Source organism: Lysinibacillus sp. JK80, assembly GCF_027557635.1.
In the GTDB taxonomy this organism is placed as follows: Bacteria; Bacillota; Bacilli; order Bacillales_A; family Planococcaceae; genus Lysinibacillus; species Lysinibacillus capsici.
Map to the genome: position 1 here is coordinate 1,125,500 of NZ_CP058997.1, position 57,060 is coordinate 1,182,559.

Annotated in this window: 67 protein-coding genes (1 of these 67 running past the window's edge); 15 read left to right on the plus strand and 52 right to left on the minus strand. The window is 38.7% G+C overall.

Annotated features, from left to right (window positions below):
- The 18 genes from HXV90_RS06050 to HXV90_RS06135 form a co-directional block, all read right to left on the minus strand.
- Window positions 1-663, minus strand: partial view of a response regulator transcription factor gene (locus tag HXV90_RS06050; protein WP_048390648.1) — the 5' portion only. Its footprint begins 9 nt before the window's first position; 663 of the gene's 672 nt are visible here — the first part of the coding sequence; it begins with the start codon at window positions 661-663; the stop codon falls past the left edge of the window.
- A gap of 2 nt (window positions 664-665) precedes the next feature.
- Window positions 666-1,649, minus strand: coding sequence for an alpha/beta hydrolase (locus tag HXV90_RS06055; RefSeq protein WP_054548762.1), 984 nt, complete (start codon window positions 1,647-1,649; stop codon window positions 666-668).
- 126 nt (window positions 1,650-1,775) lie between these two features.
- Window positions 1,776-2,195: a DUF1801 domain-containing protein gene (locus HXV90_RS06060; RefSeq protein ID WP_004228761.1), complete on the minus strand. Its 420-nt coding sequence runs from the start codon at window positions 2,193-2,195 to the stop codon at window positions 1,776-1,778.
- Window positions 2,196-2,236: 41 nt separating this feature from the next.
- The gene (locus HXV90_RS06065; protein WP_269898624.1) at window positions 2,237-4,048 is read right to left on the minus strand and encodes an ABC transporter ATP-binding protein; all 1,812 of its coding nucleotides are present in this window, start codon (window positions 4,046-4,048) and stop codon (window positions 2,237-2,239) included.
- Entirely contained in the window at window positions 4,045-5,778 is a 1,734-nt protein-coding gene (locus HXV90_RS06070; RefSeq protein ID WP_269898625.1) for an ABC transporter ATP-binding protein, read from the minus strand. Before HXV90_RS06070 ends, HXV90_RS06065 begins: the two co-directional genes overlap by 4 nt.
- 436 nt (window positions 5,779-6,214) lie before the next feature.
- A complete protein-coding gene (locus tag HXV90_RS06075; RefSeq protein WP_269898626.1) occupies window positions 6,215-6,901 on the minus strand; it encodes a hypothetical protein in 687 nt (228 codons plus the stop codon).
- On the minus strand, window positions 6,898-7,392 hold the full coding sequence (locus HXV90_RS06080) for an ECF transporter S component (protein WP_269898627.1): 495 nt from the start codon (window positions 7,390-7,392) through the stop codon (window positions 6,898-6,900). The genes HXV90_RS06075 and HXV90_RS06080 overlap by 4 nt, the downstream gene beginning before the upstream one ends.
- Window positions 7,393-7,422: 30 nt before the next feature.
- On the minus strand, window positions 7,423-7,815 hold the full coding sequence (locus HXV90_RS06085; RefSeq protein WP_269898628.1) for a bifunctional adenosylcobinamide kinase/adenosylcobinamide-phosphate guanylyltransferase: 393 nt from the start codon (window positions 7,813-7,815) through the stop codon (window positions 7,423-7,425).
- Entirely contained in the window at window positions 7,767-8,363 is a 597-nt protein-coding gene (locus HXV90_RS06090; RefSeq protein WP_269898629.1) for a histidine phosphatase family protein, read from the minus strand. The genes HXV90_RS06085 and HXV90_RS06090 overlap by 49 nt, the downstream gene beginning before the upstream one ends.
- The gene (cobS, locus tag HXV90_RS06095) at window positions 8,336-9,112 is read right to left on the minus strand and encodes an adenosylcobinamide-GDP ribazoletransferase (protein WP_269898630.1); all 777 of its coding nucleotides are present in this window, start codon (window positions 9,110-9,112) and stop codon (window positions 8,336-8,338) included. Before cobS ends, HXV90_RS06090 begins: the two co-directional genes overlap by 28 nt.
- Window positions 9,113-9,132: 20 nt before the next feature.
- A complete protein-coding gene (locus HXV90_RS06100) occupies window positions 9,133-9,708 on the minus strand; it encodes a bifunctional adenosylcobinamide kinase/adenosylcobinamide-phosphate guanylyltransferase (RefSeq protein WP_269898631.1) in 576 nt (191 codons plus the stop codon).
- Between the two features lie 12 nt (window positions 9,709-9,720).
- On the minus strand, window positions 9,721-10,329 hold the full coding sequence (locus tag HXV90_RS06105) for a histidine phosphatase family protein (RefSeq protein ID WP_269898632.1): 609 nt from the start codon (window positions 10,327-10,329) through the stop codon (window positions 9,721-9,723).
- Window positions 10,326-11,420, minus strand: a complete 1,095-nt coding sequence (locus HXV90_RS06110) for a pyridoxal phosphate-dependent aminotransferase (RefSeq protein WP_269898633.1) — start codon at window positions 11,418-11,420, stop codon at window positions 10,326-10,328. Before HXV90_RS06110 ends, HXV90_RS06105 begins: the two co-directional genes overlap by 4 nt.
- Entirely contained in the window at window positions 11,407-12,363 is a 957-nt protein-coding gene (gene cbiB / locus HXV90_RS06115) for an adenosylcobinamide-phosphate synthase CbiB (protein WP_048390628.1), read from the minus strand. Before cbiB ends, HXV90_RS06110 begins: the two co-directional genes overlap by 14 nt.
- Window positions 12,360-13,043, minus strand: a complete 684-nt coding sequence (locus tag HXV90_RS06120) for an adenosylcobinamide amidohydrolase (protein ID WP_054548768.1) — start codon at window positions 13,041-13,043, stop codon at window positions 12,360-12,362. The genes cbiB and HXV90_RS06120 overlap by 4 nt, the downstream gene beginning before the upstream one ends.
- 204 nt (window positions 13,044-13,247) lie before the next feature.
- On the minus strand, window positions 13,248-13,433 hold the full coding sequence (locus tag HXV90_RS06125) for a hypothetical protein (RefSeq protein ID WP_048390624.1): 186 nt from the start codon (window positions 13,431-13,433) through the stop codon (window positions 13,248-13,250).
- A 104-nt stretch (window positions 13,434-13,537) separates the two neighbouring features.
- Window positions 13,538-14,896 (minus strand): aspartate kinase, encoded by a 1,359-nt coding sequence (locus HXV90_RS06130; RefSeq protein ID WP_048390622.1) that lies wholly within the window; start codon window positions 14,894-14,896, stop codon window positions 13,538-13,540.
- A 463-nt stretch (window positions 14,897-15,359) separates the two neighbouring features.
- Window positions 15,360-16,112 (minus strand): glucose 1-dehydrogenase, encoded by a 753-nt coding sequence (locus HXV90_RS06135; RefSeq protein ID WP_054548769.1) that lies wholly within the window; start codon window positions 16,110-16,112, stop codon window positions 15,360-15,362.
- A gap of 202 nt (window positions 16,113-16,314) precedes the next feature.
- Between HXV90_RS06135 and HXV90_RS06140 the strand changes: the two genes are divergently transcribed.
- A complete protein-coding gene (locus tag HXV90_RS06140) occupies window positions 16,315-16,926 on the plus strand; it encodes a TetR/AcrR family transcriptional regulator (RefSeq protein ID WP_009371039.1) in 612 nt (203 codons plus the stop codon).
- An 80-nt stretch (window positions 16,927-17,006) separates the two neighbouring features.
- Here the strand turns inward: HXV90_RS06140 and HXV90_RS06145 are convergent, their stop codons facing one another.
- From HXV90_RS06145 to HXV90_RS06210, 14 genes are all read right to left on the minus strand, one after another.
- Window positions 17,007-17,852, minus strand: a complete 846-nt coding sequence (locus HXV90_RS06145; RefSeq protein WP_054548770.1) for a hypothetical protein — start codon at window positions 17,850-17,852, stop codon at window positions 17,007-17,009.
- Between the two features lie 106 nt (window positions 17,853-17,958).
- A complete protein-coding gene (topB, locus tag HXV90_RS06150; protein ID WP_054548771.1) occupies window positions 17,959-20,088 on the minus strand; it encodes a type IA DNA topoisomerase in 2,130 nt (709 codons plus the stop codon).
- A 163-nt stretch (window positions 20,089-20,251) separates the two neighbouring features.
- Complete coding sequence (locus tag HXV90_RS06155; protein ID WP_054548772.1) at window positions 20,252-21,352, minus strand: alpha/beta hydrolase; 1,101 nt, start codon at window positions 21,350-21,352, stop codon at window positions 20,252-20,254.
- A 502-nt stretch (window positions 21,353-21,854) separates the two neighbouring features.
- The gene (locus HXV90_RS06160; RefSeq protein WP_054548773.1) at window positions 21,855-22,172 is read right to left on the minus strand and encodes a hypothetical protein; all 318 of its coding nucleotides are present in this window, start codon (window positions 22,170-22,172) and stop codon (window positions 21,855-21,857) included.
- Between the two features lie 147 nt (window positions 22,173-22,319).
- Entirely contained in the window at window positions 22,320-23,144 is an 825-nt protein-coding gene (locus HXV90_RS06165) for a copper amine oxidase N-terminal domain-containing protein (RefSeq protein WP_269898634.1), read from the minus strand.
- 211 nt (window positions 23,145-23,355) lie between these two features.
- Window positions 23,356-24,471 carry a hypothetical protein gene (locus HXV90_RS06170; protein ID WP_269898635.1) on the minus strand — a complete coding sequence of 372 codons (1,116 nt, stop codon included), beginning with the start codon at window positions 24,469-24,471 and terminating at the stop codon, window positions 23,356-23,358.
- Window positions 24,458-24,955 carry an RNA polymerase sigma factor gene (locus HXV90_RS06175; protein ID WP_016994968.1) on the minus strand — a complete coding sequence of 166 codons (498 nt, stop codon included), beginning with the start codon at window positions 24,953-24,955 and terminating at the stop codon, window positions 24,458-24,460. The genes HXV90_RS06170 and HXV90_RS06175 overlap by 14 nt, the downstream gene beginning before the upstream one ends.
- 243 nt (window positions 24,956-25,198) lie before the next feature.
- A complete protein-coding gene (locus HXV90_RS06180) occupies window positions 25,199-25,702 on the minus strand; it encodes a hypothetical protein (protein ID WP_269898636.1) in 504 nt (167 codons plus the stop codon).
- A 138-nt stretch (window positions 25,703-25,840) separates the two neighbouring features.
- Window positions 25,841-26,347 carry a GNAT family N-acetyltransferase gene (locus tag HXV90_RS06185; RefSeq protein ID WP_333474120.1) on the minus strand — a complete coding sequence of 169 codons (507 nt, stop codon included), beginning with the start codon at window positions 26,345-26,347 and terminating at the stop codon, window positions 25,841-25,843.
- A gap of 90 nt (window positions 26,348-26,437) precedes the next feature.
- Complete coding sequence (locus tag HXV90_RS06190; RefSeq protein WP_048390606.1) at window positions 26,438-26,668, minus strand: hypothetical protein; 231 nt, start codon at window positions 26,666-26,668, stop codon at window positions 26,438-26,440.
- A 1,007-nt stretch (window positions 26,669-27,675) separates the two neighbouring features.
- Complete coding sequence (locus tag HXV90_RS06195) at window positions 27,676-27,987, minus strand: hypothetical protein (protein ID WP_269898638.1); 312 nt, start codon at window positions 27,985-27,987, stop codon at window positions 27,676-27,678.
- A 155-nt stretch (window positions 27,988-28,142) separates the two neighbouring features.
- Window positions 28,143-28,736, minus strand: coding sequence for a VanZ family protein (locus tag HXV90_RS06200; RefSeq protein WP_269898639.1), 594 nt, complete (start codon window positions 28,734-28,736; stop codon window positions 28,143-28,145).
- Between the two features lie 177 nt (window positions 28,737-28,913).
- A complete protein-coding gene (locus HXV90_RS06205; RefSeq protein WP_250783399.1) occupies window positions 28,914-29,408 on the minus strand; it encodes a hypothetical protein in 495 nt (164 codons plus the stop codon).
- Window positions 29,395-29,610 (minus strand): helix-turn-helix transcriptional regulator, encoded by a 216-nt coding sequence (locus HXV90_RS06210; RefSeq protein ID WP_054548780.1) that lies wholly within the window; start codon window positions 29,608-29,610, stop codon window positions 29,395-29,397. Before HXV90_RS06210 ends, HXV90_RS06205 begins: the two co-directional genes overlap by 14 nt.
- Before the next feature lie 227 nt (window positions 29,611-29,837).
- Here HXV90_RS06210 and HXV90_RS06215 point away from each other — a divergent pair, with 227 nt between their 5' ends.
- A complete protein-coding gene (locus tag HXV90_RS06215; RefSeq protein ID WP_048390596.1) occupies window positions 29,838-30,329 on the plus strand; it encodes a DinB family protein in 492 nt (163 codons plus the stop codon).
- Window positions 30,330-30,496: 167 nt separating this feature from the next.
- On the opposite strand, the gene HXV90_RS06220 is transcribed toward HXV90_RS06215, so the two are convergent.
- The 7 genes from HXV90_RS06220 to nagZ all read right to left on the minus strand — a co-directional run bounded on the left by HXV90_RS06220 (window position 30,497) and on the right by nagZ (window position 38,727).
- Window positions 30,497-31,390 (minus strand): SDR family oxidoreductase, encoded by an 894-nt coding sequence (locus HXV90_RS06220; protein WP_054548781.1) that lies wholly within the window; start codon window positions 31,388-31,390, stop codon window positions 30,497-30,499.
- A gap of 286 nt (window positions 31,391-31,676) precedes the next feature.
- Window positions 31,677-32,615 (minus strand): oxygen-dependent tRNA uridine(34) hydroxylase TrhO, encoded by a 939-nt coding sequence (gene trhO / locus HXV90_RS06225; protein ID WP_054548782.1) that lies wholly within the window; start codon window positions 32,613-32,615, stop codon window positions 31,677-31,679.
- Between the two features lie 165 nt (window positions 32,616-32,780).
- Window positions 32,781-33,209 carry a hypothetical protein gene (locus tag HXV90_RS06230; RefSeq protein WP_054548783.1) on the minus strand — a complete coding sequence of 143 codons (429 nt, stop codon included), beginning with the start codon at window positions 33,207-33,209 and terminating at the stop codon, window positions 32,781-32,783.
- Between the two features lie 171 nt (window positions 33,210-33,380).
- Window positions 33,381-34,562: a NupC/NupG family nucleoside CNT transporter gene (locus HXV90_RS06235; RefSeq protein WP_036081191.1), complete on the minus strand. Its 1,182-nt coding sequence runs from the start codon at window positions 34,560-34,562 to the stop codon at window positions 33,381-33,383.
- Window positions 34,563-34,624: 62 nt separating this feature from the next.
- Window positions 34,625-35,332: a purine-nucleoside phosphorylase gene (gene deoD / locus HXV90_RS06240; RefSeq protein ID WP_269898640.1), complete on the minus strand. Its 708-nt coding sequence runs from the start codon at window positions 35,330-35,332 to the stop codon at window positions 34,625-34,627.
- Between the two features lie 203 nt (window positions 35,333-35,535).
- Window positions 35,536-36,972 carry an AcpB/EbpR/MafR family transcriptional regulator gene (locus HXV90_RS06245; RefSeq protein ID WP_269898641.1) on the minus strand — a complete coding sequence of 479 codons (1,437 nt, stop codon included), beginning with the start codon at window positions 36,970-36,972 and terminating at the stop codon, window positions 35,536-35,538.
- Between the two features lie 66 nt (window positions 36,973-37,038).
- Complete coding sequence (gene nagZ, locus HXV90_RS06250; protein WP_066037506.1) at window positions 37,039-38,727, minus strand: beta-N-acetylhexosaminidase; 1,689 nt, start codon at window positions 38,725-38,727, stop codon at window positions 37,039-37,041.
- A gap of 192 nt (window positions 38,728-38,919) precedes the next feature.
- On the opposite strand from nagZ, the gene HXV90_RS06255 reads away from it, so the two are divergent.
- Window positions 38,920-39,315: a glucosamine 6-phosphate synthetase gene (locus HXV90_RS06255; RefSeq protein WP_269898642.1), complete on the plus strand. Its 396-nt coding sequence runs from the start codon at window positions 38,920-38,922 to the stop codon at window positions 39,313-39,315.
- 209 nt (window positions 39,316-39,524) lie between these two features.
- On the opposite strand, the gene HXV90_RS06260 is transcribed toward HXV90_RS06255, so the two are convergent.
- The 4 genes from HXV90_RS06260 to HXV90_RS06275 form a co-directional block, all read right to left on the minus strand.
- A complete protein-coding gene (locus HXV90_RS06260; protein WP_112117891.1) occupies window positions 39,525-40,304 on the minus strand; it encodes a class I SAM-dependent methyltransferase in 780 nt (259 codons plus the stop codon).
- Between the two features lie 136 nt (window positions 40,305-40,440).
- Complete coding sequence (locus HXV90_RS06265) at window positions 40,441-40,656, minus strand: hypothetical protein (protein ID WP_269898643.1); 216 nt, start codon at window positions 40,654-40,656, stop codon at window positions 40,441-40,443.
- 160 nt (window positions 40,657-40,816) lie between these two features.
- A complete protein-coding gene (locus HXV90_RS06270; RefSeq protein ID WP_066037504.1) occupies window positions 40,817-41,350 on the minus strand; it encodes a GNAT family N-acetyltransferase in 534 nt (177 codons plus the stop codon).
- A 103-nt stretch (window positions 41,351-41,453) separates the two neighbouring features.
- Window positions 41,454-42,305: a GNAT family N-acetyltransferase gene (locus tag HXV90_RS06275; RefSeq protein WP_112117889.1), complete on the minus strand. Its 852-nt coding sequence runs from the start codon at window positions 42,303-42,305 to the stop codon at window positions 41,454-41,456.
- A 288-nt stretch (window positions 42,306-42,593) separates the two neighbouring features.
- Between HXV90_RS06275 and HXV90_RS06280 the strand changes: the two genes are divergently transcribed.
- The 4 genes from HXV90_RS06280 (at window position 42,594) to HXV90_RS06295 (ending at window position 44,963) form a co-directional block, all read left to right on the plus strand.
- The gene (locus HXV90_RS06280; protein ID WP_269899028.1) at window positions 42,594-43,766 is read left to right on the plus strand and encodes a multidrug effflux MFS transporter; all 1,173 of its coding nucleotides are present in this window, start codon (window positions 42,594-42,596) and stop codon (window positions 43,764-43,766) included.
- A gap of 304 nt (window positions 43,767-44,070) precedes the next feature.
- Window positions 44,071-44,256: an antitoxin VbhA family protein gene (locus HXV90_RS06285; protein WP_048390572.1), complete on the plus strand. Its 186-nt coding sequence runs from the start codon at window positions 44,071-44,073 to the stop codon at window positions 44,254-44,256.
- A 3-nt stretch (window positions 44,257-44,259) separates the two neighbouring features.
- Complete coding sequence (locus tag HXV90_RS06290) at window positions 44,260-44,643, plus strand: hypothetical protein (RefSeq protein ID WP_269898644.1); 384 nt, start codon at window positions 44,260-44,262, stop codon at window positions 44,641-44,643.
- A complete protein-coding gene (locus HXV90_RS06295) occupies window positions 44,640-44,963 on the plus strand; it encodes a Fic family protein (RefSeq protein WP_269898645.1) in 324 nt (107 codons plus the stop codon). The genes HXV90_RS06290 and HXV90_RS06295 overlap by 4 nt, the downstream gene beginning before the upstream one ends.
- A gap of 288 nt (window positions 44,964-45,251) precedes the next feature.
- Here the strand turns inward: HXV90_RS06295 and HXV90_RS06300 are convergent, their stop codons facing one another.
- Window positions 45,252-45,752 carry a hypothetical protein gene (locus tag HXV90_RS06300; RefSeq protein WP_231595564.1) on the minus strand — a complete coding sequence of 167 codons (501 nt, stop codon included), beginning with the start codon at window positions 45,750-45,752 and terminating at the stop codon, window positions 45,252-45,254.
- A 95-nt stretch (window positions 45,753-45,847) separates the two neighbouring features.
- Between HXV90_RS06300 and HXV90_RS06305 the strand changes: the two genes are divergently transcribed.
- Window positions 45,848-46,300 carry an NUDIX domain-containing protein gene (locus HXV90_RS06305; protein WP_237900449.1) on the plus strand — a complete coding sequence of 151 codons (453 nt, stop codon included), beginning with the start codon at window positions 45,848-45,850 and terminating at the stop codon, window positions 46,298-46,300.
- Window positions 46,301-46,327: 27 nt separating this feature from the next.
- On the opposite strand, the gene HXV90_RS06310 is transcribed toward HXV90_RS06305, so the two are convergent.
- Window positions 46,328-46,777: a GNAT family N-acetyltransferase gene (locus tag HXV90_RS06310; RefSeq protein WP_269898646.1), complete on the minus strand. Its 450-nt coding sequence runs from the start codon at window positions 46,775-46,777 to the stop codon at window positions 46,328-46,330.
- Window positions 46,778-46,787: 10 nt separating this feature from the next.
- Window positions 46,788-47,105: a MazG nucleotide pyrophosphohydrolase domain-containing protein gene (locus tag HXV90_RS06315; protein ID WP_054548807.1), complete on the minus strand. Its 318-nt coding sequence runs from the start codon at window positions 47,103-47,105 to the stop codon at window positions 46,788-46,790.
- Window positions 47,106-47,184: 79 nt separating this feature from the next.
- Between HXV90_RS06315 and HXV90_RS06320 the strand changes: the two genes are divergently transcribed.
- Window positions 47,185-47,760, plus strand: coding sequence for an LOG family protein (locus tag HXV90_RS06320; protein WP_054548794.1), 576 nt, complete (start codon window positions 47,185-47,187; stop codon window positions 47,758-47,760).
- A 137-nt stretch (window positions 47,761-47,897) separates the two neighbouring features.
- On the opposite strand, the gene HXV90_RS06325 is transcribed toward HXV90_RS06320, so the two are convergent.
- Window positions 47,898-48,095 carry a transmembrane Fragile-X-F protein gene (locus HXV90_RS06325; protein WP_048390561.1) on the minus strand — a complete coding sequence of 66 codons (198 nt, stop codon included), beginning with the start codon at window positions 48,093-48,095 and terminating at the stop codon, window positions 47,898-47,900.
- Window positions 48,096-48,213: 118 nt separating this feature from the next.
- On the opposite strand from HXV90_RS06325, the gene HXV90_RS06330 reads away from it, so the two are divergent.
- From HXV90_RS06330 to HXV90_RS06345, 4 genes are all read left to right on the plus strand, one after another.
- Window positions 48,214-49,191 carry a dimethylarginine dimethylaminohydrolase family protein gene (locus HXV90_RS06330; protein WP_048390558.1) on the plus strand — a complete coding sequence of 326 codons (978 nt, stop codon included), beginning with the start codon at window positions 48,214-48,216 and terminating at the stop codon, window positions 49,189-49,191.
- 81 nt (window positions 49,192-49,272) lie between these two features.
- Window positions 49,273-49,518, plus strand: coding sequence for a YkuS family protein (locus HXV90_RS06335; RefSeq protein WP_004228871.1), 246 nt, complete (start codon window positions 49,273-49,275; stop codon window positions 49,516-49,518).
- A 126-nt stretch (window positions 49,519-49,644) separates the two neighbouring features.
- Window positions 49,645-50,811: a Ger(x)C family spore germination protein gene (locus HXV90_RS06340; protein WP_048390553.1), complete on the plus strand. Its 1,167-nt coding sequence runs from the start codon at window positions 49,645-49,647 to the stop codon at window positions 50,809-50,811.
- A gap of 107 nt (window positions 50,812-50,918) precedes the next feature.
- The gene (locus HXV90_RS06345) at window positions 50,919-51,266 is read left to right on the plus strand and encodes a VOC family protein (protein ID WP_048390551.1); all 348 of its coding nucleotides are present in this window, start codon (window positions 50,919-50,921) and stop codon (window positions 51,264-51,266) included.
- Between the two features lie 68 nt (window positions 51,267-51,334).
- Here the strand turns inward: HXV90_RS06345 and HXV90_RS06350 are convergent, their stop codons facing one another.
- From HXV90_RS06350 to HXV90_RS06360, 3 genes are all read right to left on the minus strand, one after another.
- Window positions 51,335-52,495: an MFS transporter gene (locus HXV90_RS06350; RefSeq protein WP_269898647.1), complete on the minus strand. Its 1,161-nt coding sequence runs from the start codon at window positions 52,493-52,495 to the stop codon at window positions 51,335-51,337.
- Window positions 52,496-52,674: 179 nt separating this feature from the next.
- Window positions 52,675-52,827 carry a hypothetical protein gene (locus HXV90_RS06355; RefSeq protein WP_167444836.1) on the minus strand — a complete coding sequence of 51 codons (153 nt, stop codon included), beginning with the start codon at window positions 52,825-52,827 and terminating at the stop codon, window positions 52,675-52,677.
- 126 nt (window positions 52,828-52,953) lie between these two features.
- A complete protein-coding gene (locus tag HXV90_RS06360; protein ID WP_269898648.1) occupies window positions 52,954-53,607 on the minus strand; it encodes a hypothetical protein in 654 nt (217 codons plus the stop codon).
- A 224-nt stretch (window positions 53,608-53,831) separates the two neighbouring features.
- Between HXV90_RS06360 and HXV90_RS06365 the strand changes: the two genes are divergently transcribed.
- Entirely contained in the window at window positions 53,832-54,065 is a 234-nt protein-coding gene (locus HXV90_RS06365) for a DUF3923 family protein (RefSeq protein WP_259949182.1), read from the plus strand.
- 187 nt (window positions 54,066-54,252) lie between these two features.
- Here the strand turns inward: HXV90_RS06365 and HXV90_RS06370 are convergent, their stop codons facing one another.
- Window positions 54,253-54,795: a hypothetical protein gene (locus HXV90_RS06370; protein WP_225340902.1), complete on the minus strand. Its 543-nt coding sequence runs from the start codon at window positions 54,793-54,795 to the stop codon at window positions 54,253-54,255.
- A gap of 51 nt (window positions 54,796-54,846) precedes the next feature.
- Entirely contained in the window at window positions 54,847-55,335 is a 489-nt protein-coding gene (locus HXV90_RS06375) for a hypothetical protein (protein ID WP_269898649.1), read from the minus strand.
- 1,543 nt (window positions 55,336-56,878) lie between these two features.
- Here HXV90_RS06375 and HXV90_RS06380 point away from each other — a divergent pair.
- On the plus strand, window positions 56,879-57,058 hold the full coding sequence (locus HXV90_RS06380; protein ID WP_250783401.1) for a hypothetical protein: 180 nt from the start codon (window positions 56,879-56,881) through the stop codon (window positions 57,056-57,058).
- Window positions 57,059-57,060 lie beyond the last annotated feature (2 nt).

Here is a 57,060-nt window from a genome sequence, read left to right on the forward strand (position 1 = left end):
ATTATAGGTATTTAAACGATACCCTTCTCCATAAATATTTTGCACAATAGTGCCTGCTGGGTCTTGTAGCTTTGTTCGAATTTTTTTAATATGGACATTCAAAATATTATGATTGCGTTCATCGAGCGGCCAAAGATAATCAAAAAAATGTTCCTTTGTTAATACTCTGTCTCGATTGTCAAATAAATAAAAGAAAATTTTTCGCTCAATCGCTGTTAGGGCAATTTCATCATGGATACTATGATAAAATACTTGACGACGCTCCCCATCAATCAATAAATGCTGAATTTGCGTAAGTGTACCATACTGTTGTGCTAGCATTTTTTGCATTCTTAGCAACAGTTCTCGCGGATCAAATGGCTTTGTCAGGTAATCCTCGCCGACCATCAACCCCTCTAGCTTACTTTCAATATCATTACGTGCCGATAGAAAAATGATTGGAATATTTAAGCCTAAACGTTTAATATTTTTGCTTAATTGATAGCCATCCTCTCCTGGCAGCATAATATCCATTATGACTAAATCCACCTGCTGAATCAGCGCCATCATATCCTTGCCATCTGTTTTCCAGATTGCCTCATAGCCCTCACGCTGTACTATTTTTTGCAGTAGATCACCAATCATGTGATCGTCTTCTATAATTAAGATTCTAAATCCTTTCATACTTATCGACCTTTCTCATCACCCGTTGTTTTCATAAATTCCATTGCCAGTTGATAGATTTCATCTGGCTGATAGAGATAAATACTATGTGTCCCACTGACCTCTTTCACCTGTGCATTAGTGAATTGCTTTGCAAAGTCAGCATAATCCTGCCGATTTTGCTTCGTATATTTCGAATGTTTATTTTCTTCCGCAATCGCATCAATCAGTAAGATAGGCGTGTCTTGCGGCTTTTTGAGCTGTTCTGATTGTAAACTATTTTCGTAGACCTGCAACAGCTCATTTTGCATATCTTCATTAAAAAATTGCTTAAAGGACAACGCCTGATAGATTTCCTTTTCCTGTGCTGTTAAAAACGACATTTGAAGTACTTGCGGATTATAGACCTGTGTTGGCAAAAGTCGATGTAAGCCGAGTTTAGTAGCGAGGTGCATGCCTCTCACCATCCAACGATCGACCGTCCCCATTTTATGCTTTACATATTGACTAGGTAGGCCAATGTCTAGCGCGATGATGCCCTTTACTTCCTCTGGGTATTTTTGCGCCCAGTAAATGGCCTCTAGCCCTGAAATGGAATGTGGCACAAGGACATAGGGCGGTTCAAGCCCACTTTGCAGAAGTGCCTGTCGTGTTTGCGCTAAAATAGTATCGATTCCTCTATCATCATGGGCTACGTCGCTATAGCCATAGCCAGCTCGATCCACTACTGCAATTTGATGATGCTGTGAAAACTTACGATACAGCCCTTTTAGCTCATATACGGGTGCTGCGATACCTGAGCCAGCCATAAAAATATATGTATCCTCGCCAGCCCCCTCCTGATAAACATGGAGATTTTGACCATCTACATTGTTTAATGTGCCGTTAGGTTGTAAAATAGCTGACTCCTTCTGTATTAAGCTATAGTGATAAATACAAATTATCACCATTCCAAGCACAATCAATGCCCCCATATAGACAATCATTTTCTTTGCTTTCTTTTTCATACGTATCTCCTCTTTTCGTTGATACTTGCAAGGATACACGGTAAAAATAAATATCTACTAAACTTTTGGAGAAAATAGATAAATTTCATACAAAAAAGCTACCTAACTAATAGGCAGCTCTCTTGATTAAGCATCTGGATAGGTTTTTCGTAAAAAATCGATCGTTTGTTGTATAAGGGCTTTTAAGATGTCTTCATTCACATCAGCTAGCTTATTAATATAAACGCAGGCTTTTCCTGTTGTGTGTTTACCAAATTGTTGTAATAGTTGCTCTCGTTCATCCCCTGGAGCAAAATATAAGCTAATTTTCGCTTTGCGAGGGGAATAGGCAGCTAGTGGGGCATCCCCTTCATGGCCTGTTTGATATTTGTAATGATATTTACCAAAGCCTATAATACTCGGTCCCCACATTTTGGCTTCATAACCTGTGACCTCTGTAAAAATGTCCAATAATCGATAGGCGTCTTCTCTCTTTTTTGGATGGTCTACACTTTCAATAAATTCAATGACACTTACATCGGTTTCTTTGGTCTTTAATTCATACATGTCAATCCCTCGCCTTCTGGAAGATGTACCTTCATTATTCCCTATTCTACCTGCTCTAACAATAGTTTTTGTTGAAGGTGACGATAGATCCCCTGCTGCTGCATCAGCTCTTGGTGATTGCCCTGCTCGACAATTTCTCCCTGCTGAATCACGAGGATTTGATCGGCATTTTCGATTGTTTTCAGACGATGGGCAATGACAAAGCTTGTGCGTCCCTGCATTAAATGCTGTAAGCCTTTTTGAATATCGACCTCTGTTTGGGTATCCACGCTAGATGTCGCTTCATCCAAAATTAAAATATCGGCATTCTCTAAAATTGCACGGGCGATCGCAATAAGCTGACGCTGCCCCTGACTTAAATTGGCTCCTCCTGCCTGCACGGGTGTTTCGTATTGGGCAGGTAAATATTTGATAAAATGATGGGCATTCGCAATTTTTGCCGCTTCCACAACCTCTTCATCTGTCGCATCTAGCTTACCAAAGCGAATATTTTCACGAATCGTTCCCGAGAACAAATAGGTGTCCTGTAAAACCACACCAACTCTTTGGCGAATCGTCGCCATCTGATAGTGCTCAATATTATGCCCATCAATTAAAATCTCACCTTGATCGACGTCATAAAAACGTGTTAATAAATTGATAATCGTTGTTTTGCCTGAGCCTGTTGGGCCAACAAGAGCAAATGTCTCTCCTGCCTTGGCATGGAAGTCAATGTTTTTTAACACAGGCTTATTTGGCTCATAGCTAAATGATACTTGCTTGAAAACAACATCCCCCTTGAGCGATGCCGTCTTGATAGCATTAGGCTTGTCGGCTACCTCTGAGGGTTCATCTAGTATCTCAAAAACACGCTCTGCCCCAGCAATAGCAGACTGGAAGGTGTTTAATAGATTAGATAGCTGATTAAGCGGACGGAAAAATTGCCGTGTATAGGTCACAAAGGCGGCAATAATCCCCACTGTAACAATACTCTTTACTGCTAAAAAGGCACCTGTTCCGATGACGACAGCAAGGCCTAAATTATTCATAAAGTTATTAATCGGACCTAGTAAGCCAGAGGTAATTTCTGCTCGTTGGGCAGAGTTTCGTAGATTTTCGTTTTGCTGATCGAACGTATCAATCGTTTGCTGCTCCTTGCCAAAAAGCGTAAGTACCTCCGAACCTGTAATCATTTCCTCAATATAGCCGTTCATCTTCCCAAGATCCCGTTGTCGTGCTGCATAATTTTTACTGCTGCGTTTAATGATTTGCTTGGTTGTGAAAACGATTAGCGGAATAATAATCAATGTCACGATAGCTAATTGCCAGCTTAATGTAAACATGGCGATACTGACACCGATTACAGTTAAAATGGACGACACGATTTGCGTAACACTTTGCACAAGTGCGGTATTTAAATTATCAATATCGTTGGTCACACGGCTCATTAAATCCCCCAGTGCACGCTGATCAAAGAAACGTAATGTCAGTGTCTGAAGTTTTTGAAATAGTTCCAGACGCAATGTCCGAATGGTTTTCATCGCCACCTGAATCATGACATAGGTTTGCAGCCATGTCAGAATAGAGGCTACTGAAAAAATAACGGCCAACAGGATGCCTAAACGAATCGTTCCGTCGATATCCTTTTTCATAATATAATCATCAATAATATGCCCAATCATATAGGGCCCCGCAAGGCTTAAAAAGGTCGAGGCAATGACAAAAAAGATAGAGAAAAACAGCCCTATTTTTTGTTGCTTGACATAATGCCACACACGTGACAATGTCTCTCTTTGATTTTTCGCCTTCTCAGCTGGTCCCCCCATACGCGGTCCACGTCCAAAATTCATTTGCTTTGGTTGACCTTGACTCATCCTTGTTCACCAGCCTTTTGCTGTGACGCATAAATTGCTTGATAATGCGCATTTGATTGTAGAAGCTGCTGATGGGTTCCTTGCCCAACAATGTCGCCATCCTCTAGTACCAAAATAACATCTGCCTGCTGAATGGAGGCAATTTTCGACGCTACGATGAAGGTCGTTGTGTCTTGATAATAGGTGGCAATAGCTCGCTGCACTTGTTGTTCTGATGCACTATCGAGCGCTGACGTTGTATCGTCCAGCACCAAAATGGCAGGCTTTCGAATAAACGCACGACTTAATGCAAGCCGCTGCTTCTGCCCACCCGAAAGATTCGTAGCACCCTGTGATAATTCATGTGCTAAGCCCTTATCAAGTCGCTCTACAAATTCACTGGCGCAGGACGCCTCTAATGCCTGCTGTATGTCCTCAGCTGTAGCATCATCCTTACCGAGACGAATATTTTTTTCAATCGGTCCTGAGAACAATAATGCTTTCTGTGAGGTAAATCCGATATGCTCACGTAGGGTTGCGAGTGAGTAGGATTTTAGCGGTTTTCCGTCTATGCGTATTTCGCCACCAGAGGGATCAAATAAGCGAGGTAATAGCTTCACCAGCGTCGATTTACCACTACCTGTTTTCCCAATAATGCCGACCGTTTGCCCTGGTTTCACCGAAAATGAAATCTTTTTGAGGACATCCTCAGCTGTTTCATAGTAACGATAGCTCACCTGATCAAAGTCAATGGCCCCTTTTATTGGATCGGTCAGCACATGTTCCGCTTCCTTAACAGCAATCTCTTTGTTTAACACGTCCACAATGCGTTCTCCTGAAGGCAAGGCTCGCGCTATTTGCATCAGCACCATACTAGAGGACATCAGTCCATTTAAAATAATCGTTAAATAATTGATGAACGCAAGAATAACGCCAACTTGCAGTGTACCCGCGTCTACCTTAATGGCTCCAAGCCAAAGCGCGGCTACAATCCCTAGATTGACAACAAACATCGTAAAGGGTACAAGCACGCCGACAATTTGCTCAGCTGTAATAAAACGTTTCGTCAACGCCTCATTTAATTCTCCAAACTGTGCTACCTGTTGTGTTTCACGGCGAAAGGCTTTAACTACACGAATACCCGCCAAATTTTCCTGTAGCTTCGTATTGACGGCATCAATGGACTCCTGAACACGACGATACAATACACCCGAATACTTCGTAAAAAAATACATCGCTATAACCAACAATGGTACGATAATGAGCAATATGGAAAAAAGCTCACGTGCTGTGACAAACACAATAATCACTGCGCCGATAAAGAGCAAAGGCCCACGCACAAAAATACGCAGCATCATCATAAAGGCCCGCTGAATACTTTCCACATCACTCGTTAAAATCGTAATCAGCTTCCCCGTTGTAAAAGCATCTCGCTCCTTGGCTGAGTAAGTCATCATCTTCTCATAAAGAGCCTGTCGAATATCCGAGGCAAAATGAATCGCCGCCTTCGAGCTATAATACGAGCAACCAACCCCACCAATAAGTCCGAGCACTGCACTGCCAAGCATCCACACAAACATATTCAATACGTAACGATTATCCCCATTGGCAATCCCCGTATCAATCATATGTTGCATGATGGTCGGCTGAATTAAATCCATCGTCACCTCTAGCACCATCAATAACGGTGCAATCAGCGTGAAAAATTTATAAGGCCCCAAATACTGCCCTAATTGTTTAACTGCCTGCATACATTCGACTCCGTTCTATTCAAATCCCATTCGTTCCTTATTATAACTGAAAATCATTCCCATTTGATAAATAATTTTTCGGGTCTCGTAATATTATTGGAGTGGTTTGATTGTGGTGTAGTGTCTTCCTAAGGAGAAAAAATCTAATTTCTAAACAGATTTTGGAGGGTGGTGACTTTTTAGAGCGAAGTTCCACTTCTTATGAGCGGCTTTCATTTACTTTGGAGCGGGTTTGCCCTGCTTAAGAGCGACTTCCTCACACTACAGAGCGAGCCTTTTCCTTTACAAGCAACAGCCAGCTACTTTAGATTCAGCGTCATCCTGTTAATAAGTAAGGAACTACCCAGAGCAAGGATCATATCGAAGTAATATAGCACTCGCTCTGGATTATCTGGCCCTGTCCCAAGCTGCGATCATTTGCTCAAAATAAGCCCCATCACTTTTCAGAAATGCGTAGCTTCTCAAAATTTCGTAGGAAAATTTTTTGTGCCTGTGACTCATTGTCTGGAGCAATGCCGAGCAAAATGACTGTACAGGGGCCTGCTGATTTTGCACCATCAAGGGCGCATTCCACATGTCGCTCCCCAAACAGACGGGCAAATTCTCCTTGCAGCCCCCTCGATCCGACTGGCCATACTTGCTGAACAATTTCTGACTGCCATGCCTTGAAAACAGGCAGCAACTGCGCCACATCTTCAGGCTGTGCCAACACCTCTTCACCCACAAGCGGCAGGCCATAGGTGTACCAGCTAAGCTGATCGTGGTCAAATGCTCGACGCTGCTGCTGAATTTCTCCAAGCATTGTAACAGCTAAACCTGACTGCAATGTAGGCATATTGGATTCCGTACTCCCCGTAATGGCTGGGCATGTAAGACCTGCCTCTGCAAACACTTGCTGTATACCTTTTTCATAGCGAGACCATGCGGCATCTCCAGAAAAATTCGCAAGTAGAACTTGAATAGGTAGTGCCTGTGCAGCAAGCTGTTCTAAAAACGTTACACGGGCTGTCATGTAGGCTGTCAATTGGTCTGGTGCCGACACAACATCTTGCGGTTTTTGTCCAATGGCTGCGGCATTATCCATGGTCGCAATGAATGCCCCTACTTTCATCGCATTTCTCACTGTGCACGACCTTCCTTACGCACAAAAACTTTTGATAGGACGGGCATTACTACCGCAACAATGATTAAATTGATCACCGTTGCCATTAGAATACTACCTAAAGCACCCCAGAAAAATGCTGGACTAATAATAAAATAAAATGGTAGTGGCGCAACAATACCATTTAATACTAAGGCAACTGGCCATTTCCAAAAGTGCATGCCTTTTTTATGCATCTCCCCGAAGACCCATACGACAATCAACATTTCTACCGCAATAATAATATGTAAAGGTCCTAGGGGGAATCCAGATGTTAATGCTGTAATAAAATGGCCGATTAATCCAGCAACCCCTGCTAAGATGGGGGATAGAAAGACAACACCTAAAAAGGCAGGAGCCGAATCCAGTGCAGCCGTTGAAATAAACGCTGGTACTTTAATCATTGCTCCTACTGCACAGATGGCCGCTACCATCGCTGTCAAAATCAATTTTCTTAATTTTTGTCGTTCCATTTCTTTCCTCTTTTCTGTTGAATGTCTACTTTACTTCAATGGCTCAGCTATTCCATACCAAATCCGTACAACTTGCTCCGCTTCCTTGAACAAAGCTTGGTATAGACGACCACAGGTATCGCGTAGCTGTCGGGCTTGTTTTTCCATTGGCACAACCCCACGCCCCATATCCGTCACAATAAGTACGAGTGTGCAATGCTGCTCAAGCTCTTGTAATGTGGCTAGCACCTTTTGAACGATTAGTTCATCTTCCTCCAAGTTTTGTGTCACAAGCCATTTTTCTAAGTTCTTTAGGACAAGGACATTACAGGCGGGCGCTACCTCAGGTAGTTCGCCAGCAATCATAACCATCTGTTGCTGTTCATACAAGCGCCTCACATAGTCGGTTTTGCCGTTATAGGCACCTCCAATAAAGACATGCATCGTGCTCCCTCCTCCCAAGCCTTTCTTGTAAATGTTAAAACAAATTGTTTATCATGTGGCACCTGATAGGACCAAAAGGGCTGCTCTGTTGGCGCAAACGCAACAAGTAAGGCACGAATAACCCCACCATGAACCACTAAATAATAGCTATCCTCATTTTTCGGTAAATAATGAAATCCATCTACAACACGTTTCATAAAATCATCGAATGCCTCACCTTGTGGAGGGGGTGTACGGATTGGATCATCTATCCATGCCCGATAGTGAGCATCCATTTTTAGCTCCTCATAGGTTTTCCCTTCGAATGCACCAAAGTTCGTCTCTCGAAGGGATGCCTCTGCCTGGTAGCTAGCATTGGGAAAATAATGAGCAGCCGTTTGTCGACAGCGCTGTAGATCACTGCCATATACCTTTTTAACCATTGCATCCACAACAGCAAGCTTGACTGTATCTGCTAATGGTGCGTCCGTCCACCCAAGGTAACGCTTTTCAAGATTCTCTTTTGTAGGCGCATGCCGTATTAAGCACACAGTAACAATGTCACCCATAGCACCACCTCCATCCCTTCAATGGAGGCACCCAGTAAATCGCCAGATACTCCACCAAAATTACGCAACGTAAATTGTCGAAAAATAAAAAGTGCAATGGCTAAAACGACGACTAGGACAACAGGAAGAAGTAAGAACTGCGTGCTGATAAAAACAACCGTCATCGCCAATACGAGCGATAACAGCATGATCACTTTTAATCGATTAGCATTCATATGAGACTTAAAAAAATAAGCAAGACCTTTTTCCTTTGAGCAATGGAGTGACATAAAATAAAAGCTCATGCCCACCCTTGTTAGAAATGGAACGAATAGTACCATCCACAAGTCGAACTTCTGCTGCACAAAAAGCTCATGTAGAATAACAAATTTCCCCATTAATAAAAACACCACAGCCAATACTCCGAACGCTCCCACACGGGGGTCATCTAAAATCTCCAATCGTTTTTCTCGATCTCGATAGGAAAAATAGGCATCGCCCATATCAATAAAGCCGTCTAAGTGCAAACCACCTGTCCATAAAGCAAATAGCCCTATCACAGTGAAAGCTAGCATCACTTCACTGCTGGCTGTCCACTGCATAAGACTATAAAGCACAGCTGCCACCGTTGTTCCCATTAAAGCACCTACCCACGGTAAGCAAGCAAACATGCCTGTGATGGTGGACCTTGTTAGCGGAAGCTCTTTATGTACTGGCAATACCGTAAAAAATTGAAATGCCAGTAGGAGGCTATGCCAAAAATTTTTCATCCTCTTGCCTTCCTTCTTGATTATTTCCATCTCTTTACAATGCCATAGTTCATTTCATAGGCCTCCTGTGCCATAGAAACCAACCATTGATGGAACTGTCCGAGCGTTCGTCGGTATAATTCTACTTCATCACTAGCATAAGGAGGTTCATCAAACAGTTCATTGGATACCACAAAAAAAGTCAAATCCTTCTTCAGTAGTGATTGGATCGCCTGCTTGACGGCCTGTAGCTTCTTAGCTAAACAACCAGGCTGTTGTAAACAGGGTGTCCCCTTGTCATAGCCTTCGTAAAAAGCATTGGTCAGCCAAGTTGTCACGCAATCCCACAGCACCACATCTCCATCCTGAAGTGTCTCAAAGACTTCAGAAATTACATAGGGAGCCTCCACCGTCAGCCATTGAATAGGTTGTGCCTGGCGATCTGCCTGATGCCGTAAGATTCTTTTTTCCATTTCATGATCTAAGGCAATACCCGAAGCCAAATAGAGCAAGCGTTTCGCTGTACATGCCTGTGCCTCATAATGCTGAAGCGCTGCTTGCTCGGCAAAATGGGATTTACCACTACGTACACCACCTGTAATAAAAATAAGCGCCATGTAGGATACCTCCTATTGTAAATGATGTAAATTACCAATATCCTTCACAAGCCATTGTTGACCTTGCCGTTCAATCACTGTCACACTTGTCCCATGAATGTATGGGGCTGCCCACAGCTCACTAATGCTGCGCTGTAAAATAGCATTGATAATGCATTTAATCGTTACAGCGTGGGAGACGATGAGGATCGTTTCATTCTGATGTTGAGCTGCTATTTTTTTTAATGTAAACATCGCTCTTTCTGTCACGGCTCCAAAGCTTTCTGTATGACTCGCCACAAACTGCGCGGGGTAGTTCGTATATAGCTCATAATCAAGCTTATGTGTCGCCAGTATCTCGTCGATTGTCTGCCCCTGCCATTTCCCTAAATAAATCTCCCGTAAATCATCTTCATAGGCAATAGGTAGCTTGCGATTGGCCATCAAAATAGCCATCGTCTCTCTTGCACGACCACTTGAACTACAATAAGCAGCGGTAAAAGGAATCTGTTGCAGTTGCTTGTGAAGTTTTTCAGCCGCTGCTCTACCGTTTTCCGTTAATGGAGAATCCAGCCACCCCTGTAGTCGATGCTCCTGATTCCATTGTGTTTCCCCATGTCTTACTAGATAAAAAGTTGTCACTTTTCTCTCCCCTTATTTAGGTTAAACCACGTTTGTAGACAATTATGTAAAGATGTCATGGCTGCAATGTCTTTTATGCCAATACGGAACCACTCCCCCTGCAAACCTTGAAAGTTTTTTGTGTGACGCAGCACAACACCCTGTGCAAGACAATAGGTGAAAAAGGCGTCCGCTTGCTGTGTTTTCGGTAAGGAGAAGCACACATAATTCGTCACACTATTCGTTACTTGGCAGCCATTGTCCTGTAAGTAACGATGCAGCCATTCCCTTTGCGCTGAGGCATAGGTAATTGCCTGCTGACAATAGTGCTGCTCGTCTAAACAGCTTGCCCCAATTACAAGCGCAAAGGCATTTAAATTCCAATGCGGTAGCATTTCTTTTAAGGCGCTCACAATTGTAGCATGCGCAACCAAATACCCAAGTCGTAAACCTGGAATCGCATACATTTTAGTCATCGAACGAACGACAATAACATGTGGGTTTTGTGCACTAAACTGAATCAGCGAATGCGCCTCATCTACCCAATCCATAAATGCCTCATCGATAACAAGCTCACAGTTAACGATTGCTCCGTGTGCGATTAAGGCAAGTAAATCTTCCTTATTTGGCAGTACGCCAGTTGGATTATTAGGTGTACAAAGATATACAGCATCTGCCGTCAACATTTCCTGCTGTAGCTGCTCTAATGGCAATGTGTAATTGATAAAATCTGTCGCGACAATAGGAACGATCGTAGCACCTGCTGCACGCAATGTTCGCTCATACTCTGAAAAAGTTGGATGCACAATGATGACACGCTTATTGGCATAGCGTCTTGCTAGTACACTAAAAAGCTCTGAAGCCCCATTACCTAGTAAAATCGTATTCTTTGCTACTTGATGAAAAGCCGCGACCTTCGTTAAAAAAGGCTCCCCATCTGGATCTGGATAGCGCTGAATTAGTGGATAAAAAGTACGCCAACGTGCCTCCACAAAGGCTGGTGGTCCTGCCGCATTGACATTTTCGCTGAAATCATACACCACCTCAGGCATCGTTAAGCCTAATTGCTGATAAACATTTTGCGGATTTGCTCCGTGATTAGGTAACCGCATAAATTAACACCTCCACTGCTAACATAACAAGCGCAAACAGTACTGTGGCAATACGCATATGAATAATGGACGTTGCAATATGCTCTTTCGTTAATGGCACTAATTTTTCCCCCATAATTGCTCGATGAGAAACAACGCCCTGATACGTATTTTTTCCTCCTAGCTGTACACCAAGCTGCACTGCAGTCGCTGCCTCTAAATAGCCACTATTTGGACTAGGATGTTTCTTAGCGTCCTGTACCCAACGCTTTAAGCGCTTGCCAAGCGAACGATCTGTTTCATTTTTCGTACCAAGCACGATCAGTAAGCCTGTAATGCGACTTGGAATAAAATTCAGGACATCATCAAGCTTGGCTGAAAACATACCAAAGTCTTTATATTTTTCATTTTTATAGCCCACCATCGAATCTAAGGTATTGACAGCCTTATAGCCCCATAAACCAATTGCCCCAAATAGAAAGGCATAAAAGAGTGGAGCTGTCACACCATCACTTGTATTCTCAGAAACCGTTTCTACCACACCACGCACAATTTCATCCTCACCTAGTTTATCGGTATCACGTCCGACAATCCAAGACAGCTTAACACGTGCTTCCGAAAAATCCCCTTTGACAAGCGGCTCATAGACAGCCATCGCCGCCTCCTTCAAGCTCCGCTGTGCCAGTCCGATACCAATCAGCAGACCCTCTACAAGGATGCCAAAAATGATACTCACCTGATAGCTTAGTAATAGAATTAGCGTCACCACAAACATGGTCGTGCCAACAACAGCAAGTGCCATCACTGTCCCACGTAGCTTGCGCCATTTGCCCTTATTCCATAAAGCTGTTTGCGATTGAATCAAGTGTCCAATCCAGCGTACAGGATGAGGAAGCTTCGGAGGGTCCCCTACTACTAAATCAAAAATAAGCCCTATGATGCAGGCAATCACGATAGCAATCATTTAGACCTCTCCTCTTTATCTTTTTTGTATTTTCTAACCGCCTCACACATCGTTTCATAAACACCATAGCCAATGATCTTGCCAAGCATGGTGATGGGACCTGCATATTGATGGAAGTCCCCTTCTTCTGTCGAGGCAATAAGCAAGCTATCAGTAGATGTACCTGTAGCTAGCGTGCCTGTCGTAGGATCCGTAACACCTTCATCTACTAAAGCCTTGACCTTGGCTTCCGTAGTTGAAATCATTGCCTGAAAAAGTGCCTCATCAGACAGCTTGCCATTGATCAGCACCCAAGTATTAATGGTGCCTGCATGGTACTGCTCCTCTCGTTGAAAAGCACGGGTAATATCCACCGCATTGCCAAGCCCTGCGGTAATCATAATGACAAGGTGGATTCCCTCATATGTAAAGTCACGAATAGTCGCAAACTTGGCTTGGACAGCCGTCATCATAGCCACTGTATTGTCATGCGGGAAATGCTGTGCCTGCAAAAACTGCAGCAATTCCTGATGTGGCTGTCGTTCATCATAGGTAATAGGCACCGTTCGATTCATCAGATGCGTATAATGACCAAAGCCTGGGTTATGCATGGCTGAGGATACAACCTTCATGGCTGAAGCTGTTTGAAGGGCAACATAATTGTCAAAAATATCAATGCAATCCTTAGTAAGTATAGGCAATCAATCGCCTCCTCGCGATAAAGTTATGACGGAACATAAAAAAACAAATTCTTACAAAGAAGAATTTGTACGGTCGATTCTTTATTAAAATTTGAACCTTCTGAACATTTGTACAGAATAACAACTTCATAATACTCAAATTATTTATTTTCTTTGAAATTGTATCATAACTTTGGCTATTGTCACAATTCCATTTTCAAAGTGTTATTGCTGCTTTTGTTTGAGATTCTTAAAGCGGATGACAGAGCCGACGATAATAAAGACCCACCCAATGCCTATGTAAACAATTTTCATTGTTTTTGTCGATGACGGTAAAATATCCATAATCGTTAAACAGACAAAAAGTATCCCGATGATTGAAAAAAGCATACCGATTGTTAAATTCTTCACGAATAACCCTCCCAACTATGTACGCCCTCGATTTTACCGTATTCTCGGCAAAAAGAAAACACTAATCCAAGCAAGAAACACTTGGATTAGTGACGATTGTGTCATTATGCTTTTGCATGGGCAAAAAACTCTTCATATAACGCTTGTAAAATGCGGTTTTCATATTCCTGAAGGACACCAAACACGAGGCTCACTTCAGAAGAACCTTGATTGATCATTTCAATATTTGCGCCAGTTTTTGAAATCGCTGTGGCAGCACGGGCAGCTAATCCTGTGTTATGACGCATCCCTTCGCCCACAATCACGATCATGGAAAAACCGTGACGCATTTCTACATACTCTGCATGTAGCTCTTCTTTCACACGACTAAGAATGCGTGCTTCATTTTCTGGTGTTAGTTGATTCGAACGCATGATGACAGAAATATCGTCTAAACCAGATGGTGTGTGTTCATAAGAAATATTTTCATCTTCTAAAATTTGGAGTAGCTTACGTCCAAAGCCTACCTCACGATTCATCAAATATTTAGAGACATATAAAGTTGAAAAGCCACTGTCTGCCGAAATACCTGTAACTGGACGACCTGTTGCAGGACGGCTTGGTACAATACGTGTACCTGGGGCTGATGGATTATTTGTATTTTTTATGTTAACGGGCACCCCAATCTTGTAGACAGGCATTAACGCTTCATCATGGAACACTGAAAAGCCTGCATATGATAATTCGCGCATTTCGCGATACGTAATTTCTTTAATTTCCACTGGATCGTTGACGACTTTCGGATTCGCGGAGAACACACAATCCACATCCGTAAAGTTTTCATACAGCTCCGCTTCAACGGCTGCTGCTAAAATAGAGCCTGTAATATCAGAGCCACCGCGGTCAAATGTTCGCAATACGCCCGCTTTAGTGTAACCGAAGAACCCTGGGAACACAATAATTTCTTTTGTGTCTTTTAAAGGGGCTAAATTAGCATACGCTTCAGGTAATGCAAAGGTTCTTTCTGGTAAATCATTGACCACTAAACCTTCTTTAGGACTGACATAGCGTGCGGGCATACCAATGGCATTAAAGTAAGCTGCAATAAGCTTGGCGTTATTATCTTCACCTGCTGCTTTAATACTATCGATGAATAATTCCACATTTGTTTTGTCACCTTGTACACGTTCACGTAAATCTTCTGCGATTACGTCACAAATGGCATTATCTAGCCCCAAACCATCAGCAATCGCTCTAAAACGATCCACAACAGTTTGCAATTTTTCCTCTGTATTCTCTTGTAGTAACGCTGCATTTGCTAATTGTATTAATAGGTCAGTTACTTTTATATCGTCACCAGAACGTTTCCCTGGTGCTGAAACGGCAACAATCTTACGCGCCGGATTAGATTTTACAATGTTTGCTACTTTTTGTATTTGTTCTGCACTTGCTACAGATGTTCCACCAAATTTACACACGATCATATCTATCAAATCCTAACTTTTTCAAATTAATTGTATTCCTCCACAAAACAATTGACTGTACACAGTGTACAAATTATCGTTTCCTACGTCAATACAATTTAAAAAATTCACGCAATTTTTCGAGAAATATGGACAATTTTCGTACTGTTTGATTTATTATACGGATTTCACATGAAATAGTTAAGGTTTTTGTGAATTTTTTTTCGTGACGTTCACATAATCGTGAAATTTTCGGTTTTGACTTTCTTCTATATAAATGAAGAAAACGCTTACTCCATTTATGATATGCACAAATATCCACTATGTCTGTGCTATTTTTGTATGTATCAAGGATTCCTTCAGCAAGGCTTTTTCTTTTATTTATGAGGTTTTTCGCTCGTTCCTGAGGCCTTTATGGAGTGACTGTGGATATAAAAAAACTAGGCTCACGTCGAGTGATGCCTAGTTTTTTTTTGCTATTGGATTAAATGGCTGTCCAGCCGCCATCGATTACGAGCTCTGCGCCTGTCATAAAGCGGGATTCGTCTGATGCTAAGAACACTACGCCATAAGCTACATCTTCAGGTTCACCGAAGTATGGTAATTGCGTGTAAGCTTGATAGTATGGCAATGCACCGCCCTCTTCCATCGTAGGCGCTGTCATTGGTGTTACAATAATGCCTGGATGAACAGAATTCACACGAATTTTATCTTTACCATATTCAATCGCAGCCGATTTAGAAAGCACACGAAGCGCTCCTTTTGCTGCTGTATAGGGGCTTGTACCAGCCATTCCCACGATTCCACCGATCGAAGAAATATTGATAATTGAACCACCGCCAGCTTTTTGCATTTCAGGAATCATATATTTCATGCCAATGATACAACCATTCAGGTTAATATCCATAATTTTATTCCATTCAGCCATTTCCATGTTGGCAATTGTTTTAGGTGATGAAACGCCCGCATTGTTGACGAGGATATCTACTTTGCCATATGCCTTTACAGCCTCGGCAATCACTGCTTTCCACTCATCCTCAGAAGTAACATTATGTTGAAGACCAATAATGTCCCCACCATTTTCTTTAATTTCTTTTACTAAATTATTCAAGGGCTCGATTTGTACATCTGTTGCAATGACCTTTGCGCCTTCTTGTGCAAATAGTTTTGCCTCAGAAGCGCCCATTCCCATTGCTGCTCCTGTAATAATTGCTACTTTCCCATTTAAACGACCCATCATAAAACTCCCTTTCTTCTATATAAATGAACAATTCGTGAACACGTTAACAACTAGTTGTATTATCGACACGGTGTCGTTAATATAATTATAACGCGCAATTGAAAAAGGGCAAACAACACCAAAGCCCATAATGATGCTTTCACAACACTTGCAATCGGACTGTTGTTTAAATAGAAAATTTAATACAAGGAGCTTCAAAATGTCGAAAAAAATGGACCCTCGCGTCATCAGAACGCGCCAATTATTAAGAGATGCACTAGTGGCATTAATTGATGAACAAGGCTATGAAAAGATCACGGTACAAGATATTACACAACGAGCTACATTAAACCGTGCCACTTTTTATTTACATTACCGTGATAAATTAGACCTTCTCTATCAAAGCTCAGAAGAAGCCTTGCATGAGCTTGTAAGTAGTATTCATCCACCCTTCGAAGAGAAGAAGGATTTTGATTTATTACCAAATTATGACCAGCCACATGAGACATTTATGCATTTATTTGAACAAATAGCGCTGAATAGTAAGCTATACAAGGTCTATCTCACAGAAAAAAATATCCCTTATTTCTCCGATGGCCTTAAAGACATTATTATCAATTTTGTCTCGAGCGGCATTCAAATGATGGAGCCTGACGACCAAAAGCTGACCGTGCCGCGCGAAATGGCCGTCCGTTTTTATGCAGCCGCCTTTCTTGAAGTAATCGTCTGGTGGTTAGAAAATGATATGCCCTATACCCCCAAATTTATGGCGACCCAGTTAATGCGTATTACCATTAAAGGCCCTTATATTGACAACCCTTTTGAAAGATAAAGCAGAACACCAAATTTCAATTAACAACAAAAGGTAATCACAACGCAAATGTGATTACCTTTCTCTATTTGTCTCGAAAGTTATACGATTTTCATGTTTAATTCTCTAGTAGGGTTATAGAATTGTAACCATTTCTCCGCTTCACTGACCATCCACGTTCCAAATTCATTTAAAAACAATAACAAAACGTTCGTATCGATTATGGGTGTTATTGCATATTCAAGTGCCCTTCTCATGTCGCTTTCCTTGTCAGGGAAATATTCTGAGAACCGTTTGTAGGCGGGGTATAAATCCCTTGTATAGGTGTTTTCCTTTGTTATGACAAGTGCAAGCCCTGCTCTTACTATAATTTTCATAATCCACTTACAACAATCTTTAATATCCTCTCTATCCGAATTATCTTGAAGATCATCACAGGCATTTTTTATTTGCCCCTGCAAATGAATAAGGTGGTCATTCGCTAAAGCCTCGTTCGCTTTATATCTTGGTAATCGAGGTATTAAATCCTCTCCAAAGACACATATACTATGGGTTTGGAGGATGAAACTAATGATTGAAAAAGATGTCGTATTTAAAATATCTTCTTTGCCGAATACACTTAGCTCAATCCCATCTACACAATGATGGTTTTGAGTTAACGCTTGTTCTACTTCTTTTATCCGCTTTACCTGCTGTTTTTTAGGCTTATGCTTCGTGACCGCTATCGTGTCTAAGTCAGCTACTCCTTCAATACCTATACCCTTTGGAATCGATCCCCTTATATAAATGCTATGTAAGTCATCTTGGAGAAGGGTGCGATAGGTATGAACCACATCGTTGATGACAGCAAGAAAAATGGGGTTGATTTTATTCCAATCTGCATGATTAATTATGTATCCATCACTATCCGTCAGACATAAGCTGCCAATTTCTTTTATAGTCGTCATTACATCGCTCCTTTTAGGTGACGGATTTACTTAATAATGGATAGCATGTCCTATACAAACACACTATCCTACTTTCATGTTGGAAGTCCTTTGAAACTATCAGCATTTACTTTTCTTTAAATTCAAATTCAATTTTTCCTTCTACCAAACGGAGGGCTGCATTAAATTGTTTGCCATTCTTTGATTTAAAGCCTTTCATCATAGCAGTTTTCCCACTCTTACATAAATCATGGATGTTTTTTTCCGTTAGTTTTTTTCCTAATAGCCTTTGTGGGAACGTTTGCTTACAACCATTTTTATAATTCGAACATCCGTAAAAGCTTTTACGCAAGCCTATTTTCCCTTCCTTGCATGCTGGACACATGGCAATATCTTTGACCACGGCTGGTTTAAACTGCTCTGCTTCAATTGTCAGTGACTCTAACTGTTTAGGCACCTCTGCTATTAGTTGATGAATAAACTTGCCTATGCTCTCAATAAAATGCTTTGCAGAGCCTTCCCCCTTACCAATTTTATGTAAGTAAATTTCCCATTTAGCCGTCATGGAAGGACTTGACAGTAATGTTCCTTCAATTGCCTGACATAAAAGCTGTCCTTTCGGTGTAATGCTCACGATATTTTTTCGTACTTCAATAAATCCATGCTTCTTAATCGTCTCGATAATGCCACTTCGAGTTGCTTCCGTCCCAATCCCTTCAATCGATTTCAGCACCTCGATCTCCTCTTCATCCTCAACCGATTTACCACAGGTTTTCATCATCGTAATGAGTTGACCTTCTGTATAGGGCTTCGGAGGTGTTGTCGTGCCTTCTAAAATAGCAATCTTACTTTGTACCAGCTCATCTTGGAAGACAACAGGTAAAGACTCCTCACGCGCCTGCACCTCTGTCTCATTTGAAAATAATTCTTTCCAGCCTTTGACAAGCTCTGTTTTCCCTACTGTTTTAAACTCTACATTTTTGACATTCGTGATAATCGTTTTTTCATCGTATTCATAATCCTGATGAAACATAGCGAGTGTCGTATTGAGGATTTCAAAATAAATATTTCGTTCATCAGCATTCATGGATTGCAACGCTTTGGCGGTCGGTATTTTTTTCGTTGGAATTATCGCATAGTGCTCCCCAACATTGGCACTGTCGACATAGCGCTTGTTCTTCCCTCTATTGATTGGCTGAAATGCTTTTCCCACGAGCTGCTGATAGTTTCCTAATGATTCATTTAAATAAGCAAACTCATTATGTGTAATGAGCTGTGAATCGGTACGTGGGTAAGAAACGAGCTTTTTCTCATAAAGTGATTGCGTAAGTTTCAACACATGTGATGGACTGTATTTCCAACGTTTATTGGCAGCCGCTTGTAAAGTTGATAGTGCATGTAGTTTAGGTGGTGCCATACGCTTCGTTTTGTTCGTGACACTTGTAATGAGACCTGAATCATTCGGTTCAATCCCATGCTGTTGCAATAACTGCACTGCCTCAGCCCGCTCTTTTGTCTTTAGCTTCGCCTTCCCTTTATATACACCATGTTGAGCTTTAAATACCCCTTCGATTTCATAAAATTTTTCAGGCTTGAACTGTTCAATTTCCTGCTGTCTTTTATAAATTAAATAGACGGTTGGCGATTGTACTCGTCCGATGGAGATACTGCCCTTGAAGCCCTTTTTCTGCAACAGTAGCGTATAGAGGCGACTACAGTTCATACCTACTAGCCAATCGCTAATTTGACGCGTTTTGGCTTCTTGGTACATAAGCAAATCACGCTCATTACCTTGCATATGATTAAAACCTTTTCGGATTTCCTCTACTTCTAATGAATTGATCCATAATCGTTTAACTGGCTTATTTACTTTTGTCATTTTCAAAAGGGAGTAGAAGATATTTGAACCCTCACGTTCACTATCACAGCAGTTATAAATCATTGTTACTTGGGGATCACTAAAGATTTTTTTGACTGCATTGAATTGTGGATACATTTTAGAGACCACTTTATCTTCAAATTTTTGCGGAATGATCGGTAATGAAGCAAGCGACCACTTCTCCCATTCCTTCTGATATTCTTTCGGCTCCTTTAATTCAACAAGATGACCAACCGCCCAGGTAATAACTGCACCATGAGGAAAAGTAGCACAGGGTTCCAGTTCAATAAAGGTTTTCTCTTTTTGCTTCACTTTAAAGGCGTCTGCATATGCTCTTGCTTGAGATGGTTTCTCTGCTAATATAGCAATTTTCCCCATTAATCATCACATCTTCTTTACAATATTTTAGTAGCTTTTCTATAAAAACATAAAACTCAACTAATCAGATTAGTTGAGTTGATGGTGAAATACCTTCCTACTATTTTACTTTAAACCATATAAAATAGCACTTACTAAAATCTTTGAGCTCTTTTAAAGCGAATTATAAAGAAGCAAAAATTTTCTTTACCCATTCAAGATACGCTCGCATATAGTATTCCTGCTTAAAGCCATGATTCTGGTCCTCTGCTACTATCACAGTCACATCCGCGTCTGCGTTTCGTGCAGATTGGATATATTCCTGTGGACCTTTTACCCCGATTGCTAAATCCTTTGTCCCATAAGCTATAAACTGAGGTATATGAGCTGTTCTGAAATGCGTAGATAAATCTGTCTGCTGCAAGAGCTCTTCACGTTTTTCTGGATTTCTGACATCTTCATCATTAAAAGAAGCAAAGAGCATGGGCACATTATAGCGATACGTCAATGCAGGGTAAATCATAGCAGCAGATGCTACTTGATCATCAACAGCATCAATGGCATCAGGCTGATAACTAGCAGGAAACAGATTTTCTCCCTGAATAAGGTTAATAAAGCTACCCGTTTGATAGCCTCCAGCACTAAAACCTATTAAACCAATTCGATCTGGATGGAGACCATAATCATTGGCATGATAACGTAGAAATCGGACGGCACGCTGAACATCTAGCTGTGGAATAGGCCACTCATAGGGATTGGAACGATAGTGGAGAACGAATGCATTAATACCTGCTTTATTTAATGATGCAGCTACTTCCTTTCCTTCCGCTGTTCCTCCATCCATTTCCTTAAAGCCATAACCACCACCTGGCATAATAATGACGGCACTGTCACTGTTCGCTACCGTATAAGGAATCAGATAGGGCTCATCTTCATATGTTGATTTTTCATAGCCCCCTTCAATTTCATGGACATAGGTAAAGGTATCAATGGCCGCTTCATTGTCTTTATAGTCTTCTCCCACAATGCCAGTGGAAAATTTGAATGTCGCCAAAAGTCTGTTAGGATTGCCCTTAATATTCATATCATCAAGCTTACTTCCCGAATGATTACCTGCCACTTCTTCTCCCCAAATCTCCACCTTGTCTTCAATATCCGCAACTGGCTTGCCTGGTTTATTTCCTAACGGATTAATCACAAGAATAGCGTATCCAATCCCCATAAACAAAGTTAGTATAACTAGAAGGATTCCTGCTATCTTGGCTATTTTCTTCGCTACCCTCATCATCATAACCCCCATTAAATTTACTTATGTATCGTTTACTATTTATTATCTCGGGTAAAGGATTATTAACCTTTAGCTCATTCTTTAGCAAATAACGATTGAAGATCTTGTATAGCATCAATACAGGGTTGTATTCTTGCATTTTCTAATGGATTAAAATGACCTTACTAAAGAAATGTCTGAAGAGCACAAATTTTTTAAAAACTGCATACGTACCTTGCGTAAACTATATTATTAAAACACAACCATAATTTTTTCGGAGTAAGAGGTAGGTATTGTAAAAAAGAAGGAGGGATACGATGTTTGATGAAGCTGCATATTTTATTTTTAGAGCACTATTAATTTTAACGGTTTTGGTTGTTGTGGTTGGAATCCCACTTGGTGAAACACTGATTAGAAAAAAATAAAACTGCATCTAAATGGATGCAGTTTTTGATTTTTATCCTACTTTGTGTCGGTAATAGATTTTGGGATTGTTGAAATAATGAACTATATAGAAGTCTTAGAATGGATTTTCACCTTTTATAAAAGGAATAAAAACTACATAATTTGAACCAATAAAAATGAGCCAAAAGAGTACTGATGTACGTCGCTGTTTAAAGATATTACTTTCCTGAAAAATAAAAATACCGACAATCAACGAGTATAAGACGAATAAAATATACGATAATCCAAACCAGTTTACCCATACGTCACCTGTAAATTGAATTCCAAAATTCTCGTATATAGGTCTTAAAATATAAGTTGTGAAAAGTAAACCAATCGATAGAATTACAATAATTTCGAGTAAACTAAGTACAACTTTCTTCCATTCATCCAAATAAATTACCTCATTTCTTCTGACAACATGAAAATATAAACCTGCGTAATGGTACAAACAAAGTTGCAATGTTGTTTAAGTAGAAAAAGGCTCTACTCCTTATTAAAGTAAGTCCGTTAAAACAATAGTAAAACACTATTATCCACCTTAAGGAACTGTATTACTCATAACCGTCACAAAGCCGTTCAACGAGGCTGTATCAATTAATTGAAGTATTCCCAGTCTTGCGGTATCACTGTAGACATACCAATGATTTGCAGTAGTATCATGCACCAAAACTCCGCCCAAGTCCCCCGTGGAAAAATAAATATCAAACCGTTTGATACTGTTCGAGTCTTGGTCTAAAAAATCAAATTGCGCATTTTTATCATAGTCTCCTACTGGAATGGGATGAGAATTCCAAGGATTATAAGTAGGTGCTTCGATTTTACTTCCATTATTTTTTATAAAAGTATTATAAATAGCTTCGTTATAACCATTCCCATTGATTTGCTGTACGACTCCGCCTAATGTCATATGATATTCGTATTGCAATGCTTTTACTTTTATACCATCAATAAAGAGAGGCTGTGTCTCAACCGTTACTGTACCGTTTTTGTAAGTGATATTGCTGCCAAATGTTTCGGCAAGAAAACGCATCGGAACAAAAGTACGATTATTCTTCATATATGGCTTTACATCAAGCGTTTCTGTTTTACCGTTTTTCTCCACTTGATTACGATTAAGTTTTAGTGTTACCTGTATATCGTTTTTAGTAAGGGTGATTTGGGCATCCGTCCATACAACATTTACCCCTAAATTTTCACTAATTACACGTAAAGGAACCATTGTCCGATTACTTTTAACTTCTGGATTTACATCAGATGCAATTGTAACACCGTCAACTTTTATTTGAAAATCGGCTGCATATGCCGGTGACGAAGTCATGATTAGAATCAACCCAAAAAAAATTCCTGAGAACACTTTTTTCAACTTTGAACACTCCTTTTCTTAAAACTCACTATTCTCCCAAAAAATACATTCCACTAAATATTTTACCATAAAAATCCACCTATATCGTTAAACTATCCTGCTCTTTATTCAATCTACATGACCCATAAAAGAAGACGCGTTTCGAATTAAACGCGTCCGATTGTTAGATAAAGATACTGATGAAAATTAGAATTGATTCCTTTCTAAAAACCTAATAAATTCCCCTACTAAAGGATGGCTGCCAAATCCCTTGGGCATTTTTCTCCATACCTAGCTCAATTGGTCCTTCAAGTGAAATAAATTTTACAACTCCTGTTGTATCTGTTTGTTGCTCAAACTCCGCATGTTCTAGCCCAGCAAAGAGGTTTGCAATAATAAGGCGATTTATTTCCTTTGTAAACAACTCCTGACGTACGATTTTCGTTTTCTCATAATATCTTCGAACACTTTCTGTTTCTTCGTTCTTATTTGTTGTAAACAATGCTTCGTATGTTTCATAATCTTTTTCAATATCACTCAATAAAAACATTTTAGTAATCGCTTGGGGTGTCATATTTTTTAACTTTTCAATATTATAATCCGCTTTAAAGGCATCAAAAACCTGCTGCTCCTGTTCAGACAATTCAAATGTTAGCTCAAAATTTTGGAAGCCTACGACCTTACCGACTAATTGCCCCTCACTAATTTTCATAATCGTATGGCCTTCGTCACTATCATAAACAACCATTTCTTTTTCTTTCGCAGAAATCGATTTGTCATTGAATGGCGCTGGTCTTGTTCCAAAGTTATGAAAAAAGTAAGGGTTTTTCAATGGGTCATTGATATCCTCTTTTTTTATTTGCTCATTTAATCCATGTACTTTTAATGGGGTATCCTCTACTAAAATTTGCCCTTGCTTCATTGTTACATGATCATTCCCTAATCCTAATACAGTTGAAACGACAAGCCCATCCGTTCCATAAAAAGCAATATAATCTCCATACGTAATGGGGGCTTCCTTATCGATAATCATTGGTAAAAAATGCAGCATCCATTGTTTTCCAAGTAGATGGGCATATTTCGGTTGAATGATGTCTAACGAAGAAACATCATCGACAATCGGTAGTAGCTCATTTTGCTCACTTGCGGTTTGTAGGTTATTCTTTTGAGAAAACTCAACGAATAGCATTAACCCAATAATGAAACAAGCTGCAATAGATACGGTGACAACCTGCCAGTTGAACTTTCTTTTTATGGGTTTCTTTTGCAATATACGTTGCTTGATGTCGTTTGTAAATGGGGCATCTTGTCGCAATTCTTCTTTTAGCTTGTCTTTAAATTCCTTCATAAAATATTGCCTCCAGTTCCGGATTTGTTTTCAACAATTCTCTCGCTCGACGAATCCTTGTACGAACGGTGTTTTGTGAGACGTTTAATAAACTAGCAATTTCAGAAACATCAAATTCTTCATAATAAAACAGTACAATGACTTCCCTATAATGAAGTGGTAATGCAAAGACAATTTGCTTTAAAGTTGCAAAATCTTCAGTTGCTATATATGTTTGCTCTACGGAGGGTTCAGTTCTACCTAGTGGTAAAAGCTTTGAAATAAATGATTTTCTCTTTTGTTTACGTAGTTCATCGTGACAGCAATTAATAGCGATACGGGTTAAATACGTTTTCAATGAAGCATCTTTTCTAAAATCGTCTTTATGTAATAAGTACTTCATGAGTACGTCCTGTGTAATCTCCTCTGCAAGCTGAAAATCCTTCATATATAAATAGCTAAGATGATACAAATATTCACCATATTGTTCTACGATTTGTTCCAACAACAACTCACCTCGTTTCAATCCTACTACTTAGACGCTCGTTTTCTAAAAAATTGTTCAATCTCCTGGAAATATTTTAGAGTAGCCTTTTTATCAAGATTGCAGTAGTATGCAATGCACTTCTAGATGATGCAACAGTACCTATGTATTAGATGGGCTTACTGATAGTGGCCCTTTTCATGAAGAAAGACGCTTTTCTATTATTTCAGAAAAGCGTCCCAGAAGATCGTTATTCAACTTTAACTATAGTTCGTTCAAGAAGGACTTTTCTTTTTTCGATTTGTTAAATAAATCTATTCTTTCTTTTATACTTTCGTTCTTACTAGTATCCCACCATTCAACGACCACATAAATCTCATGTATATCTTTCAGTGTAATAAAGTCACCATTTTTATTGATGTATGGCCCTGCAATAGCACCAGTTGTATATTCTGCTATATTCGTCTCACCAGTAACTGAATCAGTATGAACTACTGAATCATCACTCTCGATAACCACATGCGTTTCAAAGTGGAAGAAATCTGTCATATACGTATTGACGTTTTTCATTTTTAAGGTCCCAAATCTTGCTTTAAAGTCTTCTGGTGTGATAACAATTTCATACCCAGTTAGATTCCAGCTTTCACTTTCACCCATCAATAATAAATAATAAGTATTACCACTTTTTTGAGCATTGCAGCCAGATAGTACAAAGAACGACAACATCAAATAAATGCAAGGTACTAAACCTTTTATATATTTCTTCATTCAATCCCCCTTATAACATTCCTTCTATAAAATAAATATCTAATTCCCAAAAGAATGCTATTCAACTCTTTAAAAGAAAAAGACACGTTCCTATATTAACGCGCCCTTTTCTGGAATAAAAAATGAGTTACTAACTATTCATAAACTTTTGTAGGCAACTTGAACGATTTGTTGTTCACCATTCTTCTCAAAAATCTTATAATTTTCCATCCCGATTTTTTCCGCAACTTTTTGGGATGGGATATTTTTTAAGGTCGTGTATGAAAATATTTCAGAATAGCCCAGAACATTCCATGCATATTCCTTACAAGCAGATGCCGCTTCTGTCGCATACCCCTTATTCCAATACGCTTTAATAATGTGAAAACCGATTTCAGGTAACCATACACCATCAATGTTCTGCATGGTTATTCCACAATCACCGATAAATAGATCTCCTTCTTTTAAAACAACTGCCCATAGTCCGTGATTATATTGCTTATAATTTTTCTCATTCCATCTGATCCAATTTTTAACCTCTCCTTGATTAAAGGGATGAGGGTAATATTGCATAGATTCGGGGTCGGAAAGCACTTTTGATAATTCATGATGATCGTCCATTTTTAACGCTCTAAGGTATAATCGTTCCGTCTCGATTATCTTCAAATTGCCCACCCTTTGCTTTTAATATATTTTGCTACAATATTTCATTTAGAAATGTGCAGTACCTGTTTTTACCCATTTGAAGCCAAAATTTTACCCAAAGTAATGATGGACACACCAAACAAACAGAAACAGACTTACTATCCCCCAAGCAGTGGTACTCCATATCCACCAAACTACAGATCTTGCTTTTGATGAATTTCCCTCTTCTTCCATATTCAATTTTATAAAAGCGACCTTACTTTCCATACCTTTTTTCATAGAAGCGAGCACAACAAATCCAATTATTATGAAACCAATAGTTACCCAAAGTAGTAGGTCCACCTTTACACTCCCTTTATAGAATTGAATTTCACCGCAATTTATTATAATAATTAGATTCTACAAAGATAACAATATACCTTGTGTTAATTCAAGTGCGTTTAAGTATATCATGTATTAAAATGCTGAAACTTAAAGTGCCAGAAGCTTTGTTTGGAAACTTTACTTAAAAGAATGTTATTCAACAATTGGACCCAATATATGCCCCTTAAATGAAAAGGAGCAAAATAGATGGCCCTATCCCTCACTTTGGCTGCTCTATCCATCACTTTTCACGTTGTATCCGCTACTTTTCATGTTTTAACCACTACTTCAGAGCCTATCCCTCACTTTGCCTACTCTATCCATCACTTTTCACGTTGTATCCGCTACTTTTCATGTTTTAACCGCTACTTTAGAGCCTATTCCTAACTTTGCCTGCTCTGCCATTTGAGTGGTTGAACTAGAGTCATAAAATAAACCGACCCAATGGATCCGCCAAGTGCAATTAATTGCATGTGACGCGTACTTAATTCCCGCTTTAGTTGTGAATCTTGATGATTATCTTTCATAATGCTTACTCCTCATACGTTTAGATTTTCAAATACTTGTTCAAAAAAGGAATAAAAAAAACGCCCTTTTGGATTAACCAAAAGGACGATTCAACTCGTGTTACCACCTTTAATTTATAAGCAATTCACATTACTTACCTTAAGAAGTACGGTCATTTGACGATACTCTCGCACATGATTACGGGTGTAGCCTACTTAGAATGATCTTTTCGGTACACAGCTCCAAGATGAATTCTCACTCGTTTTACATGCACCTCTCATCAACCGGTAGCTTTCTGTTCGTAAAAATAATTGATACTATTTTTTTCATAGCCTTTGTTCTAGCCATCTCACGAGAAAGAGTAGATTTTCGCTAAATAAAGCGCCCGATTGTAAAAGTCCCAAAAATTACCATTCTCTTCATTACACTCTCTGAAAACCAAAAATATATTTCAATCATACGAACAGGCAACGAATATCTTACTTTTTGTTCTTTTGATATACAATAAAAGTAAGGCCATTTAATAGCAATGTAAAAATGAGAAGAACTGCTGTGGCTATCACGACTGCTCGTGTCGTGTCCATGAGTGCCGTCCAATCCTCAATTTTTACTAAATGATAATTATAAAACATCTGAAAACTAATTGAAATAGCGCAGGCACTGATGCTGAGAACGGCAAGGATACCCCAATTAGAATGTTCATGTTTTTTATTTCCCATTAGATAGAAAACTGGAAGTATCCAAGCGACTAGTCCAAGTAAGAGACTGCCAATATTAAGCCAACCAATCATAACGAATCCCTCTTTCTATTTGTATTACCATTTAACAATACTTAACGGTAAATTGTAGGAAAGGTTTCAAATAACTGTATTATTCAACAATATCGACCTTTAAAAGAAAAAGACACGTTTATAAATAAACGCGCCCAATTGCCGAAAACTATTATTCAATTAAAACTACCATTATAAACTTTATCTTTTCGCTTCATTTGTATGTGCATAAATATTTTCACTATTAATATACCAATTATTCCACCAAGTATATTACATAACAAGTAGATAGCATCTATAGAACTAATGTTCCTAGGAACTAAACTAAACGACCCTAATAGTAGACGTAAAAGCTCTGTACCTAAACAACACAATATCACTAGAAAAATGGCTTTATTTATATTTTTAAAATGGAAAAGAACGCATAAAAATATCCCTAAAGGAAGTAATAATAAAAAATTATAAACTATAGATGAATAGCTCCACAAATACATATTGAAGTGGATACTATCAAAAATTCCAAACCAATCATTAGCTGTAATAAAACGTCTACTCTTGTCTGCTGGATTTAGAGGTAAAAGTGTTATTCCCCCTACTTTAATTTGAAGTAAACATAGTAAATAGAAGAGAAAGCTGTATAAAGTAACACGTCTTTGATTACTCTTGATTTCTTTTCTAAAGTAATCAAGAAATACATCTATAAAAATATAGACCAACAACACTAAAAATCCGAAAGGAACAATATTATATAGAACATAGTTTGTATGCAAGTAAACACCTCCCAAATTTTGTAACAACTATCATTTTACTTATTTTAACAATGTTAGTCAAATAGTGTTCTTCCACTACCATTTTTTCATTTAGCTGTTTTTATTGTCATTATAAAAAACACCCCCATAGACCACCATATCTATAGGGGAAAAAACGGTACGATATTCGTATGAAGTTTAGTAGGTTACCTCGGAATCTTTTCGCTTCGGAATAAGTGCAGTAAAAAGTGCAATTAAATTAGGTGGAATGCTAAATAATAAAAACAGCCAGTTTGTCGTCAGGATCGAGATGATCGTGAATACAATAATGGACGTCATGAAGACGAATAGGCCCACCTTCACACGCGAGGGCTGTAACGGGGCTGCGCTGGACATATTGATGGTCATCATAATTCCGATGATTCCCCAACTCGCTACGTGTGTTAATAAAAGGATACCTAAAACCATGGCAGTGCTTAATTCAATCCCAAAACTGAGTAACGTAAAGAAAACATACAGCGCTCCTAATGTCACATACCATGAATAGGATCTCGCCTTTTGCCAAATATGATAGTACAGCTCGTCTAAACCTCTGTTTTTTCTAGCTTTCTGTCGCCCGAACCACCATCCAAGGAGTCCACCAATCACTCCCCCATACAATCCAATCATACCCCAGATATTAATCTCCATCATTCATTCTCCCCTCTTCAAATATAAACACTTCTTCAATTGTGCTATTGAACGCTTTGGATATGTTGTAGGCAAGCTCTAAGGATGGATTGAATTTGCCTGATTCAATAGCAATGATTGATTGCCGTGAAACGCCAACTTGTTTCGACAACTCTTCCTGCGTAATCTTGTTCAATTTTCGTAATTCTCGAATTCTGTTTTTCATAATGCCTCCTTTATAAATGTAAAGCAAACTATACATTTAATGTTAAGTAAAGTTTACTTTACATCACTACGTATGTCAAGCAAACTTTACAATTTGATTTTTAGTTAGATGAAATGGCAATGTCGAGTAAAGAACAACAAAATTCTATTACTATGTACTATTTTCGGAAAATTTGATAAATTAATAGTAAGGAATGTTTTGAGCGTTACAAAAAGGAGGTTATCCAAATGAGTAAAAAAGAGCTCTTGCAAAATGGAGTCAATCAGGTTTTTTACGAAGAGGAATGGTACCCACCGTTATCAGAAGCATTAAAGAATCTCACTGCTGCGCAAGCTAGTTGGCAACCAGAAGGAAATGCCGCTAATACGATATGGGAAAATGTAAACCATTTATTAATCTTTAAAGAGCGCTTACTTTCTCGCTTACATAAAGATGAGACATTTGTTGCTCCACAAAATAATGATGAAACGTTTGTCCAAGGCGGTGCTCATGATGAAGATGCTTGGCAAGAAACAGTGAATCGAACCCTTCACGTACATGATGCCCTACAATCTTCATTAGCATCCTTGCAAGAAGAGGCATTAGATCAACCTAGTCCCGCTCTTCCAGTTTGGCAACAATATCTAAATATCCTTTTGCACGACGCTTACCATACAGGACAAATTGTTCAACTTCGTAAACTACAAGGTTCATGGCCAGCTAAGCGCTCCTACTTATAAACGAGGATTCCAATTGGTGATTGAAAAGCAGATGCCCCCTTAAGTTAGAGACAAACTACTAACTTATAGGGGGCATATCATTTAATTCGTTTTCATTATCCATCTTAAGCTGTTTATCTACCATAATCAGTAGAACATCACTAATGTCGAGAGTGGTTTTAGTAAGTTTATAAGTCTATCGGCTTACCACCTGTCACTCCATAAATCTGACCCGTGATATAACTTCCTTCATCCGAGGCCAGAAGAACATAAACGGGTGCAAGCTCTACTGGCTGTCCCGCACGGCCGAGAGGAGTATTTTGACCAAACTCAGGTATTTCTCCTTCTAATTTCCCGTTATCTAGCTGAAGCGGCGTCCAAATCGGGCCAGGTGCAACACCATTGACACGGACACCTTTAGAAGCAAAGTACGAGGATAGGGATACCATAAAGTTGCTTATTGCACCTTTTGTCGCGGCATAATCCATTAAAGATGAGGATGGATCGAAAGATTGAACCGATGTGGTGGTGATAATTGCACTTCCTGGTTCCAAATGTTCTTCAGCAGCTTTTACGGTCTCGAACATGCTGATGATGTTTACTTTGAAAGTGTCTTGCACTTGTTTAATTGTTAAGTCACTTAGGGATGGCTGTGCGATCTGTTGCGCAGCATTTAATACAAGAATGTCCAATCCGCCAAAGGCTTCTACGGTTTTTGTAACAATCTCTGTCGCTGTGCCGTCTTCTCGCAAGTCATACGGTAGCAGTAATGCTTTTCTTCCTGCTTTTTCAATTAATTCTTTAACGACGTTGGCATCTTCCTCTTCACCAGGGAAGAATTGTATGGCTACATTGGCTCCTTCACGTGCATAGGCAATAGCGGCAGCACGGCCAATCCCAGAATCGCCTCCTGTAATTAAGGCATTGCGCCCTTCTAAACGATTGTATCCTTTATATGATTCTTCTCCGCAGTCAGGTTTGGGGATCATTCCATGCTGTAGCGCTGGCGTGTTCTGTTCCTGATTTGGGAATTTTTCGGTATGAAATTTTTTACGTGGATCGGTTAGATGTGGGTTTCCCATCAGCTATCATCTCCTATTTTGATTAATTAGTGACAAACACTTTGTGTGCTTACACTGTTACATTTTGTTGAATACCCTCTGAACATTTACTTTAAACAGCATCAGATTCTTCCGCCCTTCCACCAATGATGGAGTCATTTACATTTTCCTTACAAAAGAAAAAACACCCTATATAAGCGAGCAGACTAGTCCACTGTTGAAATGGATAGTTTGAACACTTACATTGAGTGTTTGAAGAACCTCTATAAAGTAGGTTATGAAAGATATTTAATAACGCTTTGTTTGTTTAAATTAACGCCTCAATTGCTTGAGCTACTTGCTCTTCTGTTAAATTGTGACGCACGATGTAACGATTGCGCGCATGCTTTGTACATTCGATTGTACAGCCACCTAAATGCTTTGCTTCATTTTCTTCAGATGCGATGATTTGCTTGTTACATTCAGGATTTGCACAGTTAATGTAGCGTTCACAAGGTTCACCGTCATAGTGATCACGACCGACAATCACATGCTCTACTTGATTGATTGGCACCGTTAAACGCTCATCGAAAACGTACATTTGCCCATCCCATAATTGACCTTTCGCCACAGGATCTTTTCCATATGTTGCTACACCACCATGTAATTGACCGACATTGCCAAAGCCTTCACGTTTCATCCAACCCGAAAACTTCTCACAACGAATACCACCCGTGCAATATGTTAAAACATTTTTCCCTTCGAATAGCTCACGGTTTGCACGGACCCATTCTGGTGTATCACGGAAATTTTTTACCTCTGGTCGAATCGCGCCACGAAAATGGCCGACATCGTATTCATACGTGTTACGCACATCTAATACTACTGTATTTTCATCTTGCATTTCAGCAAGGAATTGTTCTGGTGACAGGTAGCGACCTGTTAATTCATGTGGGTTGACGTCTTCTTCTAAGCCTAAGTTGACTAACTCAGGACGTGGGCGAACGTGCATTTTTTTGAATGCATGTCCTTCTGCCGCATCAATTTTAAAGACAATGCCTTCGAATAATGGGTCTGCTTGCATGTTTGCCATATATTGCTCTGTTTGCTCAATCGTCCCCGAAACAGTCCCGTTAATGCCCTCATTGGCTACTAAAATACGACCTTTTAAACCGATTTCTTTACACATTTCTAAGTGCGTTGCTGAAAACGTCTCTGGGTCTTCAATCTTCGTGTAATGGTAATATAATAAAACTCGATAATTCATTGTTTTCCACCTATCATTTCAATATTTGCAGGATATTCCTGATAGTGTCTTTTACGACCTATTAACCATAAAGGATAATCCGTTAATATGCTATCGGTAATTAGACTGAAATGAGTAGAAATAATTTTCCATATGCCGCTAGATAAAAAAAGACACATTCATTCGTTAAACAAATTTTATATTTTTCTTCACCGCATTTTCTACTAAAGCATAGAGTAAACTCGCAATACCAAAAATAAGCATCGAATTGATAATACTTAAATTATATTCTTCTATAAATCGCGAATCATAAATGATTACGAAAGAAAAAGCCCCTATTGCCCCACCAAATAAAGTGAAGGTAACCACTTTGAACAGCCAATTTTTCATAAAATGACTCACAATAAATGTTAACGGTAAAAACGAAATCGGATAGAGAATAAAAGCAAAAGAGCTCATTAAGAACATATAACCAACGCCTAAATCACGAAATCCCGTCATATATTCTGATGTCCTGATTTTTCTTCCTTCTAAAACTTCTAAGCCAAATCCAGCTAAGGCAAACAGCACTATAAAAGGTATCCACATGATTAAACAATGATAGAAAGTTTTCATTCTTATCCTTCCCCTTATGAATTTTTACTATTGGTACAATTCAACCTCTTAATAGATCAAACGAAAATCATGGAAGAAAGTTACAATGCTTCTCACCTGACAAAAGATCAAAAAAAAAAGCATATTTTAGGGATTGATACGCCTAAAATATGCACCTCTCATTTCTTCTCTTTAAAACACAATCCCAATAATGATGGCTGATAGAACACTTACAAGTGAGGCACCGTATAGCAATTTTAATCCAAAGCGTGCTACTACATTGCCTTGCTTTTCATTTAACCCTTTTACGGCACCTACAATGGTACCAATTGAGCCAAAGTTAGCAAAGGATATGAGGAATACAGAGACAATCGCTGCTGTACGCTCACTGAAGCTATCTTGGATTTTAACGAAGTCCAGCATGGCAACGAATTCATTTGCCACAAGCTTTGTCGCCATGATACTCCCTGCATTCACAGCTTCATGCCAAGGTACACCCATGACAAACGCAATTGGGGCAAAGACATAGCCTAGAAAACCTTGGAATGTGATACCGAAAATGCCATTAAACACACCATTAATGAGGGCAATTAACCCAACAAAGCCTACTAACATAACCCCGACGATGATGGCTACCTTAAAACCGTCCATAATGTATTCGCCTAGCATTTCAAAAAACGTTTGCTTTTCACCTTCTTGCACTTCGATTATATCTTCCTCCGCTTGTACTTCATACGGGTTAATGATTGAGGCCACGATAAAACCACCAAACAAGTTTAATATGAGAGCTGCCACTACATACTTTGGCTCTAGCATCGTCATATAGGAGCCCACAATGGACATCGATACCGTTGACATCGCAGAAGCACATAAGGTATAAAGCCGATGCTTTGGTAAAAAGCCGATTTGATTTTTCACTGAAATGAATACTTCATTTTGCCCTACGATTGCCGCTGCAACCGCATTATAGGATTCTAGTTTTCCCATGCCATTGATTTTACTTAATACGAAACCTATATATTTAATCATAAACGGTAGAATTTTATAATGTTGCAATATACCGATGATGGCTGACATAAATACGATTGGCATTAAAACATAGAGGAAAAATGTATGTGCACCCTCATTCGCCATCCCACCAAATACAAAATTTGTGCCTTCATTGGCATATTCAAGTAGTTTTGCAAAGCTATCAGCAAATCCTTTAATTAAAAATTCCCCAATACCTGTTTTCAGTAATAGAAACCCTAAAACAAGCTGGATAACAATCATCACAATGATTGGGCGGTATTTAATCTTTTTCTTATTATTACTTGCAAGCCATGCTAAAAATAGCACGAGTAGTAGACCTACTATCGAAATAATATAATGCATGTTGTCCCCTCCGTAACGAACAATGTTTTCAAATGCTTTTTCTTCCCATCCCATGCAATCCCTTACACATCGATGATTGTATGAAGAGCAATGTCCACCATATCAAAAAAGGATTTTTCACTTTCCTCGTGCGTTAAGCTTTCATTTGTTAATAGTTGACTACCTACCGTCAAAATAGACAATGCCTTTACTCCATATTTTGCGGCTAACGTATAGAGGGCGGTGCTTTCCATTTCTACCCCTAAAACACCGAATTCCATAAACTTATGAAGCCTGTCTAATGTTTCACGATAAAATTCATCTGAATTATAAATATTGCCAACAAACACATTGCCTTTTTTCCCTTGCGCTCGTTGAAACGCTTTCATTAATAAGGAAAAATCCGCAATTGGTGCGTAATTATTGCCGTAGAAAATTTTCTCCGTCAAATTGCTGTCTGAAGACACTGCTTGGGCTAGAATGATATCGCGGATTTGAATGTCCTTTTGCATCGCGCCACATGTGCCAATACGAATCAATTTTTTCACGCCATAATCGTTGACCAATTCAGTACCGTAAATACTCATCGATGGATTCCCCATGCCCGTCCCCTGCACGGAAATCGGTACACCTTTGAACGTTCCTGTATACCCATACATTCCTCTTACTTCGTTATAGCAATAGACATTCTCTAAAAAATGCTCTGCTACAAATCTTGCACGTAAAGGGTCTCCAGGCAGCAAGACACGCTCAGCTATTTCTCCCTTTTTTGCTCCTAAATGTCTACTCATTTTCATTCCTCCAAAAACTTGTCATTTATCTCCAATCCAATTAGGTAACCGTTTTCATTTACCAATAAAAAATACCCACAGCCATTTCCAAAACTACTTCTTTTACAAGAAATCTGTTCAGAAACTACTATGAGTATAAGGTTTAATAATCCTGACAAACTAGACCAGATTGTTACGTTGTGTACGGGAAATAATTGACCAAATTACCGAAGTAATTCTTGACGAATATTATCTAAGTCCCTTTTGGTAGGAATCGTAGATATAATAACAACCGGCACTGTCGTTAAGGCAACGGGAAAATTACTTATGACAAAATCAATGTGATGCTGCTGTACCATCTCATCCGTTAATCCCTTCATAATAGAGGTATTAATAATCAGCTGGTCCCCAATTTCATTCTTGATTAAATTGGCGATATAATGGCGGATTGAAAATTCCTCTCCAATAACCAAGAAGGCTCGTTTACTTTTATAACGTAGCCCTGAACGAACAAGCAAGGTAAGCTTGGTTAAATGAAAGTCATTATACAGGATAGAAGGGTACGCTTTTTTCCATGTTTGCATACAGATCTGCATATCTTGGTAAATTTGCTGACATTCAATTTGAACATAGTTTGTTAAATTACTTTTTGAAATCATCAGCCATTCAGGGATGGCATTATCGATTAAAAGCTTGTCTAAAAACTCATATACTTCCAAGCTAAACCGCTCATTCATATGTAGATTAGGGTAAGCCTTTGCCAATAAGGTGAACAACTGCTGCGCCATTTGATCAATTTCTTTATTTTTATATAATTCGATTTCCTTCATTGGCGTCATGTCTGATCCTTCATAATAATGATATTGGCTTAGACTAAATAGAGATTGCATAAAAAACAATTCACGCTTTGGTAATTCAATCGAAAATTTTTCTTCCAGTGCCTGTGCAAAGTCTTTTACTGGCAAATAGAACATTCCTCTTTCCCAAGCGTAATCATCCTCCGTAATTTTGACATAGTTCCCCTTTCGTACTCTTTCCAAGACAATCGCCACTAAAAAGGATAATTTCCTTTTGGAGTTAATAAAATAAACAATGTTTTGCTCATGCTCTATTTGCGTGATGCATTGATTGATAAAATCAAAGTCACTATTGGTAAATGGCCATCCTGTATACTCATAGGCATCACCATATAATTTCCAATAAAAATAGCGGATATTCAATTCATTTCCCTTTACGGCGGGCGTCGAGTATGTAATGCGTAGCTTATACGGCTTCAAATCATGATTATTTAGTTGCGTAATCAGCTTCTTCAACGAGGAAGTGCTCATAAACATCGCCTCTGCTAGCTCCTCCATCGAATAAGGTTGCCCATTGATAAACAATAAGTGCATGAAGCGATAGAAGATGGTTTGCCTGAACATGCTCGAAAGCACTTCACTAACGGTTGTACTTCGCCCATCTCGTTGTAGAAAAATTCCCTTTCCTCTAGATACGTCAATCGTCATTGTTGCTGGTAATTGCCGATTGATCTCTTCTACGAGCTTCCGTATGGTCTTATCTGAAATATGTAAGCTTTTTTCAACCTCCCCTAAAGTAAACCATCTTTGTTCAGAATCTAGTAACAGTAATAATTGACTAGCTAATTTGAATTCCTTATCCACGTTCTCACCCTATCCATCATTCACAAAAAGGAACATACACTGGTAGCTGTATGTCCCTTTTTGCGTTTATTTCATATACGTATTCAAAACTTTTTCGATGTCCGTATTAAGCTTGTTGATATCAACTGCTGGCACGGGCTGATTGACAAGCTGATATTTTTCTTTTAGTTTTAGGATTCTTTGGACACTTTCATTGATGCGTTCCTCTGTTATTTCCCCATTGCTGACGGCTACCTTCACCGCTTCTATCGCTGCTGTAATATTGGCATATTCATGAGCGATTAAAATAATATCACTACCAGCCTTGATTGAATCGACAGCTGCTTGCCCGATCGCATAATGATTCGTGATGGCCTTCATCGTCATATCATCAGTCATCACAACACCGTCAAAGCCCAGTTGCTTTCTTAGCGTACCCGTGATAATTTCCTTCGACATTGAGGAAGGATACTGGGGATCGATCTTTGGCAATAAAATATGTGCGACCATGACGACATCTGCACCATTGTTAATGGCCTCTTTAAATGGGACAAGCTCTAGCTGATTCAAATCGTTCAAGCTTTTTGTCACCTTTGGCAATTCTAAGTGGGAATCCACAGATGTGTCACCATGCCCAGGGAAATGCTTCACGACAGGAATAACCTGCTCCGACTCCAGACCCTTCATTGTTTGAATGCCCAATTTGCTGACGATAGCTGGATCATTGGAAAACGAACGATCCCCGATAATTGGATTATTCGGATTGCTATTGACATCTAATACAGGCGCAAAGTCCAGATTGAAGCCAAATGCCTTTAATTGCTCCCCTAATAATTGGCCTACTTCAAATGAAAACTTGGATTGGTTAATGTCCCCAATTTTTCGGTTCGTTGGGAAATTTTTTAAAGCGCCTGGTAATCTGACTACTTTGCCACCCTCTTGGTCAGTGCCAAGGAAAAGTGGTAGCTGATTATTCGAATTGGCAGCCATTAAGTCATTCATCAATGTGACCGTTTGCTGGGGTGTTTCAAGATTATTGCCATAAAGAATTAAACCACCTACTTTAGCCTTTTGAATAAGGCTTATTGTCTCCTGCTGAAGCGTCGTACCTGAAACACCTGCAAACATCATTTGACCGATTTTCTCGTCCAATGTCATTTGTTCCACCGTATCTGGCGCTTGTGGCTTCAGTTCCGTATAGACCGAAATATGATGAACAGTAGGATTGGCATCACTGTCAATCGGTTTCGGTAAAATCCACTTTAATTGATAGCTGGCATTTACTTGGTAGACAAGAATAATTTGATCGGTTGAAGGATCCTGATAGTAACGAACTTCATCAGGTTCACCCAACTTATTTTTAATATCTGCTAAACGAATGCTTTTGATATTCTCTTTCGATGAACGGATATCGAAGGCCAGTGAACCTCGATAACCAATCGTCACATCCTCGTAATCTTCATATTGTCCATTGGCGGATTCAGTAACCTGCTGCGGTTCTCCCCATTGCTCACGAACCGCTTGTTGTTCTGTATCTCCTGCTGCAAATGGCACATCAGGTACTTTTCCTTCTCGCGCTAATTGAGCAATATCCTGAATGAGGACCTCTATATTGTCTGAACCACCTTCCTGTTCGGACGCATCCTCTTGAATGGGCGTTGTCTCAGGATTTCTAGTCGGTAGTGTGACTGGCCTCATTTTCATGCCGATAAAAAAGGCTAGACCCATTAACATCAGCACAAGAACTAGCAGCACACCACGTCTTCTTTTATGCATGTAAAAACCTCCTTCACCAAGCCATTTGGCGACATCGAAACAAATCTATCAACTAACGTTATCATAACTGCCACCTGAATTCAAAGCTCACGCTGTGAACAGAATCGCAGCCTTCAATAGAAAATATTATCGTAAGCTAGCAAAAATGCAAAAGAAGATGTTAAAATATTCACATAAAGGGGGATATAACACATGGGGAAATTAAGTAAAAGAAATATACTGTGGATTGTGCCAATCGGTATCTTAGCGGTATTTTGGTACTTCTATGGTCCACAAAAGGATATTACAGACAATGAATATATTACATACGTAAAAAACTATTCCTATGAAAATAGCGCAAAAACTTTGGAGAGTGCCTTTTCCTCTGCCTGTGAAAATCCATATTGGGTCTATTTTGAAACACAAAAGGGACAGGATGTTGTAGAGTTTGAGGGTGATTGCACGGTGAACAATGAAGTAGCCAAGGTCAATGTACAGTTTCTGGTAGACAACGACATCACAAGTGTTCAATCAGGTGCAATGCTTGTCGATAGTAAAATGCAGGAAGAAGCAGACCGCGATGAATTTTTGCTAGCACTTGCTAAATAATCCCTTATAGTGATGCTATGAGGGTTTTCTCTGGGAAAGCGGATAAAATGTGCAAAGTAGTGGATAGCAACCCTAAAGTGACAGATAGAAAGTTAAAAGTGGCGGATAGATCCTGTAAATTGACGGATAGCTCTGAGAAAGCGGAGTAAGATTTTGATGCTGGAATCGAATAAAAATGGAGAGGGTTGATCCTCTCCAGAAGGTGGTTATTATTTTTTCTTGGCGATCCAAATCGTCCATCGATCCTTTTCAATGATGGAACCTTCAGTGGTAATTGCATTCCTTATATGTTCAAGAAGAGTCGATAATTGGTTGTCATTCAATTCATGCAATAGACTACGCCCCACTCTACCTTGTAAATCAGCCAATAATTGCTCCTTATTGGCATAGACCTGTCTCGTCTCCCATAGTTTGAGTTCACTAATTTCTTGAAAGCCTACTTCTTGTAAGCTTTCTGTCACCAACTGACTAGTGTGTCTGCGCTCTACTTCCTTTTGAATAAGCGAAGGAAAACTTTCAAAGAAATAGCCCCTTATATGATGAGCATCCCCTCGAAGTAAGCAATCCTCTGGGGTGCGATCCTGTACGATAAAATAACCGCCTTGCTGTAAAAGCCGAAATGCCTCTTGAAAGCATGCTTTGACATCTTGTATATGATGAATTAAGGCTCGTTCAAGCACGATATCAAAAGTATCCCCTGCAAGCCCTGTATTGAAAGCATTTCCTTGCACAAATGTGATTTGCGGATATGCTCGACAATTTTCTTTCGCTCCGTCTAGCATGGCTAGTGAAAAGTCTACACCTGTTACAGATGCCACCCCCATATCAACAAGTGCCTTGGCATAAATCCCTCCGCCACAGCCGATATCTACTGCCTTTCCCATACTATGAAAAGGAATATGTTTCGCTAACGCTGCCTTCCATGAGCTATCTGCCTGTCTAGTTGTATAAGACGTACGATGTTGCTGATTATGGAAATCAATCCCCATTCTCTTCACCCTCCCCTTTTGTTTTAGTGTACTAGTAGATCACCCATAAGAAAAATCTATAATTATTATAAAAATACATAAGCTTACCTTATCAAACGAAAAACCCATGCTGGGATATGCATGGGTTGAGCTACCATTAACTATTTCTAGTAGGATGGGAGGACTTTAATATGGTCCGTTCAATTATTCTAATTTCGTTATTTAGTTTTGTAATCGCCGCTTCAATTTGTTGATAGCGCTCCATCCGCTTGACCTTCTCTGTTGGAAGGGAATCCTTTAAAGCAGCCTGTCCCGCGTATAAGCTTGACAGTAAATCTAGCTTTTGAAAATAAGCTGTGCTATATTGGTCCATAACACCCAGCCCCTCATCTGTTACTTTTTTACACGAACTTATGAATTGTTGTTCATATAAGAACTATAACCGAAAAAAGCAGCCTCAAAACTCCATCTAAATTATTATTTATTATCCATTTCCAAGTAAATGATTATTCTATAAAAGCGCTAAAGCTACGTTATTCATCTTTTTTTAACAAAGAATAGATAAATGTATCATGTGCTTGTCCCTTTTGATACATATAGTCCCTCAATATGCCTTCCTGTTGGAATCCAAGCTGAATTAAAAGCTTGGAAGATGCCTCATTCTCTAAAAAAACAACGGCTCCAATCCGGTTTAAGTTCATATCCCCAAAACCATATGCAATTACTTTCTGCACAGCTTCCTTTGTATAACCCTGCCGCCAGTAATCAGGATGAATTTCATAGCCAATTTCTGCTCGTTGATGTGCCGCCGACCATAAATGGAAGCCAACTGTACCAATCACTTCATTCGAATCTTTTCGTTCAATTCCCCAACGAATTCCGCGCTTTTCCTCAAAATTTTTAGCAAATTGCTTAATTAACTGCTCAGCCTGCTGTGTGTCAGCAAAAGGCTCCTGCCCATAATAGCGTGTTAAAGCCTCATTGGAAAAGCAACGAAAAATCGCAGGAACATCCTCCTCTGTGAGCTCTCTTAACCTAAGTCTTGCTGTTTCTAATTCTGGAAACATGCTGTTCCCCTCCTCTACCATCCATATCATTCTCTACTCTTCCTTCAAAATCCTTTTTTGACAATACAAACGTGCAAACCCCAAAGTAGGCTTGCACGTTTGATTACCCGAAGGCTTGTGCTGCTAGAGCATATAATGTTTGATTTCTTGTAGGTATTTTTTTGGCATTACGGATCATGACAGGTGGCGTGGCAGCCATCGTAAAGCCACTTTGTTGTAAAATTGGACCAAGCTCCTTTTGAACAGATGGGCAGTCGATACGTAATTTCCCCTGATTGCCCTTAGCCAATTCATTGATAATATGATGCGCTATTTCTTTACTTGGCGCGACGATTGGTCCTAAAAGTAGATAAATTGGCCCCGCGATTGTTAAGCCATAGCCAATCATTTGGTTGTCTTGATTTTTGACAACAACACAGCGCTGTGACTGCTGTATTCTTTTACGCAAAAAGATTCTTCTACTATCCCCAAAGGCTGCTGCGTCAAGTTGAGCAAGCTGTTCAAAATCCTGTTCTTGAAATTCTTTGATGGTACCTAAAAAATCGTATTCGCTTGTCGTCTCAACATATTTGTCTGCCAAATATTTATGTACATGCTCAACAGTCGTGAAGCCCATTTTTTGATATAAAGGTTGTCCTTCTATTGTAGCTACGAGCATAATCGCTGTTTCCGCTGAAACACTATCGATACAGGCTTGCGTAACAATTCTACCTAAGCCAAAACCTCTGCATTGCTCATGCACAATTACCATGCCAATGGAAGCTACATTTGTGTCATAGGGAATAATAGCTGCACAGGAAACAATTTTTCCTTCCATATTTTTATGTCCTACTATTCTACCTGCTGCCATAATCGTTTCGATTTCGTAGGCATCGTAATCCCATCCAACGGAAGCTGATAGCTCGATTAATCCCTGAATATCACTAGAAGTAAATAAAGTTAGCTCAAAATTCAATTAGATACACCCTCTGTCATTCAAATTTAAAAGAACATATGTTCCATTTTACAAAATCCCCCTTCCATATACAAGCAATATCTCTTAGCTTTAGCAATTATTACTATATAATTATTGTAAAATAGCCTATAATAGTTGCTAGACTATGCACTCCTACTTCAAGCATATAAAGGTGATTTCAACATGACATCCTATGAACGTATTCTTATAATGGTCCCGCCGTTTCCCTAGCTACGCAATCTACTTGAAACTAACAAAGTAGAATTTTGCTTGTAGGAGGGCAATATGTTGAAAAAACAGGCAGTACCATCTTTATTATTAATGATTGTTCTTGTGGCTTTTCCACAAATTAGTGAAACAATATACACACCATCACTTCCGGATATTGCCGCTGCACTTGATGTAGCCAATAGCTCTGTCCAATTAACATTAAGCATCTATTTTATTGGCTTTGCGTTCGGCGTTTTCTGCTGGGGATGGATTTCTGATTTTATTGGCCGTAGACCTGCCATGCTAGGTGGTTTAATTTTTTATGGAATAGGTAGCCTACTCTGCTTTTACGCAGAGACAATCCCTTTTCTATTAGCAAGTCGATTGCTACAAGCATTCGGCGCTGCAACTGGCTCCATTATTACGCAAACCATATTGCGTGAAAGTGTGACGGGAAGCCAACGCCATGCTATGTTTGCTCAAATTTCAGCCGTCATTGCCTTTACCCCAGCTATAGGGCCGTTAATTGGTGGTTGGGTGGATCAAGCACTAGGCTTTCGAGCCGTGTTTTTTGTCCTTGTCATCATGAGTATCCTGTTGTTTATCTATGCTTATTGCAGACTTCCAGAAACAACCAATCCTGCAACAAGACAAAGAACAGCGATTTGGCCTGTCGTCAAACGCATTTTTGCTTCACCCATCGTGCTTGTCTATGGGCTACTAATAGGAGGCATTAATGGTGTTCTATTTAGCTACTATGCCGAAGCACCCTTTATATTCATCGAGCATTTCCAGCTGTCACCTGGCCTGTACGGATTTCTTGGCATTATCGTTGCCCTTGCTTCCATAATTGGGGCTATGATTTCAAAGCGACTCGTCATCAGCCATTCGCCACAAAAAATCATCCATGTGGGCTGCTTGGTAATGCTTGGTGGCACTTTGCTTTTAACCATCGTTTGTAGCCTGCCATTGCACGCGAGCATGATGGCCATTGGTATGCTGATTACTATTTTTATCACACTGCTAGGCTCGGGCATAGCCCTTCCTAATTGCTTAAGTTTAGCGTTAGTAGATTTTCAGGATGTGATTGGCACAGCAGGCGCTATCTTTAGTCTCGGCTATTACTTACTCGTCAGTGCCATCACATCTGGTATGAGCTTACTGCATAACGGTTCTTTACTGACAATGCCACTTTATTTCTTAGGTCTATCCTTGATAATGTGGCTTTGCGGGAGAAAGTTTATTCGATAATGGAAGAAAGCGGGCTTCCAATCGCTATCGCTTTTAGATAGATGAAAGACTAGAACAAAACCTCTTCTCCGAATAGAAAAAGTGGGTGAAATTTTACTCTTCGTAAAATTTCACCCACTTTGATTATAGGATAGCCTAGCTCTAAATTTTTCCCACTGGCACCTATTGAATTTTCTCACTCAAAGTGTAAATACTTAATGACAAAGATTGAACTATGTCAGTAAGCATCGTGCAGTGATCTAACTATCTCCTGATGCATAAAACTGATATAATAGATATACCATTAAAGTGAGGGGTGTTATTTATGAAAGAAAATTCATCCTTAGAACGTAAAAAGCAAGTGCAATTCGCAGTTGGTATGGCTGCCATTGACGGTGGAAAACCGAGCGCATTTACACAGAACCTCTTAAACCAATATGAAAATGGTCAAGTATCATCCAGCCAATTGAAACAAGCGATTGTTGAAAAATATACAAGGGCTTCACAGTAGTTTATGGATCCATATATTTATCCTAATACAAATGTCTTAATCAACAAATTAAATATTCGAGATGAACAGCAATTGATTGACGTTGAAGCACAACTGTTAATCGCTGGGATTATAGATATTTCTTCTATCACGCATGAGATTGACTTCCAAAAATATAAAAGTCTCCAAAAGATTCATCACTTCCTTTTTCATGAGCTATATTTATGGGCAGGAGAATTCCGCACAGTCAATATTTATAAAAGCGAACATGTTTTAAGTGGATTATCTGTTGCTTATAGTGATAAAGATCACATTGTATCTGATTTAAAAACTATTTTCAGTTGGTCTAAATCTAAGCAATGGAAGTATTCTAATCCTCTCTTGTTGAGGACTTTTCTTCATTTATGACAAAACTTTGGCGTGTTCATCCTTTCCGAGAAGGAAATACACGAACGGTATCGATTTTCATGAAGCTTTTTGCTGAAGCAAATAGGCTAGACTTCAATGCTCAATTGCTCTCACAGTATGCAGGATATTTACGAAATGCACTAGTTCTTGCAGCAGTAGAAGAAGCTCCGGAACCACAATATTTATTGAAGATGATGACAGATGCTCTGGATGTAGCTGATTTCAATAAATTCAAGGCTGACGATGAAACGTCTAATTATCAAGTAATTGGGCGTTATGATGTTTCCAAGTATAAAGAAAAGCCCTTTGAAACGGATTAAGGAATGATTTATTTACAGATTAAGTATGTTTTACTTATTTAATACGCTAAAAAGGATGGTGATTTGTAATTGAATCATCATCCTTTATATATATATTTCGCAATAGGGATCAATTAATTCATTTAAAACCTTTTACTCTTAGAAAAATCACCTCCTAATTGAAATTTAGTTTTTAACCCCATATTCAATCGAAGGTGTATTTTTTTATTTGTCTATACTGTTGAGGTCAGTCCTCAACATCAAGTTTCCACTTTTTATATACCTACTAGTTTTTCCTAGTTGCTTCTCCTATCCTTGAAAATAATAATCCAACACTTCCTGAGGGGTATGAAAAACTTTGTTGCTTTGCGTTTTATAAAGAAATTTGGGATTCGTACAGGCTTTCTCTAGACTTTTTGCTTGCTTTAGCTTATCCGTCATTTGCTCTATAATATCTGTATAGCCATCGAGCTGGTTTGAAATTTTCGGTAGCATCGTTGGTGAGATATCGAGTACAATAGAGACTTGATCCTCAGCATAACTATTTAAATTGATAAAAAAGCATTCTTCCAAATGCTTTGAATGTTTATCTACATTAATGACAGCCTCTTGATAATTGGCGATTAACCCTGTTGATGTATTCGTAATTGTAAAGCCTTGCTGTGTCAAATGCTGTTCAACTAGCTTTAAAAACTGCTCGACCTCTGCATCTAGCTTTGGTGTAACAGTTGATTGAATTAAATCATTACATTTCTGATAAATGGTATCAATTTCGGTCTGTTTTTCGACAAGTAATTTAAAATTGGACATTGAATACACGCTTCATCTCCCCTTTTTACTAAGGTAGACATTCATGAAGCGTTTTAGTCATGATCACGAAAAATAACAATTAAAAGGAGAAGTCCATGATTAGAAATTCTGTCAAAGCCATCATCATCGTGGATGGGAAACTATTGCTAACAAAAAATCAAGATATAGAGGGCTACTTTTACCTTTGTCCAGGTGGTGGACAGGAGCATGGAGAGACCTTTCACAGGACGTTGCAAAGGGAATGCCTGGAGGAAATTGGCTCCTCCGTTCACATTGGAGAGCTGTTATTTATCCGTGAATACATCGGACAAAATCATGAGCATGCCGCCTTTGACGCTGATGTACATCAGGTAGAATATTATTTCCTCTGTCAGGTAAATACGCAAACTTGTCAACCAACAAATCCTGATAGTCTTCAAATTGGGACACAATGGATACCGATTGAAAAGCTTCATACATATAGACTTTACCCCAAAGCGCTTACCCAACCATTACAGAAATTTATACGAGGACAACAAACAACAATCTATTTGGGCGATGTCAATTAAAATAGGCTGTCTATCTCCTTAGACAGCCTATTCTTGAGGAAGCACTTTCACCATGGTATAGTAGCTACTGCCTGGTGGATAATCTTTAATTTCTCCCACTACTTGATAGCCATGTGCCTCATAAAAGGTACGCGCTTGAAACTCGTAGGTTGTCAGTAGGGCTTTTGTTGCGCCCATGTCCTTGGCTACTAACTCTGCCTGTGCTAAGAGCTTTGTGCCAATTCCCTTGCCACGATATTCTTCACTAAACCAAAATTTATGTATTTCTATCCATCCCCAGTAGACTTCAGCTGTTATACCACCTATCCATTGCTGCTGTTGATCTGTGACGATTAACTGTAAAGGAAGAACCGCACCCTTCTTTCTACTTTCGCGATGATAAGGAGATTGCTCATTATTATAGGCACGAATTTTTTCGCTTAAAAAATTTGTAAAATCCTCATGCTGTCCCCGTAAAACCTCTACTTGATATTCCATCTCGATCCTCCTATTCCTGGTAACGCTTTATCAGCTTGTCTTGATGAGCTGCAAATATTTCTTCTAATGGAATATCGTACTGATTGGCAATCACTATAAGATTTCCTAAGACATCCCCTAGCTCTTCAATTAGCTCCTGCTTATTTTCTTCAAAGGATGGTGTTTTTTCATCTGGTCGATCTCTACCAATCTCGATTGCTCGAATCGCCCTGGCTACCTCACCTGTTTCTTCTGCCAAGAAGCCAATACGTGTAAAAATATTAAGCTCTGACCAGCCACGTGCTTCATAGTAATCCTTTACCCAGCGTTGAAATTCATTTAGTTCCAATTCAGTTTCCTCCATTTCCTTCCTCTTCAAAATAAATTATACTATAAAAGAATTCGATCAGATATGGAGGAAATCAGCTATGAAAAGTATTGCCGTATTTTGCGGATCCAGTCTAGGCGCTTCCGATGCTTATCGTCAAGGAGCGATTTTACTAGGAAAAGAATTAGCCAAAAGACAAATTACTCTTATTTATGGTGGTGCTTCTGTAGGCATCATGGCAACAGTAGCGAATACAGTGCTAGAAGAAGGCGGCAAGGTCATTGGGGTGATTCCGACATTATTAGAAGAACGTGAAATTGCGCATCAACAGCTGACAGAGCTGATTGTTGTAAAGACAATGCATGAACGTAAAAGTAAAATGATGGAATTAGCAGATGGCTTTATTGCCCTTCCTGGTGGACCTGGAACATTAGAGGAATTTTTTGAAGTATTTACGTGGAATCAAATCGGGCTGCTTCAAAAACCTTGTGCTATTTTCAATATGGAAAACTATTTTGATTTATTAATATCTTTCTTTGACCATATGCAAAATGAACAATTTTTAAAAGCACAATATCGTGATGCACTTATTGTTGATGAGGACGCAGCAGCACTATTAGATAAATGTGAAAGCTTTGTTCCTCCAGCTGTGAAAACTTATGAATTAAGCAAATAATAAAATGGTGAGGGTGGACCTAATTGGACTAACCTCACCTTTTTCTTGCTCTAATCTCCAATACGATCCTACATGACTATGCGAAACAAAAGAAGGACCTGGTTGTTCTGATTACTAGTAATTTGGCTACTATGATTTCATAATTCTGCTTTCTTTTCCCGCCTTTTCACTGCTACCACAGCAATCAATACCATCCCAAGCTTCACCAGCCCAATAATGGCATAGAGACTAAATGAAAGAATCGCTGGTAATAAGACTAACCACCACGACCATGTAATGACATCTGTTAGCTTTAATACGACAAAGACAATGGTCAGCACTTCTGCAATGCCCATCATTTCACCACCTTACAGTCCATCCTTGACTATATAGTAACTATATATCTTACGATAAGGAACATCACAGGAAAAATTTTCACTACTTTTTCTAAATCATACAACAGGAGGCAGTAAGATGACGAATATTTTTGTAAAAAGTGAGTTTGCTCCTTTAAAACGAGTTGTCATGGCGCAATCGGAATTTGCTTTTCCAGCTAAGGAGGCTCCAACAGATGATGAATTTTTAACAGAAGAAACACTAGCACTTTATGCAAGCGTAGATACACTCGGTAAAAATTTTAAAGATGTCTTTCCAGAAAGACAGCAGCAATGGGAATTGGAACGAGCAAATTTAAAAAAAGTATTAGAAAAATACGGGGTAGAAGTACAAGTACCAAGACGTTTAACAGACTATGAAAAAGAAGTAGGAAAAGAAGATGGCTATAGCAATTTCTTCGTTCGCGATCCCTTTTTCACTATCGGCCATTTTTTAATCGAGGGCTCCCTTCGATTCCCACATAGACGCAACGAAGTTTTGCCCGTACGTAATCTTTTAGCACAGGAAGCAAATGAAAATCAATGTTTCTATGTCTCCATTCCAAAGCCTGATATGGCAGATGGTTTAGATTCTGAAGCTGGCCCGTTCTTAGAGGGCGGCGATGTGTTAGTGTTAGATAAAACAATTTTCGTCGGGAATTCAGGACTAGCCTCCAATAAAAATGGTGTGCAGTGGCTGCGTAATTTAGCAAGTAACTTTGATTATACGGTGGTCGAAGTGCCGCTTCATCCAACCATTCTTCATCTCGACTGTGCGCTTAGCCTCGTTAGAGAGGGTCTAATGATTGTCTGCGAGGAAGCACTCATTGATGGTATTCCCAAACAGCTAAAAGATTGGGATAAAATTCACGTTTCCCTAGAGGATGCCGCAAAACTTGCTACTAACGGCTTACCTATTAATGAAGAAGTCTATATTACAGACAAAGAATTTACATGGATTGGCGAGCAACTAGCGAAGAGAGGTATCACCGTAGAATATGTTGATTTTACGATTTCTCGAAGCTTTGGCGGTTCTTTTAGATGTAGTACACAACCCCTATTACGCACGGATCTCTAGAAATTATCTCTCCCCACTAAAAAATAGTATGAATAATGAGCAACCTGAAATGGCACATTATTTGTAGGAGGTGGACAAGAAATGTCTAGAATTATTGGTGTGGAACAATCATTAACGAATATCGAAGATGCTTTAAAAGCACAAGGCTTTGAAGTCATCCAGCTTCGCAATGAAGAGGATGCGAAAAAATGTGATGCTTGTATTATTACAGGTCAGGATCGCGATGTCATGGGAATTAGTGATCCAGTTATGGAAGGTCCTGTGATTGATGCGAATGGACTATCGGCAAACGAGGTCGTTGAACGCGTCCAAAAATATTTCCACTAAAATCGTGCTGTCTCTACGTCATTTTGACGAGAGCAGCACTTTCCTACATACAAATGGTCTCTACTTATAATACCTTGCGTTCTTGTACAAACTAATATACACGAACTTCAAAAAGTAGGGAGATATATGAGCCAAAAACAAATTGCGATTGTTATTTTAATGCTGACGACTACACTACTGCTATCAGGCTGTTGGGATGTAACAGAGCCGCAACGCATGTATTACGTACAAGGTGTGGGGGTTGACTACAAGGATAATGAATATACAGCATACTTACAAATTATCAACTTTGCTAACGTAGCGAAAACAGAATCAGCTAACCCTAATGCAGCGCCTACCGAAATTGGTCAAGCGAAGGGTAAGACAATAGAAGAAGCCATTTACAAATTGTATCGTTCAATGGACCAAGAAGTATTTTGGGGACATATGACCTTTCTTCTCTTCTCAGAGAGTGCTATGAAAGATGAACATGCGATTGCTGTTATTGATACTTTTTTACGCTTTCGAGAGACAAGATATCATATTTGGGTTTACTGTACCCAAGATCCTATCGAGGATGTTTTATTAGTTTCTCCATTGTTAGAGAAATCACCAACTGCCGCCAAATTGAGTAATCCTAAAAACACAGCGAAGCAGGAGTCATTTGTAGAGCCTGTTAATTTAAGACAGCTCGTCATTGGCTTAAATGAGCCCAATCACGAAATGAAAATTCCTTACGTAACCGTCAACGAAAACTGGGAAACAATGGATGGCTCCAAAACAGAAACCGTTTTTGCTGGTGTCGGTATTCTTTCAAAAGATAGTTTTAAAGGCTATATTAAAGGCAAATCGGCACGTGGAATCGAGTGGATGAATGATGAAACAAAGCAAGGAGAAATTACCGTCGAATTAGAAAATAATGAAAAAAGTGATTACTTAACCGTCGATATTAAAAAGCTAGATGTCAAAGTCAAGCCAATTGTGAATGGTAATGACGTAAAGTTTGAGGTAAATTTAAAATTCGATACGATTTTAAATGGTTTTAAAGGGAGGCTAACACCCAATCAGGTAAGAAAAAAAGTAGAAAAAGCCGTCAAGGAAGAAATCCTAACTACCTTTGAGGAAGGACTAAAAATGGATGCGGATGTCTTTCGTCTGTCCGAATATCTCTATCGTAGTAATGTAAAGGCTTGGAAGAGATTAGAGAAGGATGGCAAAATTCCTTTAAGCAAAGATTCCATCAGTAAAATCGATATTCATATTAATAAAGTAAGCCCTGGCCGTAAAACATTTGCAGAAACGATTACCGAATAATAGGTAGAGATCATCCAAAATGGCATGGTCTCTTTCTTATGGCCATCTTGTCATGCTATAGTAATGGAAAAGATGAGGAAACGTTAAACAGACAGGAGATCGAGACGATGATAAAAGGCTTTGGAGGTATATTTTGGCGAACAAAGAATCTAGATTCTGTAAAAAAGTGGTATAGCGAAACCTTGATGCTAGAAATAAACGATTGGAATGGGACAATCATTAAACCCCAAGAAGGCAATGAAACGATCTTTTCTTTTTTCACTGAACAGGACAATTATTTTCCAGCAGAACAGCAAGTGATGTTAAATTTCCAAGTTCATGATGTAAACGAGATGATAAAGCATCTTGAACATCTTGATGTCCCACTCGCAAAACCTCTAGAGTGTAACGAATTTGGAAAGTTTATTTGGATTAAAGATCCAGAAGGACGACTGATTGAGCTTTGGGAAAAATAGTTTACCCTTGCGTTATATAAGTCAAAGAAAAAAGGACCAGACACTTGAGACTGGTCCTTCTTCCTATATTAATGGTTTGTTTTCTTATTAAGAATGTAATCCCGATAGACTAACAGAGCGACAAGAAGAAAGCTAAGGCTAACAAGTCGGAAAATCATTTCTATACTTATCCATTCAGCTAAAATTCCTAAGATAAATGCGCTCATACCTACTCCAACATCAAAACTGGAAAGAAAAGTGGCATTGGCTGCACCACTTTTGGCTTCACTTACTTTTTGAACAGCCCAGGTTTGTAGGCACGGCATAACGGTGCCATAGCCTCCACCAAATAAAATCGCGGCGATAATCAATGTGAAATTATTTGTAGTATAGGATAACACGATTAAAGATAGAAAACCGAAAATCGCTGACACAATAATGATCGACCATGGTCCATGCTTATCAAACCATTTCCCTGTAAAAGGACGTATTAAAGTGGAAACAATTGCGTTGATAAGAAAGAATAGAAAAATATGCTTTAATCCCTTTTGTTCACCAAAAAGAACTAAGAATGTAATAATAGCGCCAAAACCAAGCGTCGTCACAACAGTCAATACTGCTTGAAACCTTACTTCTTTTTCAAATATCGCTTCCATAAACCGAAATGGCTGCTTGTCATTTTGAATAGGTGTCGTTGCATGCACAAAGGAAAGCATTATGATCGCAAATAGGCTTAGGAAGGCTGACGACCAAATCAGCGTGTGAAAAGAAAAGGTACTGTAAATAAGGATACCGAGACTTGGGGCAACAATCGCTCCCACGGTTGTGGATACCGAGAAATAGCCCATTCCCTCTCCTAATCGAGCTTTAGGGATACTATCTACAGCCATTGTACTATTGGCTGTCGTGGATACACCCCACGCTGTTCCATGGAAAAGTCGGAGTAATAGGAAAATCCAAATCGTGTTAAGCAATGGATACAGCATTGTAATTATGAGTAAGGCTATACTTGCCAAAATCGCTAGTTTTTTCCGCTTATGATCCATTAAATAGTACCCTACAAAAGGTCTTATCGTAATGGCACCTAGTGTAAATACCGTCGTCACCAAGCCTACTTGCATCGGATTGGCGTTTATGCTTAATAAATAGGCTGGTAAAATAGGCAATAGCATTTCAAATCCTATAAAAATAAAAAAATTACTTATGAATAGAAAAAGAAATGATGAAGTAAAAATTGGTTGTTTTTTCATAGTAAATTCCTCGCTTCTAATTATTTTTCTAAATTAGAAGCGCTTGGAACACTGCAACATTCCTTAATTGTCTTAGTTTTTTTAGCAATTCACTCACCCTCTCTCCGTTTTATCACAACAAAAAAGACGCCATAAAACCGGCGTCTACCAATTACTTTGTATGGTTAAAAAGTCATTTTTCACACATGACTGACAAAAGCAAAAAGCTTCCGGTTACTACTTTCACTATGCTGTTTTCTTAAAAAACCACAGACTGGTCCCTTTGAGCCTAAATCATCTAATTGTAAAAATGTCTTTACCTCAATCGCCGTTCTTCTGAAAATAGTTTCCATGACTTTTTGCCTCCTCTCTCAAGATCAATTCATAGCTTACTATAATTTAATACAAGTTTACCACAAAAGCAAATGTAACGTTGAAACTATGTATAAAACGCAAAATATTTTCCCCGCATCGACTATTTATAAAGTTCTTTCCTTGTCACCGTCTATTAATTGCACATGCACCTTGGAGGAGCTACCTCCCTCAATATGATTAGGAACATTTGTTAAATCGAGTAATTCCTTTAGATGAATAGCTTTTTCACGATTGGCCTCGATGGTCACATGATATGGCCCTGCTATATTCATAAGTGAATCCATCTGCTTATCGCCTTTAAAAAAATTCGTATCGATAAATTGTAAATCAAAGGACACAGCTTCATTGCTTCGATTATGTAGGACAATGGTACATTCCCCATTCATTAAGTCTTTTCTCACCATATCAAAACGACATTCTCCATCCCCTTTGTATGAAATGGCCATAATGCCACTAGCAAAGGTTTCTTGATACGCCATGATAAGCAAATGAGGTAAAAATGAATAAAGTAATACTACAATAACAAATGTTCGAAAATGATATTTGTTGATACTCCTAAGTAGTAAAATCATAGCAATTATAAATAAAATCGAGCCAAAGATGCCAAGTAACACGTATCCATCCTGTGTTTCGATGGGAATCGACATGAATGTAGTATGTGCGATCATCGCTTCATTGTAGGGATACGGAAAAAACAGACACATACAAATACCCAACATAACGATTGATCCTATAAACGTCTTTTTATTGTTCATCATATGCTGCCTCCTTTCTAAGGTAATACATAATATGCACATACCAAATTTACCATATATCCCCTAAACAAGGAATGAAGTCTGTGAAAAACTTCTATTTTAAAAATAGTCAATCCGTCTGTAGGCTGAGATGTAGGACCGTCTATAGGGCATTTCCAAATTTAAGGTAAATTGCTATAATTAAGCTCCCTGGGGAATTACAAGAAGAAGGAGGGTTCATATTGGGTATGAAAATAATTTGGTGGGCTGTAAATATTGTATGGTTATTGATCTTTTCTGGCATCGCCGTATTTATTGGGGCAAGAAATGTTGATGGTGCAGGGATTGTGCAAACACCTGAAGTGAAAATGGTTTCATTCATTATTTTGGGCATCATGTTTCTAATCGTTTTACTTGTGCAATTAATTTTTCTTTACTTTATTAAAAAAAGCACAAAAACTCACTTTACGAAAATCACTTAAAAAGAAGCGAGAGGCTATATTAGCACTCGCTTCTTTTTCACCTTGATGCACATAACTCCCTAAAATTACAGCCCCGACAATGCCATTTTTCTTGTGTTTGTTCAAAGTCCTCGAGGTCTACAGGCTAAAAGTTAGATTTTTGGCCTAACTTAGGGGGTGCTGTACATTTGAAATGTGGTTTTAGTATTTATTCATCAAAAAAATCACCTTTGAAAAAAGGTTTAATTCCAACTTCTCTAAATAAATATTTTATTGGATGACAATCATCGACCAGATTTTTGTTGGGAATTAAAATTTTCTCCCTAAGTTCTTGAAATATTTCCGGATTAATTTCTGGAAACCATTCTTCATAAATCATATGTTTATCCTTTTCTATCAAAATTAAATACACAACAATAATCTCAAACATATAAGGAAATTCTTGTTTAATATTTTGATAGTTATCTAACAATGAAGTTATATAATCCTCAAAATTAAAAAATTTTGTTCCTTTTTCATTGTTGTATTTTAAACGTTCCTTTTCAGGTTTAAAGACAAAAGTAGACTTATTAAACCAGTTGCCTAACATGCATGTAAAAATTAATAATGCATATTTTTTAGTTTCTTTATCATCATCATTAAAATATTTAAAATACTCATCATAAATATAGTTTTTGGCAGTGGTAAAATACCCAATTTCAATCCCAGAAATAGTTTGTTTCACATTTTGTATAATTTTATTATTTTCCATACCATAGTCACTTTCTTTAAAAATTTCCATAATATAGATTATAACACACATTTAGAATACAGGGAACATTGATACAATAATCCAATCATACTTTGAATATGACCCTGACCATGAACTCCCTTTTTGAATTGCAACCCTAACTCTTTGTCCTTCTTTAAACGAAATAAATTCTTTTGTATAACGATCTTTAACTGTAGGATCTTTTAACAGTTCGTCTGTTCCATTTATTACTTCCATTGCGATATCCATAGATTTTGCTGGATAATAAGCATATTTGAATTGTGATTTCCATTCATTGTTTACTTGAGTTTCATATTTTATTTTCCCCTTAGAAAACTTCATATGATACTCATAAATATGACAATAACCGTAATTTCTAGTTTTAGCTGCTGGCATTACAATCTTTGAACCAGAGGATGATGTTGCCACCTGATCTTTCATCGGTGACGCTGCTTTCATTGCCTCGTTCTCTTCAGCAAAGTTTATTTCATCAGTTGGAATTTCGCCTTCAGGCACTTCTATAGGTTCAAAACCGTCCATTGGACTTAGAGTGTAAACACCACAGTAATCTTGTGCCTCTTTTTTACTAACTCCGATAAAATATCATCGTTAGCTTTTGCTGTTACAGGAATTACTAATATAGTCATAAATAAAACTATCAATAATCCGCTAAATTTCTTCATTTTTCCACTCCTTTATTTTTCTGGGTACACCGCAATTGTATAATTTTACAAAATAAACTTAAATAGTATTTAATTACCTTTTATTAAATGACAAATAGTTACAATTTATAAAGTGTTAAATCACCAATTCATTGCCAAAGAACCTCCATTCTTTAATGATGAAGGTTCTTATATTGAATCATCTATTTTTTCAAATCAAGATTCTACTATAATAATATTTAATTTATAATAAAACATGACTTTAGTAGTGTTAAAAAATACAAATGAAATGAAATAAATTTTAAACCCAACCAATACTTTCTGCTGTTTTATCTATTAAAATGTTACGTTTACACAATACCTTATGACGTGAAATATAAGCTTATCGGCTATGTCCTCGCATTCATAACAGTCATCTGTATCCAGTAACGCATATCTACAATGGTATGCATATCCTCACCTAACTCGTTGTATAGGTCTTCCACAGTCTTGATGATGCGTTTTAGGTTTTGGTAGTAGTCATCATTGGCTAGAAGCATTAAGTCACAAATCACTAAGACTTTTTATGTTATAATTTACACAAAATACATATTAAGGTGATTCTAATGACATTTATCAGAAAATACTTGAATATTGTTTACTTCGTTATACTTTTTTTACTTTTATCTGTTTCGGATTATTTCAAAAAAGGTAATTGGGATTTTCTTAATAATCTCTTCTTTTCTTTATGGGCAGTAATTGTTTATGCTTTTTTAAATTGGGCATGGGATAGTAAAAAATATGAAAAGAAATAGCATATTGTTCATTAACTCTAAGGAAAATCTGCAACTCTTTCCCAACGGTTTATCCCATTCTTAATGTTTGGGAGATCCTAACTAACACAATCGCTAGTTCTTGTCGCTCTCCAATGTTTAAATACTTTTCAACATCAAGCTCATTAATTATTGTATAACGTCTTTCTTTTCCTTCTATAACTGTATCTTCAAATGTGGGCTCTGCTGGTGATTGTTTTAAAATAGCTGCAACTTCCTCCTTAATTCGTGGATAACTATGTTGTTCATTTCCATTCTCCCTTCTCTACAAAATTTATCAAATATTCATTGCGTATCTACTGCTAGTTGCACACATCTCAGGTAAATTTGCTCATACAAATGCTTCGGCAAATGGTGGCGGAACAGAGTTTCCACAAGAGTTGAGAGCACGTGGATTGGGATACATGATACTTGTTTCCTTTTCAAAAATAATACAAGCTCATAAATTACAAATAGTGAATCGTTATGAGCTAGCTGATTTTCTTAACGTAACTGAAGACTTTTTAGATGAAGCTCTTGAAGGGTACAAGAGTAAGTAGGATTTATATGTAGTTTTACCACCTACCAAGAAAGGAGAACCTCGAATAAAAGTTACTGTTGAACATGGGTATGATGAAGACACTGGTAAACGACTTAGATATACTAAAACCATACGTACGAAATCCATGTCTGATCGTGCAATATGCAATAAAGGAAGCTATTACAGATTTTGAAATCGAAGTATTAAATAAAGAAGATGAAAAGTTGAAAATATTAAATTTGCAAATTTTATTGATCAATGTATTATAGAG

Bases quoted from the DNA above. Each gene is read 5' to 3' on its own strand.
- HXV90_RS06055 (WP_054548762.1), bottom strand. From the start codon at position 1,649: ATGAAAAAGAAAGCAAAGAAAATGATTGTCTATATGGGGGCATTGATT.
- HXV90_RS06060 (WP_004228761.1), bottom strand. From the start codon at position 2,195: ATGTATGAATTAAAGACCAAAGAAACCGATGTAAGTGTCATTGAATTT.
- HXV90_RS06065 (WP_269898624.1), bottom strand. From the start codon at position 4,048: ATGAGTCAAGGTCAACCAAAGCAAATGAATTTTGGACGTGGACCGCGT.
- HXV90_RS06070 (WP_269898625.1), bottom strand. From the start codon at position 5,778: ATGCAGGCAGTTAAACAATTAGGGCAGTATTTGGGGCCTTATAAATTT.
- HXV90_RS06080 (WP_269898627.1), bottom strand. From the start codon at position 7,392: ATGGAACGACAAAAATTAAGAAAATTGATTTTGACAGCGATGGTAGCG.
- HXV90_RS06085 (WP_269898628.1), bottom strand. From the start codon at position 7,815: ATGCATGTCTTTATTGGAGGTGCCTATAACGGCAAAACCGACTATGTG.
- HXV90_RS06090 (WP_269898629.1), bottom strand. From the start codon at position 8,363: ATGGGTGACATTGTTACTGTGTGCTTAATACGGCATGCGCCTACAAAA.
- cobS (WP_269898630.1), bottom strand. From the start codon at position 9,112: ATGAAAAATTTTTGGCATAGCCTCCTACTGGCATTTCAATTTTTTACG.
- HXV90_RS06100 (WP_269898631.1), bottom strand. From the start codon at position 9,708: ATGGCGCTTATTTTTATTACAGGTGGTGTACGTAGTGGTAAATCCCAT.
- HXV90_RS06110 (WP_269898633.1), bottom strand. From the start codon at position 11,420: ATGCGGTTACCTAATCACGGAGCAAATCCGCAAAATGTTTATCAGCAA.
- cbiB (WP_048390628.1), bottom strand. From the start codon at position 12,363: ATGATTGCTATCGTGATTGCCTGCATCATAGGGCTTATTTTTGATTTA.
- HXV90_RS06130 (WP_048390622.1), bottom strand. From the start codon at position 14,896: ATGATCGTGTGTAAATTTGGTGGAACATCTGTAGCAAGTGCAGAACAA.
- HXV90_RS06135 (WP_054548769.1), bottom strand. From the start codon at position 16,112: ATGGGTCGTTTAAATGGGAAAGTAGCAATTATTACAGGAGCAGCAATG.
- HXV90_RS06140 (WP_009371039.1), top strand. From the start codon at position 16,315: ATGTCGAAAAAAATGGACCCTCGCGTCATCAGAACGCGCCAATTATTA.
- HXV90_RS06145 (WP_054548770.1), bottom strand. From the start codon at position 17,852: ATGACGACTATAAAAGAAATTGGCAGCTTATGTCTGACGGATAGTGAT.
- topB (WP_054548771.1), bottom strand. From the start codon at position 20,088: ATGGGGAAAATTGCTATATTAGCAGAGAAACCATCTCAAGCAAGAGCA.
- HXV90_RS06155 (WP_054548772.1), bottom strand. From the start codon at position 21,352: ATGAGGGTAGCGAAGAAAATAGCCAAGATAGCAGGAATCCTTCTAGTT.
- HXV90_RS06170 (WP_269898635.1), bottom strand. From the start codon at position 24,471: ATGAAGGAATTTAAAGACAAGCTAAAAGAAGAATTGCGACAAGATGCC.
- HXV90_RS06180 (WP_269898636.1), bottom strand. From the start codon at position 25,702: ATGAAGAAATATATAAAAGGTTTAGTACCTTGCATTTATTTGATGTTG.
- HXV90_RS06195 (WP_269898638.1), bottom strand. From the start codon at position 27,987: ATGATTGGTTGGCTTAATATTGGCAGTCTCTTACTTGGACTAGTCGCT.
- HXV90_RS06205 (WP_250783399.1), bottom strand. From the start codon at position 29,408: ATGATGGAGATTAATATCTGGGGTATGATTGGATTGTATGGGGGAGTG.
- HXV90_RS06210 (WP_054548780.1), bottom strand. From the start codon at position 29,610: ATGAAAAACAGAATTCGAGAATTACGAAAATTGAACAAGATTACGCAG.
- HXV90_RS06215 (WP_048390596.1), top strand. From the start codon at position 29,838: ATGAGTAAAAAAGAGCTCTTGCAAAATGGAGTCAATCAGGTTTTTTAC.
- HXV90_RS06220 (WP_054548781.1), bottom strand. From the start codon at position 31,390: ATGGGAAACCCACATCTAACCGATCCACGTAAAAAATTTCATACCGAA.
- trhO (WP_054548782.1), bottom strand. From the start codon at position 32,615: ATGAATTATCGAGTTTTATTATATTACCATTACACGAAGATTGAAGAC.
- HXV90_RS06230 (WP_054548783.1), bottom strand. From the start codon at position 33,209: ATGAAAACTTTCTATCATTGTTTAATCATGTGGATACCTTTTATAGTG.
- HXV90_RS06235 (WP_036081191.1), bottom strand. From the start codon at position 34,562: ATGCATTATATTATTTCGATAGTAGGTCTACTACTCGTGCTATTTTTA.
- deoD (WP_269898640.1), bottom strand. From the start codon at position 35,332: ATGAGTAGACATTTAGGAGCAAAAAAGGGAGAAATAGCTGAGCGTGTC.
- nagZ (WP_066037506.1), bottom strand. From the start codon at position 38,727: ATGCATAAAAGAAGACGTGGTGTGCTGCTAGTTCTTGTGCTGATGTTA.
- HXV90_RS06255 (WP_269898642.1), top strand. From the start codon at position 38,920: ATGGGGAAATTAAGTAAAAGAAATATACTGTGGATTGTGCCAATCGGT.
- HXV90_RS06260 (WP_112117891.1), bottom strand. From the start codon at position 40,304: ATGGGGATTGATTTCCATAATCAGCAACATCGTACGTCTTATACAACT.
- HXV90_RS06265 (WP_269898643.1), bottom strand. From the start codon at position 40,656: ATGGACCAATATAGCACAGCTTATTTTCAAAAGCTAGATTTACTGTCA.
- HXV90_RS06270 (WP_066037504.1), bottom strand. From the start codon at position 41,350: ATGTTTCCAGAATTAGAAACAGCAAGACTTAGGTTAAGAGAGCTCACA.
- HXV90_RS06285 (WP_048390572.1), top strand. From the start codon at position 44,071: ATGAAAGAAAATTCATCCTTAGAACGTAAAAAGCAAGTGCAATTCGCA.
- HXV90_RS06290 (WP_269898644.1), top strand. From the start codon at position 44,260: ATGGATCCATATATTTATCCTAATACAAATGTCTTAATCAACAAATTA.
- HXV90_RS06295 (WP_269898645.1), top strand. From the start codon at position 44,640: ATGACAAAACTTTGGCGTGTTCATCCTTTCCGAGAAGGAAATACACGA.
- HXV90_RS06300 (WP_231595564.1), bottom strand. From the start codon at position 45,752: ATGTCCAATTTTAAATTACTTGTCGAAAAACAGACCGAAATTGATACC.
- HXV90_RS06305 (WP_237900449.1), top strand. From the start codon at position 45,848: ATGATTAGAAATTCTGTCAAAGCCATCATCATCGTGGATGGGAAACTA.
- HXV90_RS06310 (WP_269898646.1), bottom strand. From the start codon at position 46,777: ATGGAATATCAAGTAGAGGTTTTACGGGGACAGCATGAGGATTTTACA.
- HXV90_RS06320 (WP_054548794.1), top strand. From the start codon at position 47,185: ATGAAAAGTATTGCCGTATTTTGCGGATCCAGTCTAGGCGCTTCCGAT.
- HXV90_RS06325 (WP_048390561.1), bottom strand. From the start codon at position 48,095: ATGGGCATTGCAGAAGTGCTGACCATTGTCTTTGTCGTATTAAAGCTA.
- HXV90_RS06330 (WP_048390558.1), top strand. From the start codon at position 48,214: ATGACGAATATTTTTGTAAAAAGTGAGTTTGCTCCTTTAAAACGAGTT.
- HXV90_RS06335 (WP_004228871.1), top strand. From the start codon at position 49,273: ATGTCTAGAATTATTGGTGTGGAACAATCATTAACGAATATCGAAGAT.
- HXV90_RS06340 (WP_048390553.1), top strand. From the start codon at position 49,645: ATGAGCCAAAAACAAATTGCGATTGTTATTTTAATGCTGACGACTACA.
- HXV90_RS06345 (WP_048390551.1), top strand. From the start codon at position 50,919: ATGATAAAAGGCTTTGGAGGTATATTTTGGCGAACAAAGAATCTAGAT.
- HXV90_RS06350 (WP_269898647.1), bottom strand. From the start codon at position 52,495: ATGAAAAAACAACCAATTTTTACTTCATCATTTCTTTTTCTATTCATA.
- HXV90_RS06355 (WP_167444836.1), bottom strand. From the start codon at position 52,827: ATGGAAACTATTTTCAGAAGAACGGCGATTGAGGTAAAGACATTTTTA.
- HXV90_RS06360 (WP_269898648.1), bottom strand. From the start codon at position 53,607: ATGATGAACAATAAAAAGACGTTTATAGGATCAATCGTTATGTTGGGT.
- HXV90_RS06365 (WP_259949182.1), top strand. From the start codon at position 53,832: ATGAAAATAATTTGGTGGGCTGTAAATATTGTATGGTTATTGATCTTT.
- HXV90_RS06370 (WP_225340902.1), bottom strand. From the start codon at position 54,795: ATGGAAAATAATAAAATTATACAAAATGTGAAACAAACTATTTCTGGG.
- HXV90_RS06375 (WP_269898649.1), bottom strand. From the start codon at position 55,335: ATGGACGGTTTTGAACCTATAGAAGTGCCTGAAGGCGAAATTCCAACT.
- HXV90_RS06380 (WP_250783401.1), top strand. From the start codon at position 56,879: ATGATGAAGACACTGGTAAACGACTTAGATATACTAAAACCATACGTA.